Here is a 57671-nt window from a genome sequence, read left to right as displayed (position 1 = left end):
GGTGACGCCACGGCGGAGTGGAGTGATGCACGTCACACGCATGACCTTGCGGGTGCCGGGCACACGTCAGACACCCCCCACGGGACGGTGCACTCGACCGCCCCCGCCCCGCCGCCCATCGGGTTCGACCCGCTGGGTCCGGCGGGGCGGTTCTGTGTCGGGAGGGCGATGCGGACCGTCGCATGTGGATTCCCGGCGAGCACAGGTGCGAGCCCTTCCTGTCCGGGAACCGCTCCACGGACCCGTTCGGCGTCCGCTCCCGGAGACGGCCGGCCGGGAGAAGCGGCCCGGCGCCCCCGGCCGCCCTCCGGCGCCGGAGGGGCGGTCAGACCGCGTCCCGCGGCACCGCCTCGTACGCCCGCCCGATCCGCTCCATCAGGCCCTCGTCCACCGTGAACGCGATGCCGTCGATGCTCCGGACCGGCGCGACGCCCTGCGAGTTGGTGAGGAACGCGGACCGGAACGCGCCAAGCCCGGCCGTCGTCACCGGGCGCCGCACGGACGCCGTTCCCGCGCCGGGAAGCTCCCGCTCCAGCAGTGCCATGGTGATGCCGAGCAGTGCCGGGGCGTCGGGCCAGACGACCGAGGCGCCGTCCCAGAAACCGATGTTGTGGATCGCTCCCTCCGTCACCACGCCGCCCGGCGCGGTCAGCAGGGCCTCGTCGAAACCGGCGTCCGCGGCGCGCCTCGCCCAGTACGTCTGGCCGAACTCGCCGGGGCGCTTGATGTGCGGCACGGTCCGGGTGTACGGCACGGACATCAGGCGGTGCGGGTGCGCGGACTTGTGGGCGGGCGCCCGCACCGTGACCATGACGGACGTCTCCGTGCGGTCCGGTGGCAGGAAGGCGTACACCCGGGCCGAGGCGTCCCGCACACCGGCGCCGTCCAGCGCGTGCCGGACCAGGCCGCGGACCCGGTCGCCGTCCAGCGGGCGTTCGAACAGCTCGCGGTTGGCGGAGTCCAGCCGGGCCAGGTGCAGGTCGAGGCCGCGCACCCCGCCTTCCCTGACCTGCATGGCAGTGAAGTGCCCGAAGCCGGCGAAGGCGGGGATCCGCAGGTCCGCCTCGGTCGCCGGGTGCCCGTCGAACTCGGTGTAGGGGCAGCGCCCGGCCGCAGCAGTCGTCATGCGGTCCACCGTAACGAGCCGGGGAGCAGGAGAGGGTGCCGCGAGCCCGACCTCTCCTGCTCCCCACCTCGTGAGCCGCGGAACGCGGCGCGGACGAGCACGGGGCGCAAAGTGACTTGACCTCAACCGTGGTTGACCTAGGAGCCTCCTCGCATGGATCTCACGACAGCCTCCCCGTCCTCCGCGTCCACGACCGCCGCCGCGCCCCTGAAGGTCGTGGTCATCCTCGCCAGCAACCGGGAGGGCCGGTTCGCGCCGGTCGTCTCCGACTGGTTCCTCGCGCACACCGCCGAGCGCCCCGACATCGAGACGGACCTTGTCGACGTCGCGGAACTGGACCTCCCGAACGCCCTCTCCTTCCGGCCCGACGACGAGGCGCGGTCCCGGCTCGGCGCCGTCTCCGCCCGGTTGGCGGCGGCCGACGCCTTCGTCGTCGTCACCCCCGAGTACAACCACTCGTACCCGGCCCCGTTGAAGAACCTCATCGACTGGTACCACGCCGAGTGGCAGGCCAAGCCCGTCGCCTTCGTCTCGTACGGCGGGATCTCCGGCGGACTGCGTGCCGTCGAGCACCTGCGGCAGGTCTTCGCCGAACTGCACACCGTCGGTGTCCGCGAGACGGTCTCGTTCCCCAACGCCGGTTCCCTGTTCGACGACGAGGGCCGGCACCGGGACCCCGCCGACTGCGACGCCGCGGCCAAGACCCTGCTCGACCGGCTGGTCTGGTGGGGGCGCGCCCTGCGCGACGCCAAGGCCGTCCGCCCGTACGGGGTCTGACCTCCTCCCCCTCGCACGCGCGAGGATCCGCGGTCCTGCCCGGTGGACGAGAATCGGCGCGGGGCGTGGGAGACGTCCGTTACCGACATTCCGAGGAGGCCGAGGGTGACGACGCCGGCATGGCTGACCGTACTGACCACGACGGACAGCGAGGAGAAGGCCCTGGCACTGGCGCGGGGAGCGGTGGAGGCACGGCTCGCCGCCTGCGCGCAGATCTCCGCGCCCGTCACCTCGGTCTACCGCTGGCAGGGCGCCGTCGAGACGGCCCGGGAATGGCAACTTCTGCTCAAGACGACGGCCGAGCGGTACGACGAACTGGAGGCCCATCTCCTGGCGGCGCACGACTACGGGACACCGGAGATCATCGCGGTCCCGGTGGTACGGGGCAGCGCCGGATACCTCGACTGGGTCGCGGCCGAGACCGCCCCGTAGACGGTGCCGTCGCACAGCTCCCGCCGGACGACGACCCCACGACGGTGCGACGGTACGGCGGGGCGGGGTGGCGCGGTGCGGCACCCCGCCCCGCCGGTCTTGTCCGTGCCGCCGGTCCGGGGACGTCCCGCCGGTCCGTTCGCGGCGGCAGGTGTCCGCCGGGGCCGGCTACGGCCGGTCCGTCGCCAGGGCCTCCGCGACCCCGGCCTCCCGCGGGCCGAGGAAGTGGGGGTCGGGTCTGAACACGGCCTCCAGCGCCGCTTTCCCGGCCGCGAACACCTCCCGCGTCCCGCCGTAGTACCAGGTCGCGTCGCGTACGGCGTCGACACCGACCCCGTACGCGTCGATGCCGGCCGTCCGGCACAGCGCGATCGCCCGGTGGATGTGGAATCCCTGGGTCACCAGCACCGCACGGTCGACGCCGAAGATCTTCTTGGCCCGGACGCACGAGTCCCAGGTGTCGAAACCGGCGAAGTCACTCACGATGCGCTCGTCCGGCACGCCGTGCTTCCTGAGGTACGTGCGCATCGCGTCCGGTTCGTCGTAGTCCTCCCGGCTGTTGTCACCGGTCACGAGAACGACTTCGACCTTTCCGTCCCGGTACAGCTCGGCGGCGGCGTTCAGCCGGTTGGCCAGGTAGGGCGACGGCCTGCCCTGCATGAGCCCGGCCCCGAACACCACGGCGACCTGCCGCGCGGGCGCGTCCGCGACGGTCCTCACCCGGGCGTCCGCGACGGTGTGCATCCAGGTCGCGGGTGCCAGCGCCGCCACACAGGCGACCATCACCGCCTGCAGGAGCCGCCGTTGCCCGCGCCGCGTCCGCGGCCACGGCCGTCGGGGCCGCCCGGGCCACCGTCCCGGTCGTCCCGGTCGTCTCTCCCGCATCGGTGTCTCCCTCTTTCATGCTCCGGCCTGTCCGTGTTCCGGGTCCGTCCCCGCGGTCACGGCGTCCCACATGATCGGACGAACATCAAGGAGAAAGGGTTCTCCATCATCCGATTCCGCTGATTTCGACACAGTTCCCGCTGCCGCGGGCAACTCATCGGGACCGCTCGCCCTCCCGGAGGCGCGGACCGTCCGACCGGCGCGCATACGTCCGAACCGTCCCCCTTCCTGTCGGCCCGTCCGTCTACTGTCGGACCCATGGACGGCATGGACGGCATGGACGACACGGACGACATGAACGGTGTGAACCGGACCGACGGCACCGGCCGCACGGACGGCATGGACTGTACCGACGGAACGGACTGCGCGGACGGAACGGACTGCACCGACGGAACGTGGGAACTCCCCGACGCGCAGGGCGGTTACGGCACGTACGGACAAGGGACGCCCCCCTACCGCGCGGCCGACACCGAACGCTGGGACACCGAGCCGGACAAACGGCCCGGCCGCACCGCGTTCCAGCGCGACCGCGCCCGGGTGCTGCATTCCGCCGCGCTGCGCCGGCTCGCCGGGAAGACCCAGGTCGTCACCCCGGGCACCCGCGGCCGGGCCTGGGACGCCAGCCCCCGGACCCGGCTCACGCACTCGCTGGAATGCGCCCAGGTCGGCCGCGAACTCGGGGCGGCGCTCGGCTGCGATCCCGACCTGGTGGAGACGGCCTGCCTCGCCCATGACCTCGGCCACCCCCCGTTCGGGCACAACGGGGAACAGGCGCTCAACGACTTCGCGTCGGACTGCGGCGGCTTCGAGGGCAACGCCCAGTCGCTGCGCCTGCTCACCCGGCTCGAACCGAAGCGGTTCGTGCCCGACACCCGGACCGGGGCACTCGTCAGCGTCGGACTCAACCTGACCCGTGCCGCGCTGGACGCCGCCACCAAGTACCCGTGGCCGCGCGGCGAATGCCCCGACGACCCGGGCACGCCGAAGTTCGGGGTGTACGAGGACGACCTGCCCGTCTTCGCGTGGGCCCGCCGCGGCGCCCCGGCGAACCGCACCTGCTTCGAGGCCCAGGTCATGGACTGGTCCGACGATGTCGCCTATTCGGTGCACGACTTCGAGGACGGGCTGCACGCCGGGCACATCGACCCCGACTGCCTCGACGCGGAACCCGAACGCGACGAGATCTGGGCCGTCGCCATCGGCCGCTACGTCCCGGCGGACACCGAACCCGACGAACTCGCCGAAGCCCTGGACCGGCTCGTCGGCCAGGACTGGTGGCCGCGCGGCTACGACGGATCGGCGGTCGCCCAGGCCCGGCTGAAGGACGCGACGAGCCAGTTGATCGGCCGGTTCTGCCTCGCCGCGGAGAGCGCCACCCGGCACGCGTACGGGAGGGGCCGGCTCGGCCGCTATGCCGCCGAGCTCGTCGTCCCCCGAGAGGCACGCAACGAGTGCGCCGTGCTCAAGGCGGTCGCGAACCGTTACGTCATGCAACGTGCCGAGCAGGAGGCGATCCGCGCCGACCAGCGCGTCATCATCGCGGAACTTGCCGCCGCGCTCACCGCGCGCGCTCCCGTGGGCCTGGAGCCGCAGTTCCGGGCGCTGTTCGACGCGGCCCCCGACGACCGGGCCCGCAAGCGGGTCCTCGTCGACCAGATCGCCGCCCTGACCGACTCCTCGGCGCGTTCCCTGCACGCCTCGCTCACCGGCCCCGGCCGTTGACACGCCTCGCCCACCGGCCCCGGTGCCCAGGCGGCCCCGAGGTCCCGGCGCCTCCGGCCGCCCCGGGGCGGCCGGAGATTCGCCCGGTTCCGCCGCCCGCCGGCGGCCGGGCGTGACCTGATCGGGGTACACCCCCTTTCGTCATCACGCTGCGTGCGGGACGCTCGCAGTCGGGCCCCACGCGGCAAGCACCAGGAGGCATGCAGTGGTCGACGCACATCGGACCTTCGTCATCGTCGGCGGAGGACTGGCCGGAGCGAAGGCGGCCGAGACGCTCCGGGCGGAGGGTTTCAGCGGCCGGGTGATCCTTCTCGGCGACGAACGCGACCATCCGTACGAACGGCCTCCGCTCTCCAAGGGCTACCTGTCCGGCAAGGAGGAGCGGGACAGCGTCTTCGTCCACGAGACCGCCTGGTACGCGGGTGCCGACATCGAGCTCCACCTGGGCCAGCCGGTCACGGCCCTGGACCGCGTGGACCGCTCGGTGCGGCTCGGCGACGGCACGGTCGTCCACTACGACAAGCTGCTGCTCGCCACCGGGGCCGAGCCGCGTCGCCTCCCCGTCCCGGGCACCGACCTGGCCGGTGTCCACCATCTGCGCCGCCTCGCCCACGCCGACCGGCTGCGCAACGTACTGACCGCCCTCGGCCGCGACAACGGCCACCTGGTGATCGCGGGTGCCGGCTGGATCGGACTGGAGGTCGCGGCGGCGGCCCGCGGCTACGGCGCGGAGGTCACCGTCGTCGAACCGGAACCGACACCGCTGCACCAGGCCGTCGGCCCCGAGCTCGGCCAGCTCTTCACCGATCTGCACCGGGACCACGGCGTCCGCTTCCACTTCGGCGTCCGCCTCACCGAGATCGTCGGCCAGGACGGTGTCGTCCTCGCCGTCCGCACCGACGACGGCGAGGAACACCCCGCCCACGACGTGCTCGCCGCGATCGGCGCCGCCCCGCGCACGGCCCTCGCCGAGACCGCCGGGCTCGCCATGGCCGCCCGCAAGGACGGCGGCGGCATCGCCGTGGACGCCTCCCTGCGCACCAGCGACCCGCACATCTTCGCCGCCGGGGATGTCGCCAACGTGGCCCATCCGCTGCTCGGCACCCGGCTGCGCGTGGAGCACTGGGCGAACGCGCTGAACACCGGCCCGGCCGCGGCCCGCGCCATGCTCGGCCAGGACGTGAACTACGACCGGGTGCCGTACTTCTTCTCCGACCAGTACGACCTCGGCCTCGAATACTCGGGCTGGGCGCCGCCGGGCAGCTACGACCAGGTGGTCATCCGCGGCGACGCGGGAAAGCGCGAGTTCATCGCCTTCTGGGTGAAGGACCAGCGGGTGCTGGCCGGGATGAACGTCAATGTGTGGGACGTCACCGAGAGCGTGCAGGAGCTGATCCGGTCCGGCCGGCAGATCGATCCGGAGGCACTGGCCGACCCGTCGGTGCCCCTGGCCTCCCTGAGCTGAGACGGGTCGGCCGGCCCGGCCCGGGAACCCCCGTCCGACCCTCTTTCCACGGGTCCCCGGCGGGGGTTCTCCGGATCACATCGGTGGCGTGGCACGGCTGTCGCACCCCGCCCGTAGAATTCACCCGTGGCAGGCAGGATCAATGACGACGACGTGAAGGCGGTACGGGACGCGGTCCCGATCGACGCCGTCGTTTCCGAGTACCTCCAGCTGCGCAACGCGGGCGGCGGCAACCTCAAGGGACTCTGCCCGTTCCACGACGAGAAGTCCCCCTCCTTCCAGGTCAGCCCGAGCAAGGGTCTCTTCCACTGCTTCGGGTGCCAGGAGGGCGGCGACACCATCGCCTTCGTGATGAAGATCGACCACCTCTCGTTCTCCGAGACGGTCGAACGGCTCGCCGCCAAGGCGGGCATCACCCTGCGCTACGAGGAGGGCGGGTACAACCCCTCCCACCAGCGCGGTGAACGCATCCGGCTGGTCGAGGCACACAAGGCGGCCGCCCAGTTCTACGCGGAGCAGCTGGACGGCCCCGAGGCCGAGATCGGCCGGAAGTTCCTCGCCGAGCGCGGCTTCGACCAGGCGGCGGCCGCCCACTTCGGCATCGGCTACAGCCCGGTGGGCTGGGACCACCTGACCCGCTACCTCCGCGGCAAGGGCTTCAGCGACAAGGAGCTGATCACCTCCGGCCTCTCCCAGGACGGCAGGCGCGGCCCCATCGACCGGTTCCGCGGCCGGCTCATGTGGCCGATCAGCGACACCTCCGGCGACATCGTCGGCTTCGGCGCCCGCAAACTGCGCGACGACGACAACGGACCGAAGTACCTCAACACCCCCGAGACCGCGATCTACAAGAAGTCCCAGGTGCTCTACGGCATCGACCTGGCGAAGAAGGAGATCGCGAAGGCCAGCCGGGCCGTCGTCGTCGAGGGCTACACCGACGTCATGGCCTGCCATCTCGCCGGGATCACCACCGCCATCGCCACCTGCGGCACGGCCTTCGGCGGCGACCACATCAAAATCCTGCGCCGCCTGCTGATGGACAACGGCAGTGCCCGGGTGATCTTCACCTTCGACGGCGACGCCGCCGGGCAGAAGGCAGCGCTGCGCGCCTTCGAGGACGACCAGAAGTTCGCCGCCGAGACGTACATCGCGATCGCGCCGGACAACATGGACCCGTGCGACCTGCGCCTGGCCAGGGGGGACGAGGCAGTCCGCGACCTGGTCGAACCCCGCACGCCGCTCTTCGAGTTCGCGCTGCGGCAGATCGTCGGCCGGTACGACCTGGAGACCCCGGCGGGCCGCGGCGCCGCGCTCGACGAGGCGGCCCCCGTCGTCGCCCGGATCAAGAACAGTTCCTCGCAGCACGAGGTCGCCGTCCAGCTGGCGGGCATGCTCGGCATCCTGGACACCCAGTTCGTGGTGAAGCGGGTCGCCCAGCTCGCCCGCTGGGCCCGCGACCGGGGTGACCGGGGCGACCGGCGCGGTCCCGGCCCCGGTGCTTCCCGCGGCGGCGCCCGGCACGAACAGGTCCGGGCACCCGGCCCCCCGTCCGGCCCCGCCCTGCACCTCCGCAGCCCCGCCCACCGCACCGAGCGCGAGCTGCTGAAGCTCGCCCTCCAGAGGCCCGAACTGGTCTCGCCCGCCTTCGACGCCTACGGGGCCGACGAGTTCACCGCCCCGCCGTACGCCGCCGTCCGGCAGTGCGTCGCGGACGCGGGCGGTGCCGAGGCGGGGGTCTCCGAGGCGCGCGACTATCTCGTCAGGGTCCTGGAGGCCGCCCCCGACGACACGGTGCGCAACCTCGTCACGGAGCTGGCGGTGGAGGTCGTCCACGGCAAGACCATCGACGAGACCTACGCCGGAATGCAGCTCGTCCAGGTCCGTCTGCGGGCCGTCGACCGCCGGATCGGCGAGGTCCAGGGCAGCCTGGCCCGTCTCGGCAGCAACGTCGCCCCGGAACAGCTGGCGGCCGCGCAGAACGAGGTCTGGGTCCTCCAGCAGTACGCCGCGTCCCTGCGCAACAGCGGCGCCGACGCGCTCTGACGGGGCCTTCGCCTCCCCGGCGGCGTGCCCCCGAACGCCCACCGGCCGCCCGCCCCGCCCCTCCTCCCCGCCCCGCCGGGTAACCGGCCGGTCACGGACCGGACTCAGAAAGTCCTCGCACACCTCTCGTGGCGGCGATGTGCCGTACCCCACACTGGGGGCGGTGCCTGAGTCATCGGAGCGCGGCCGGTCCCACCGGACGGTGGGCCCTTTCCCGCGGTCCGGCAGCGATCACCTGGAGGTCGCCCCCCGTGCAGACCCGGACCGTGACCGAAACCGAGCATGTGTCGGCCGTTCCCGCGCAGAACCGGGTTGTGCGTCATCCCGAAACCGCGGAGACGACGCAGACACCGCCCGACCCGTACCGACCGCCCGACCGGCCCGGGGCGCCCGATCCGAGCGAGCCGTTCGAGACGCCGGATCCCTTCGAGCCGCGCGAGCCGTTCGCGGCGGAGCCGCCCCGGACACCCGGACCCCCGGGACACCGCGGCCGCCCGGAGGCCGCGGGGCCGTCCGCCGATCTCTTCCGCCAGTACCTTCGGGAGATCGGCCGGATTCCGCTGCTCACGGCCGCCGACGAGGTGGAGCTCGCCCGGCGGGTCGAGGCGGGGCTCTTCGCCGAGGAACACCTCGCGAGCACCCCGGACCCGGACACCCGGCTCGCCGTCGACCTCGACCGGCTCGTCGTGATGGGCCGGACGGCGAAGCGCCGGCTCATCGAAGCGAACCTCCGCCTCGTCGTGTCCGTCGCCAAGCGCTACATCGGCCGCGGACTGACCATGCTCGACCTGGTCCAGGAGGGAAACCTCGGGCTGATCAGGGCGGTCGAGAAGTTCGACTACACCCGGGGGTACAAGTTCTCCACCTACGCGACCTGGTGGATCCGCCAGGCCATGTCCCGGGCCCTCGCCGACCAGGCGCGCACCATCCGGGTCCCGGTCCACGTCGTCGAGGTGATCAACCGGGTCGTACGGGTCCAGCGCCGGATGCTCCAGGAACGAGGGTGCGAGCCGACGTCCGAGGAGATCGCCGAACAGCTCGACCTCACCCCGGAGCGGGTCGGCGAGGTCCTGCGGATCGCCCAGGAACCCGTCTCGCTGCACGCCCCCGTCGGCGAGGAGGAGGACGTCGCCCTCGGCGACCTGATCGAGGACGGCGACGCGGCGTCCCCGGCGGAGTCGGCGGCGTTCCTGCTGCTGCGCGAGCACCTGGAGGCGGTCCTCTCCACGCTCGGCGAGCGCGAACGGAGAGTGGTCCAGTTGCGCTACGGGCTGGTCGACGGGCGGCCCCGCACACTTGAGGAGATCGGCGCGATCTTCGGGGTGACGCGCGAGCGCATCCGGCAGATCGAGTCCAGGACCCTCGGCAAGTTGCGGGACCACACCTTCGCCGACCAGCTCCGCGGCTACCTCGACTGAGCGTCCGACGGCGCGGATCAGCCGTGGCGGGCCGGCCGCGGCCGGCGGACGGGACGGCTCAGCACGCCTTCGTGGAACCGCCGCCGGGGAGCAGGGTGTCCTTCACCCAGCCCTGCCGCTGGGTGCCGGAGATCCGCAGGTGGGTCCAGGTGCCGTCGTTGACCGTGGTCGTGTAGCAGTGGTAGTAGACCTTCTGGCCCGCCTGGACCTGCCCGACCGCACCGCAGCTCGTGTGCGGTCCGACCCGCAGGTTGACGTTGGTGCTCTGCATCGTCCCGTAACCGGCGTCCTTGTTGGACCAGGAGTGCGAGCAGCTGAGGATGCCCACGTCCGAGGCGGTGGCGGCCGGTGCGGCCGAGGCGCCCGGCGCGAAGAGCAGGCCGCCGCCGACCAGAGCGGCGCCCGCGGTGAGGGCGAGGTGCTTCCGTATGCCCATGAGATGTCCTCCCGTTGGTGCCCCGGAACGTTCCGGGGCGATGGACAACGACGCTAGGCGCTGACCGGCCGGCCGTCGTCCCACGACGGTTCGACCACCGACGAAACCTTCGCGGTAGCCGACGGGAGGTTGTACAACGGTCGCGGCATCCCGGAACCCCCGGCCGACACCGGTCGCCGACCGCGGCAACGGGCGGCACAGGAGGACCGGGGAGACGGGGGGACGCGTGGGGAACAGGGGGATTCATGCACGCCATGACGCGCGTACTGGTGGTCGACGCCCAGCCGTTGATCAGGGAAGGCATCAAGTCGCTGCTGGAACGGGCGCCCGGGCTGGTGGTCGTGGGCGAGGCCGCCGACGGGGCGCAGGCGGTGGCCCGGTCGGGCCCGGCCCGTCCGGACGTCGTCCTGATCGGGCTGCGGCCGTACGACGAGGACGGCCTCGCCACGGTGGAACGCATTGGCAAACGGGCGCTGCCGCGACCCGCACGGAGCGCGGACCCGGACACCGCCGTACGGCCGCCCCGGGTGATCGTGCTGTCCGGTCCCGGGACGGACACCGACGAGGACGTGTGCGCCGCGGTACGGGCCGGGGCCTGCGGCTTCCTGCACAAGGACGCCGGACCGCGCCGGCTGATCGCGGCGGTCCGCGCCGCGGCCGACGGCGACATGTGCTTCTCGCCGGGCATCACCCGACGGCTGGTCGCCGCCTTCGCCGCCCTCACCGACCGGACCGCGCCGGCCGGGTCCGCGAACGGACTGGACGCACTGACACCGCGTGAGGCGGAGGTCCTCAGGAGGGTCTGCCGGGGGCTGTCCAACCGCGAGATCGCGACCTCCCTGACCATCGGCGAGGCGACGGTGAAGACCCATCTCAACCGGGCCATGGCCAAGCTGGGGCTGAACAGCAGGGCCCAGATCGTCACCCTCGCCTACGAGAGCGGCCTGGTCAGGCCCGGCGAAGGGGGTCCCGTCCGCCGGCCGGCGGCCCGGATCCCGGTGATGCGCTGAAAGCGCCGGGGCGGGCCCGACGGACCCGCCCCGGCGCCGGCCCACCCGGTCAGTCGACCTCCGCGACCGCCTGGGCGAACTGCGCCGAGTACAGCCGGGCGTACGCGCCACCGGCCGCCAACAGCTCCTCGTGCGTGCCCTGTTCGACGATCGAGCCGTTCTCCATCACCAGGATCGTGTCGGCGTCCCGGATGGTGGAGAGCCGGTGCGCGATCACGAAGCTGGTGCGCCCGTGGGCAAGCCGCGCCATCGCCTTCTGGATCAGCACCTCGGTACGGGTGTCGACGGAGCTCGTCGCCTCGTCGAGCACCAGGATCACCGGGTCGGACAGGAACGCCCGCGCGATGGTGATCAGCTGCTTCTCGCCCGCGCTGACACCGGAGCCCTCGTCGTCGATCACCGTGTCGTAACCGTCCGGCAGGGTGCGGATGAAGCGGTCGGCGTGGGCCGCCCTCGCCGCCTCCTCGATCTCTTCCCGGCCGACCTCGCGCGAAGCGCCGTACGCGATGTTCTCCGCTATCGTCCCGCCGAACAGCCAGGTGTCCTGGAGGACCATACCGATGCCCGCCCGCAGGTCGTCGCGCGACATCTTCGCCACGTCGACACCGTCGAGGGTGATCCGTCCGCTCGTCACCTCGTAGAACCGCATCAGCAGATTGACCAGGGTGGTCTTGCCCGCGCCGGTCGGACCCACGATCGCGATCGTGTGACCCGGCTCGACGTTCAGCGACAGGTTCTCGATGAGCGGCTTCTCCGGGTCGTAGCGGAACGACACCTTCTCCAGCGAGACGCTGCCCCGCGGTTCCTCGGGGCGCTCGGCCACGCCCGGCGCCGGATCGGCGCTCTGCTCCTCGGCGTCCAGCAACTCGAAGATCCGCTCGGCCGAGGCGACACCCGACTGCACCAGGTTGGCCATCGAGGCGACCTGGGTCAGCGGCGTCGAGAACTGCCGCGAGTACTGGATGAACGCCTGCACGTCACCGATCGACAGCGTGCCCGAGGCGACCCGCAGACCACCGACGACGGCGATCAGCACGTAGTTCAGGTTCGAGACGAACATCATCAGCGGCTGCATGACCCCGCTGTTGAACTGCGCCTTGAAACCGGCCTCGTACAGCGCCTCGTTCTGCTCGGCGAAGTCCTTCGCGGACTCCTGCTGCCGCCCGAAGACCTTCACCAGGGTGTGCCCGGTGTACATCTCCTCGATGTGGGCGTTGAGTTTGCCGGTCACCTTCCACTGCTGCACGAACTGCGGCTGCGAGCGCTTGCCGACCTTCGTCGCCACCAACACCGAGAGCGGCACCGTCGCCAGGGCGACCAGGGCGAGCAGCGGCGAGATCCAGAACATCATCACCAGCACGCCGATGATGGTGAGCAGGGAGTTGATGAGCTGGCCCATCGTCTGCTGCATCGTCTGCGAGATGTTGTCGATGTCGTTCGTCGCCCGGCTGAGCACCTCGCCGCGCTTGGCCCGGTCGAAGTACGACAGCGGCAGCCGCGACAGCTTCGCCTGGATGTCCTCGCGCAGCCGGAACACGGCCCGGTTGATGATCCGGATCGACAGCCGGGTCGCCACCAGCATCAGCAGTCCGGCCCCGACGTACACCACCAGTGCCATCAGCAGCACATCACCGACACCACCGAAGTCGATGCCGTGACCGGGGACGAAGTCCACCCCGGAGAGCATGTCGGCGAGCCCGCTGTTCGACTTGCGCAGGCCGTCGATGGCCTGCGCCTTGGTGGTGCCCTCGGGCATCTGCCGGCCGATGACCCCGGCGAACACCAGGTCCGTGGCCCGGCCGAGGATCTTGGGCCCGACCACCGACAGGCCGACGCTCAGCACACCGGCCGCCAGCATCGCGTACAGCGCGGCCCTCTCCGCGGCGAAACGCTTCAGCAGCCGCTTCGCCGAGCCCTTGAAGTTCATGGAACGGTCGGTCGGGGCGCCGCCCGCCATCATGCGTCCACCGGGACCGGCCATCACGCGGCCTCCGCTTCCGTCAGCTGGGAGAGCACGATCTCCCGGTACGTCTCATTGCCGTCCATCAGTTCGTGATGACTGCCGGACCCGACGACCCGGCCCTCGTCGAGGACCAGGATCCGGTCGGCGTCGCGGATGGTGGACACCCGCTGCGCCACGATCACCACGGTCGCCTCGGCGGTCTCCCGGGTCAGCGCCCCGCGCAGCGCGGCGTCGGTCGCGTAGTCGAGAGCGGAGAACGAGTCGTCGAAGAGATAGATCTCCGGCCGTTGCACCAGCGTCCTGGCGATCGCCAGACGCTGCCGCTGCCCGCCCGAGACATTGGTCCCGCCCTGCGCGATCGGCGCGTCCAGGCCGTGTTCCAGCGCCTCGACGAACTCCTTGGCCTGCGCGACCTCCAGGGCGTGCCACAGCTCCTCGTCCGTCGCGTCCGGGTTCCCGTACCGCAGGTTCGTCGCGACGGTTCCGGAGAACAGGTACGGCTTCTGCGGGACGAGACCCACGGTTCTCGCCAGCAGCAACGGGTCGACCGTCCGAACATCCGTGCCGCCGACGAGTACCTGCCCGTCCGTCACGTCGAACAGTCGCGGTACGAGCCCGAGCAGCGTCGACTTCCCGCTGCCCGTCGACCCGATGATCGCGGTGGTCTCGCCGGGGCGGGCCACCAGATCCACCGACCGCAGCACCGGCTCCTCGGCGCCCGGGTAGCGGAAGTCCGCGCCGCGGACCTCCAGATGCCCGTGCGTGCGCAGCTCGTGGACCGGCGCGACCGGCGGGACCACGCTCGACTCGGTCTCCAGCACCTCCTGGACGCGCTCGGCGCAGACCTCGGCACGCGGCACCATCATGAACATGAAAGTCGCCATCATCACCGACATGACGATCTGCATCAGATAGGCGAGGAACGCGGTCAGCGCGCCGATCTGCATGCCGCCGCTGTCGATGCGGTGGGCACCGAACCAGACCACGGCGATCGAAGAGATGTTCACCACCGTCATCACGGTCGGGAACATCAGCGCCATCAGCCGTCCCGTGGACAGCGCCACGGCCGTCAGCTCGTCGTTGGCGCCGCGGAAGCGCTTCTTCTCGTAGCCGTCGCGGACGAAGGCCCGGATGACCCGGTTGCCGGTGATCTGCTCCCGCAGCACCCGGTTCACGGTGTCGATCCGCGTCTGCATGGTGCGGAACAACGGGCGCATCCGCTTGACGATCAGGCTCACCGCGATGCCGAGCACCGGAACCACCGCGAGCAGCACGGACGACAGCGGGACGTCCTGGCCGAGCGCAAGGACCACGCCGCCGACGCACATGATCGGCGCCGAGACCATCAGCGTGAAGGTCATCAGCACCAGCATCTGGATCTGCTGGACGTCATTGGTCGTACGGGTGATCAGCGAAGGAGCGCCGAACCGCCCCACCTCACGTGCCGAGAACGACTGGACCCGGTCGAAGACCGCCGCCCGGACGTCGCGGCCGAGAGCGGACGCCGTGCGGGCGCCGTAGAAGACGGCCCCGATGTTGCAGGCCACCTGGACGACGCTCACGGCGATCATGACGCCGCCGAATTCCAGGATGTAGTCCGTGTCCCCCTTCACGACACCGTTGTCGATGATGTCGGCGTTCAGGGTGGGCAGATAGAGCGTGGCGCAGGTCTGCAGAAGCTGGAGGAGGACGAGCAGCAGGATGGGTTTCTTGTACGGACCGAGACGGGCCCGCAGGAGTTTTATGAGCACGCGTGTCTCTCGGAGTCGGCGGATGTCGGGAGACGACCCATTTTCCGGTAACCCGTATGGCGGCCGCGAACGTTTTTACTCAAGACCGGGTAAAAAAACAGACTGAGTACACGTCTGGGCGGCAGTCGCCGGACCCACCCACCCACCCACCCACCCGGCCGGTCCGCGCGCGACGCGACGGACCGGCGCGCCGGTGCCGGTTCACGCGCCGCATGCCGGACTGGTGTGCCGGTTCACACGCGGCGCGGTGGATTGAGGTGTCGGTGTCGGTGTCGGTTCACGCGCCGCACGGCGGACCGGTGCCGGTTCACGCGTGGCATGGCGGACCGGCGTGCCGGTGCCGGCTCACGCGTGGCACGGCGGATCAGGGCGTCGGCCGGTCGAAGGCCCCCGGGTGGATCTCGTCGCGTGCCGCCCCGTACTGCTGGCGCACCGCCCGGCCGACGGCCAGCTCCTCGCCCGGCTCCAGCACCTGCGCGCCCGCGCCCTGCCAGGCCGGGGGAGTGTGCGGGTCCGCCGTTCCCTGCGAGACCCCCAGCGCCCAGGCCGCCTGCCGGGCCGCGCCGAGCGCCGCGTACTCGGCAGGCTGCGGTACGACCACCCGCGTGCCGAACAGCGCCGGTGCCATCGCCCGTACGGCGGGCAGTTCGGCCGCCGCGCCCAGCAGGAACACCCGCCGCACCTCGACCCCGCGACCGCGCAGCACGTCGAGGGCGTCGGCCAGCGAGCACAGCATCCCCTCGAACGCCGCCCGCGCCAGGTGCTCCGGCTTCATCGACTCGCGCCGCAGCCCGCACAACGTCCCCGCCGTGTGCGGCAGGTGCGGGGTGCGCTCGCCCTCCAGGTAGGGCAGGAGCACCAGCCCGGAGGCGCCCGGGGTCGACTTCAGCGCCAGCGCGGACAGCTCCTCCAGCCCCTCCGCGCCCAGCATCTCGGCGGTCCCGCGCAGGGCTCGCACCGCGTTCGACGTGTAGACGACCGGCAGGTGCATGCCGGTCGCGTCGGCGAGCGAGGTGATCATTCCGCGCGGGTCGGACAGTGCCTCGTGGTGCACCGCCATGACCGAACCCGACGCCCCCAGCGACACCACCGCGTCGCCCACCCCGACCCCGAGCCCGAACGCCGCCGCCATCGTCTCGCCCGTGCCCGCGGAGATCAGCAGGCCCTCGGGCGTCGTGCCGGCCGTGTCGCACGGGCCGAGCACCTCGGGCAGCGCCACCTGGTGCCCGAGCGCGAGCTCCACCAGGTCGGGCCGGTAGGAACCGGTGCTCGCCGACCAGTAGCCGCTGCCGGACGCGGCACCCCGGTCGGTGGTCCGCCGGGCCGGCCTGCCCAGCAACTGCCACACCAGCCAGTCGTGCGGCTGGAGGACCGAGGCCACCCGCCGGGCCGCCTCCGGCTCGGCCCGCGCCATCCAGCGCAGCTTCGCCACCGGCTGCGCGGCCTGCGGCACCGAGCCGACCGCCTCGGCCCACGCCTGCCGCCCGCCCAGCCCGTCGACCAGATCGGCCGCCGCGACCTGTGCCCGCTTGTCGTTGCCGAGCAGGGCCGGGCGTACCGGGTTGCCCTGCTGGTCCAGCGGCACCAGGCCGTGCTGCTGCGCGGAGACGCCGATGGCCTGCACGCCTTCGAGCAGCCCGCCGCCGGCGGCCTCGCCGAGCGAGAGCAGCCACGCCTGCGGGTCGACCTCGGTTGCCTTCGCCTCGACCGGGTGTGCGGCGTAGCCGCGGCGCAGTACGGCGCCTGTGTCCGTGTCGCAGACGACGATGTGTGTGAAGGCGGAAGAACTGTCCAAGCCGGCGACTATCCCCATGCACACGATTCTGCCGCACCACCGGAGCGTTTCCGTACCGGAGGTGCGGCAGTGCCTGCGCGGTGAGGGGCGCCGGGGCCGGGCGTGGATTACGTGTTGGAGGTGCCCCAGTCGTCCTCGCCGTTCCGGCCGCGCTCGCGCAGCGAACGCACCCGGGCGCTCACCGGAGCGGGAACCTTCTCGCCGATCTTGACGCTCACCGTGTGGTACGCCCTGCCCGCCAGGTCGCGGCCGCTCTGCGCCGCCGACTCCGCGGTGTTGCGCACGGCCGGATTCTGGGCGAACTGGCGCGCGGACTTCTTCAGCTGCTCGTAACGCTCGCGCCCGGCCCGTGTCCCGATCACGTATCCGAGGGCCAGTCCGGCGATGAACGTGAGCCGGTACCGCATGGTTGTCACCCTTCCTAGCTCAGTGCGCCGCTCGGCGCGACGTGTGCTGCCCGCCTACCCGTGGGCACCCGAGATCACCCCGGGCGATACCGATTGGCAAAGCACCCCCCTGCTTGCGCTAATGTATGTGTCGCAGCGAACGCGCGCCGCCCGGCAGCAGCCAGGTGGGCGGGGGTTCGGTGCAGACACAGCAATCCCCTGTAGCTCAATTGGCAGAGCAGCCGGCTGTTAACCGGCAGGTTACTGGTTCGAGTCCAGTCGGGGGAGCGCGGTCCCCTGTAGCTCAATTGGCAGAGCATTCGGCTGTTAACCGGAGGGTTACTGGTTCGAGTCCAGTCGGGGGAGCAGATCGGAAGAGGGCCCCGAGGGGCCCTTTTTCGTGTGCCCGGAACCGGTGCCTCCGCGCTCCGTCGCCGTGGTGCGGGTGGACCGCGCGTGACTCTTTCGCGTGTACTTCGTCTCATCCGGAACCGCGCAGGGAGCCATGAGGTCCTCATGGTCATGCGAAGCCGACCATCCGGAGCGAGAGATCGTATGACCGGCTATGCTGCGGCAGACGGCGCGCACACATGTACGCGCCACGCCGAAAAGGGGCGGTAGCTCAGCCGGTTAGAGCAGCGGACTCATAATCCGTCGGCCGTGGGTTCGAGTCCCACCCGCCCCACTCGGTATCCCCAGGCAGAATCGTTCTGACCTGGGGAAACGTGTTTTCTGGGCGTGTTTTGCGTGCAGCGGACGGTGCGCGGTCTGCAGCGGATGCGGGTCTTGGTGTGCCGAGACGACATCTTGGGCAGCTGCGACCTTGGCATTTGCGGTGATGTGGTGGTGGGAGCGTCGAGCAGCGGTTCCAGCCGCCTGCCGTCCTCTCTTGCTGGTGTGGATTCCGGTGGTTTGTCTCTGGGGTGCGGTGGGTGGCGGGGCATGTGTATCAGCCACTAGCCGTTCGTCTGATGCCGTGTGTGGTCTGACGGGCCTGCCTGTTCCTGGGAAGGAAGGATGGTGTCGGGGTTGGTGCGGATGCTTGCTTCGGCTGGCGTGAGTCAGAAACAACTAAATGAGAATGGCCACTTCGCTCAGTAAAGTCCCAGCTCAACAAGTGTTGTCCCCGCGCCTGCGGGGATGGTCCGTCTTCCGGTCGAGCGTCACATTTCGCCCCCTCGTTGTCCCCGCGCCTGCGGGGATGGTCCGAACGCTAGGTCAGCGAAGAACGCCACCACGTCGTTGTCCCCGCGCCTGCGGGGATGGTCCGGGTGGTGCGCTCTATCAGTGGGTAGACACCGCGTCGACCCCGCGCCTGCGGGGATGGTCCGCGTCACCGGAACAGGTTCGAGGCCCCCGCCGCACCGGGCGATCTCCAGGCGGAATCGTTCTGGCCTGGGGAAACTTGGTTCTGGCGTGTTCTGGAACCATGGATTGACGCAGCGGACGTGCGTCCTTCGGGGGAGCCCCGTGAGCGGCGGTCCCGCGCGGTGGCTGTCGGTGTTCGGATCGAGTCGTCGTGAACCGCCGGGGGGCTTCGCCTCAGGTCATGGGGACTGTCGGCCCGGTCGGTGCCCGGGGCCGTCGTCTTCGGACGCCGACTCCCGGTGCTCGGCGAAGAACGCGGTGAGCGCGCCGTTCACCGCGTTCGGGTCCTCCAGGTGTCCGTAGTGCCCGCAGTGCGGGATCTCGACGTACCGGGAGCCCTCGATGGCTTCGGCGACCTCCTTGCCCAGGTGGGGTGGGGTGATGATGTCGTCGCCGAACGAGATCACCGCGCACGGGACCTTGATGTCCGCGTAGTCCCGGAGGCGGTCGGGGATGAGCGTGCTCTCCAGCTGGTACCGGTATCCGTCGCTCGTGTCGGGCGGTCCTTCCATGAGGGCCATCCAGTCTTCTGCCCGGGAGTCGTCAGCCAGGGTCGACCGGGACAGGTTCTGCATCGCCCGCAGTACGCCGCGGTGGGTGTCGGAGACGGTGGGTCCGCCGCGGCTCTGCTCGATCTCGGCCGTCACCACCGCCCGGCGCATGGCGTCGGTGCGTCCGCGGGTGGCCATGAAGACGGCCCGGCGGACCAGTGCGGGACGGCGCAGCGTGAGTTCCTGCGCGACGATGGCGCCCAGGGACGCGCCCACCACCCGGCAGGGGGCCAGGCCGAGGGTCTCGATGAGGCGGGCGGCGTCCTCCACCATGTCGTCCAGGCCGAACGGCTCGGTGGGACCCGGGCCGCTGCCCCGGTTGTCGAAGGTCACCGTCTGGTAGCCGGCCCGCACCAGGGCCGGGACCTGGTAGGCGTCCCAACTGCGGGCGTTCCCGCCGCTTCCGGTGATCAGCAGGACGGGTTCGCCCGTGCCGCGGCGGGTGTGGGTGAGGCCGGGGGGCGTGCCGTGCGGCTCAGGCACGACGCTCACGCCCCGAGGCACCCGGGAGCACGGGAGTGGCGACCGTCGGCGACGGTACGGCCGGGGGCCCGGATTCCGTTCCCGGCACCTTCGGAACCGGCCTGTGGACGGCGGTCGTCCGAGCGGTCATGGTCCGTGTTCCTCTCGTGCGCATCGATCACTCCGGTCCGTGCGTGTCCGGGCCGGCCGGTCGGGGCGGCCGTGGCGCCCGCCCCCGCCCGTCGGCGAGTTGCGCCGGTGCCTCCGACGCGATGCGTTCGAAGGTCTTCTCGTCGGTCTCGAAGACGGAGTCCTCGACGGGCCAGTGGATGACGATCTCGGTGAAGCCCAGCTCGACGTGGCGTCCGGCGAAGTCGACGAACGCGTCCACGGACCGCAGCGGATCGGCGCCGCTGAAACCCGTCAACAGGATCCGCTCGATGTCCCGTGCCGCCCGCCCCTGTTCGGCAAGGGCCTTGTCCAGGTTCTCGACCTGCTCGGTGATCGTGGCGCGGAAGCGCTGCGCGTTGCTGTCGGGCAGCCGCGGGTCGCCCAGGGTGACCCAGGCCTGCCCGTACCGGGCTGCCAGCCTCATGCCCCGGGGCCCGGTGGCGGCGATCGCGAACGGCAGCCGTGGGGGCCGGAGACATCCGGGCAGGTTGTGCGCCTCGTGGGCGCGGTAGAACGCGCCGTCGTACGAGACGCGGGGCTCGGTCAGGAGCCGGTCGAGGAGTTCGGTGAACTCCTCGAAGCGCGCGCTCCGTTCGTGCGGCGACCACGGCGACTGCCCCAGAGCCGTGGCGTCGAAGCCGTTGGCTCCGGCGCCCAGTCCCAGCGTGACGCGTCCCCCCGACAGATCGTCGAGGGTCATGAGTTCCTTGGCGAACGGCACCGGGTGACGGAAGTTGGGGGAGGCGACGAGAGTGCCGAGCCCGATCGACCGGGTGGTCGCCGCCGCCGCGGCCAGTGTGGGCACGGCGCCGAACCAGGCCCGGTCGCGCAGGCTGCGCCACGCCAGGTGGTCGTAGGTGTAGGCGGCGTGGAATCCGAGGTCCTCGGCCCGCCGCCACCGGTCGCCGCCGCCCTCGGCCCAACGCCGGGTGGGCAGGATGACGGTGCTCAGCCGCACGGTTTCTCCCTCCGCGGACGTGGTTCTCCCCCGGCCGTGCTCAAGGGCGCAGCACGGCCTTGAGCACGGTGCCCGCGCCGACGTGCCGCAGGGCCGTCTCGCAGTCGGCCATCGGGAACTCGGTCACCAGGCACTTGAGGTCGAACCGTGCGGTGAGCGCCGGCAGCAGGTTCACGTAGGCGACGAGGTGAGCGCCGGTGAATCCCCAGGAGCCCAGGAGGGAGAGCTGGCGGTGGACGAGCTGGTGCGGGTTGATGTCGATCTCGCCGCGGTCCGTGTACTGGCCCACCACGAGGTAGGAGCCGCCGCGCCGTGCCATGGCGATGCCCTGCGGGAGGGCGTTCGGGGCACCGGCGCACTCGATGACGAGATCGGCGCCGTATCCACCGGTCAGGGCGCGGACCTCGGCGACCACGGACTCCGGGTCCCGGCCGTCGATGATGTCGAGGTGGTGGTCACCGATACCGAGCCCCCGGGCCGTCGCGAGGCGGGCCTCGGGCCCACCCACCACGATCACTCGGGCCGCCCCGGCAAGCTGGGCCATGGCGGCCGCCGCGAGCCCCACCGGTCCGCTGCCCTGCACCACCACGGTCTCACCGAGCCTGACGGGCCGTCGGCCGTACAGGGCGTGCACCATGGTGGGCCCGGCACAGGCCAGTGACATCGCCGCCGACGGGTCCACGCCCGCGGGGACCTTGACGACGCTGGTGCCGACGCGCAGCACCATGCGCTCGGACCACGAGCCGGACGGGCCGGGCGCGTCCGACACGGTGAGGTTGACGCCGTAGGTGCTGCGCCGTTCGCACAGCGTCGGTTCCTCGTGCAGGCGGCAGGGAACACAGGAGCCGCAGGAGATCGAGGACGCCCACATCACGGTGTCGCCGACCGCCACGGGGTCGCCGTTGGCGTCGGTCAACCCGCCGGAACCGATCCGTTCCACCGTTCCGAGCCCCTCGTGTCCGAGGACCACGGGCGTGGGGATGTTCAGCCGTCCGTTCCACAGGTGCGCGTCGGTGCCGCAGACTCCGCCGTACTCCACCTTGACCACGACCTCGCCGGGTCCGGCCTCGGTGACATCCAGCTCTTCCAGAGCGAGGGGCTTGTTGAATTCGCGCAGTACTACGGACCGGGAGGTCTTGTGGTGAGCGTTCGACATTTCCATCCACTACTTGGACTGGTCGGGGAAGGACCGGGCGTTCTCCGGGGCCCGGGGCGACAGGACAGGTGACGAGCAGGTCAGGCGACGACGAGACCGGTGACGAGCAGGTCAGGCGACGACAGGACCGGTGACGAGCGGGTCAGGCGACGACAGGACCGGTGACGGGCAAGTCGGGCGACGACAACAAGGTTGACGGCGACCGGAATTCGGACGGGTTGGACTGCGCGGAGCCTAGGAGCACCGTTTATCAGCGGCGTATCGGCATTCCAACCAGGGCCGGTGCCCGGGCACGGGCCGGACACCGGGCTGCGAAGCGTGCGCGATAACGAGACGAAAGCTGGGCGACCTACCTTCTGAGCTGGCGTGATGACGGTGGTCAGGGGTGCCTGGGTGGCGCCCCGGTGCTGTCGCTCACCGCCGGTCTCCCTGTTCGTCCGTGCCGGTGACCGGCGATCCCGCCGCGCCGCGTGCGGGCACGGAACGCGGTGTTTCACGGCATTGGTGCCCGAGCGCCTCGGGCGGGCCGACCCGGCCGATGTACCACGAGCATCGACAAGGACTGCTAGGAGTCAGCGGCATGGCTGGAACATCGAGGCACGGTTCGCAGCTTCCGGGCGTGGGCGTCCAGGTGTCGGCCGTGGGGAACGGCACGGTGCGGGAGGCGCCCGCCGCGGGCCCGCGCGAGTTGTTCGCACGGCGGGGCGCGCGGACGCCGGACGCGGCGGGGGCGGGGGCGGCGTGCGAGGACGAACGGGGGGCGGCGGACGCGTCGGGGGTGCCGTGCGAGGACGAACCGCGGACGGCGGACGGGCTGTGGGCGGCGGACGGGTCGTGGGCGTCCGGAGCGGAGGACCCCGGCGGGCCGGGCGAGACCCTGTGCGCGGTCTTCGCCCGACGGGTACGGGAGCACGGGGACCGCGTCGCGCTGATCGAGGGGAAGCGCCGGTACTCCTACCGCGTACTGGACGAGGTCTCGAACGCCTGGGCGCAGGAGCTGATACGGCTCGGAGCCGCCGGGGCCGGGGACATCGTTCCCGTCGTCCTGCCGCGTTCGGCGGGACTGGTCGTGGCGGTACTCGCCGTACTCAAGACGGGCGCCGCGTACTCGCTCATCGCTCCGGAGTGGCCTCGCGCCCGGCAGGAGGAGCTGGTGGACCACCTCGCCGCCCGGGTCGTCGTGTCGAGCGAGCCGGCACGGTGGCGCCTTCCCGTCTTCGTGCCCCCACCGGTCGGGCGGTCGCGGCGGCGGTGCGCCGCTCCTCCCGTACCCGCCGTCCCCCCGGACGCCCCCGCCACCGTCTTCTTCACCTCCGGCAGCACGGGTGTGCCCAAGGCGGTGGTGTCACCGCACCGGGCGACGGTCAGCCTGTTCAGGGATCCGGTGTTCCGCGACTTCGCGCCGGGCAGCGTCATGCCGCTGGCCGCGGCGCTTCCCTGGGACGCCTTCAGTCTCGAACTGTGGGGCATGCTGCTGTCCGGCGGCACGTCGGTCCTTGCCGACGGGCCCTACCTGCTTCCCCCCGCGCTGCGGGCGCTGACCGCCGCCCACCGGGTGAACGTCCTGTGGCTCACCTCCTCGCTCTTCAACATGTTCGTCGAGGAGGATCTGGGCTGCTTCGGCGGTCTCGGGCGTCTCTTCATCGGCGGTGAACGGCTCTCCGCGCGGCATGTGAGCATGTTCCTGGCAGCGCATCCCGCCATCACCCTGGTCAACGGGTACGGGCCGGTCGAGAGCACCGTCTTCACGACGGTGCACGAGATCACGCCCGAGGACTGCTCGCGCGAGAACGGCATCCCGATCGGCAGGGCCGTGGCCGGCCGACGGGTCCACGTACGCCGGGACGGGAAGCCCTGCGCGACCGGAGAGCCCGGCGAACTCCTCGTCGCCGGCGAAGGCCTGGCGGTCGCCTACCTCGGGCAGCCCGAACTCACCGAGGAGAAGTTCGTCCGTGTCGACGGTCCGGGGCATCCGCGCCGCATGTACCGCACCGGTGACCTGGTCTCCGCCGACGCCGACGGAATCCTCCACTTCCACGGGCGCATCGGCCGTCAGGTGAAGCTCCGCGGACACCGCGTCGAACTGGCGGAGATCGAGAACCTGGTCCGGGAGACGGCGGGCGTGACGGACTGCGTCGCCGTCCCGCGCACGGACGACGACGGCATCTGCCGCGGCATCGCCGCCTTCTACACCACGGAACACCCGGCGGCCCCGCGGCCCGACACACTCCGGCGCGACATCGTCGCCCGGGTTCCGGGCTACCTCGTCCCGGACCGGCTCGAACACGTCGACGCGTTCCCCCTCTCCGCGAACGGCAAGGTCGATCACCGGCGACTGGCAGCCGAGTTGCCCCCGCCGGACGACGTGCCTTCCGCGGTGGGCGACGAGACGCCCCGTGACGAGCTGGAAGCCGTCGTCGGATCCGCGTTCGCGGAAGTCCTCCACCGCCGCGACGTGCCGTCCGACGCCTCCTTCTTCTCCCTCGGAGGCACGTCCCTGGACGCCGGGCGGCTGTGCACCAAGCTGGGGGCGCTGCTGGGGGCGCCGATCCCCATCTCACTGATCATGGCCCACCCCACGCTCGGCGGCTTCCTGGCCGAACTGCGCCGCACGCGCCCGCACGGCCGGCACGTCCCGTACGCCGCGACGGAGGGCCCGCACGTCCCGCACGCCGCGACGGACGCGCCCCACGCCGCTGCGTACGGCCCGCCGCCCTCGTCGTCGCAGCAGGCGGTGGAACTCCTGGGCATGCAGGCCGCTTTCGCGATGGCGCACGAGTTCCACCCCGAGGACCTCGCACCCTTGTGCCCGTCCGTGTGGAGGATCGTCGGCCCGCTGGACCTCGCCGCCCTGGCCGAAGCGGTGCGGGACGTGGGCGGGCGCCATGAAGCGCTGCGGGCCGTGTACGAGGCAGTACCCCGGCCCCGCGCGCACGGGGGAACCGGGGGCGCCCCCGTCTCCTTGCGCGTGCTGCCCCCCGCGGCCGGTGAGGAGGAGGCCCTCCGCCGCCTGCACGAGCACGTGTTCACACCGCTGGGCATCGAGCGCGGGGAGGTGTGGAGGTGCGCGGCCGTCACCTGCGCGTCCACGACCTTCCTCGCGCTCTGTGTCCACCACGTCGCCTTCGACGCCTGGTCGCAGCGGATCCTCCTGGAGGAGCTGGCCCTCGCCTACGCGGCTCGCCTCGCGGGGACGGAACCGGACTTCGGCCGGGCGTCGGCCCGCCTCGCGGACGTCCTTGGGGAGCGGACCGCGCAACTCGCCCCGGACCGGCTGACACGGCAGCTGGAGTTCTGGTCGCAGGCCCTCACCGGCCTTCCGCAGCTCCGCCTCGACTCCCCACCGGAATCTCCGGGCCGGAGCCCCGACAGGGCCGAGGATTCCTGCGCCGAGGTGTCCTGCGCCGAGGTGTCCTTCGCACTGTCGGCACCGGACGTCACCCTGCTGGAGAAGAGGGCGGTCGACGCCGGCACCACCCTGTTCACCGTGCTTCTCGCCGCCTACGCCACGGTCCTCCACCGGAGCCTGGGCCAGGGCGAGTTCGGCATCGGTGTCCCGGTGGCCAAGCGTGACATCCCCTCGGCCGACAGCTTCGTCGGCTGTCTGATCAACACGCTGTGCATCCCCTTCCGGGGCCTCGGCCACGACTTCCCCTCGGCACTGCTCGCCACCCATGACATGGTCATGAAGGCGTTCGCCGCGCAGGACGTTCCCTTCTCCGAGGTGGTCGGAAGCATCAGGCCGGCCCGCTCCGACCGCAATCCGTTGTTCCAGACGATGTTCGCCCTCCAGGACGTCGGCCAGGGCACATTCGGTCTCCAGGACTGCCGGGTCACCGGCGTCGACATCGGCCATCCGCGCGCGATGCACGAACTCGTCGTGGAGGCCCGGCCGCAGGCCGACGGCTCCCTGAAGGTCACGTTCGCCCGTCAGCCGGAACGCGTCCCGGCGCGAACCGTCCGGACTCTGCGGGCGGCCTACCAGGAGCTTCTCACCACGGTGGCCGCCGAATCCGGGTCCACCGCACGACGTCACACCGCTGATTAGGGAGTACCGGCCATGGGGGTTTCGTTCTGGGAAGATCCCTACCCTGTCTACAAAACCTTTCAGGATCGTTCCGGCGTCTTCTGGGACGAGATGCTGGAAGTGTGGGTGGTCGCCGGCAGAAGCGCGGTGAACACCGTGCTGCGTTCTCCGGCGATGTCCTCGGACTGGCTCCGGCTGAACGTCAGCGAGTCGACCGCCCGCGATTTCCCCGAACTCGAACGGATGCTGCTCGGCTGGTTCATGCTCATGGACCCTCCGGACCACACGAGGAACCGCCGGGCCCTGCAGCCCTTCTTCACCCGCAACCGTGTGGAGGGTCTCGCCGAGGAGTTCCGGGACATCGTCGCGACACGGCTGGAGCTGGTGCGCCCGCTCGACGGCGTGGACATCGCGAGCGACTTCGCCGCACCCGTCGCCGGCGCGATGCTCGCCCGGGTGCTCGATGTGCCGGTCGGCGTCATGGTGGGGGCTGCCGTCCACATGACCGCCATCGCCAGCTTCCTCGCCCAGCCGCACAAGAGGGAGTTCGCCGAGCGGGCCGCCGCCGCCGTCGACCGGCTCAACGGCCTCTACCGCGAGCTGGCCCCCGACCTCTCGCGGGACAGCGCGCTGTTCCCCCTGATGGGCGACGACCCGAAGGCGCCCGAGGACCCCTATCTGCACACGGCCCACCTGCTGTCCTTCGCCGGTCAGGAGACCACGGCCGGGCTCATCGCGAGCGGGCTGCTGCACCTGCTGCGCGAACCAGGTCTCTACAAGGAAGTCGCCGCGGGACACGCCGATCCCGACGCGGTCGTCGAGGAACTGCTGCGCTTCGACACGCCCGTACCACAGGTCCCTCGGGTCGCGCTGTCGGATCTGACCGTGGACGGCCGGACCATCCGGGCCGGTGACCGCGTCCTGGTGCTTCTCGCCGCCGCCAACCGGGACTGGCACCACACGCGGGACGCCGATGTCCTCGACTTCGCGCGGAACCAGCGGCACATGGCCTTCGGGGTCGGAATTCACTACTGTCTCGGCGCTCCGATAGCCCGCCGGGGCGCGAAGACGGCGATATCCGAATGGACGGCCGCGTTCCCCGAGGTCCGACTCGTGCCGGAATCCGTCCGGTGGGCAGTCGGCACCGGTTTCCGAAGGCTCGAATCCGCTCTTGTCCAGCCTGCCTGAAAGAGGAAATGACATGAACAACTCACTCGATGCGGTGCTTGAGGCCTACGGGAAGGTCGTCGGCGCGCCGGAGATCGGCGCGGAGTCCGACTTCTTCGAGATCGGCGGCCATTCCCTGCTCGTCATGGAGGTCATCTCGCTGCTGCGCACGGAGCACGGGATGAGCGTTCCGGCGCGGCAGTTCCTGACGGACGCCCGCGCGGAGGCCGTGGCGGCGGCCTGCGTGGCGGTCGAGAACAGGTGAATGCCGTCATGCGCGGGAACGGCATCGGCTCGGTTCCGCAGATGGTCCTGGACCGGGCCCGGCGGCAGCCGGACGCGCCGGCCGCGGAGAGCGCGGGCGGGCGGAGCAGCTACCGCGAACTGGTGGAGCGGGCCGGTGGAGTCGCCCTCGCCCTCACCCGGAGCGGGGTCCGGCCGGGCGCGGTGGTCGCGGTCCACATGGACCGCGGCACCGGTGTGCTCACCGCTCAGCTCGGCATCTGGCTGATGGGGGGCGTCTGTCTCACGCTGCCCCCCGACACGCCCCGCGGCCGGCTGGAGGCGATCCTCGCCGACGCCGCCCCGCAGGCCGTCGTCGGAGATTCTTCCGGTGACGCGGGCGCCGATCTGCCCGGGGTGGCGCGGGTGATCGACCTGGCGGCGTGCGGCGCGGCGGAACCCCCGACGTCCGGTACGACCGGTGGTGGCGCCTACCTCATTCACACCTCGGGCTCGACCGGGGTGCCCAAGGGCGTGCTGGTCGGCCATGACTCCTTCGCGCGGCTGGCGCGCTGGCACGGCGGCGCCTACGGCGTGCTGCCCGCGGACCGGGTCTCGTCGATCGCGGCCATGTCGTTCGACGCCTTCATGTGGGAGACCTGGCCGTACCTCTGCCACGGCGCGTCCGTCCATTTCGCGCCGGGAGAACTGAAGCTGGCGCCCTGGGAGCTCGGCGACTGGTACAAGGCGCGGTCCATCGACCTGTCGTTCCTGCCGACCCCGCTGGCCGAGGCGTACCTGCGGCACGGCACCCACTTCGGGCAACTGCGGTGCCTGCTGACCGGAGGGGACCGGCTGCGTCTGCGCGACGGGCACCCCCTGCGGCGCTTCGTCAACCACTACGGCCCCACGGAGACGACGGTCGTCGCCACCAGCCACGAAGTGGCACCGACGAGCACCGGTCCCGTTCCGATCGGCCGGGCGATCGGCCCGGCCCGGACCATGGTCTTCGACGGCGAACGGGAGACCGCGGCCGGTACCGAGGGAGAACTCCTGGTCGGCGGCGGGTGCCTGGCACTCGGGTACTGGAGGAATCCGGCGGCGACCGAACGGAGCTTCGTCCGCGTCACCGGCTCCGACCGCACCTGGTACCGCACGGGTGATCTCGTACGCCGCGACGACGCGGGCGAGTTGGAGTTCCTCGGGCGGATCGACCGGCAGATCAAGGTACGGGGTGTGCGGGTGGAGCCGGGGGAGATCGAGGGGGTGCTGGGCCGCTGTCCCGGGGTGAGCGACGTGGTGGTCGACCGGGAGCCGGACGGCGACCGTCTCACCGCCTACGTGGTCGGCGACGCGGACGGCGGCGCCCACTCGGCCTCGGCCCTCACCCGGTTCGTCCGCCGGCACCTGCCCGCCGAAATGGTGCCGCAGAACTACGTCTTCCTCGACCGGATCCCGATGACGGCCCACGGGAAGGTCGACCGGGCGTCCCTCCTGCGCACCCCCTGATCGCCCTGATCCCTCCGATCCCTCCGATCCCTCCGATCCCTCCGATCCCTCCGATCCCTCCGATCGTCCGGCTTCCTCCCGGTACGGCTCGGCGCGGGTCGCCGGGCCTCCGGCCGCTCCGGTGGGACCCGCGTCGGCAGGTATCTTGGTGGCCGGGTCCGGCAGTTGACAGGTGGTGGACCGGGCACGGCCGATCAGGGGGAACATGCCGGAGCGATGGAGGGGCGACGGCGTACCGCCCCGGATGGCGGGAGAGGACCGGACGCCGGCGAAGGAGGACGACCACAGGGGTATCGCCGTGTGGGAGGTGCTGCGCGAGCGGCCCATGGGCTACCTGCTGACGCTCTGGCCGCTGCGCTGCCTGGCGTACGTTCTGAGCGGGGCCGTCCTCGGCTACGCGGTGCTGATCGCCCTGATCGTCCTCGTCGTGTCCGGGGTCACTCTCTCCCTGTTCGGCATCGGCCTGCTGATCCTGGTGGCCACCGCCGTGCTGGGGGTGCCCGTGGCGGCCCTGGAGCGGCGCCGGATCCGGCTCGTCGAACCCGAGCCGATGGCGGATCCGCACAGTCTGCTCTCCGGCGTCGGGATCAAGGGCTGGTTCCGCGCCCGGCTGGAGGAACGGGCCACCTGGCGCGAACTGGGGTACGTGGTGACGCTCGCGGTGCTCGGCACCGCCTCCGGTGCAGCCGTCGCCCTGCTCGTCGCGTTCTCCCTCTTCCTGACGGCGGCCCCCCTGCTGGTGTGGGCCGCCGCGCCCGACACGGTGACGCTGCTGCCCGGCGACCCGGTCGGCAGCCCCGCGGACGCCCTGCCCGCCACTTTCGCGGGGCTCGTCGGACTCGCCCTGTCCGGGTACGCGGCGGGCTGGCTGGCCGGAGCCCAGGCGAAGGGCGCCCGGTTCATGCTGTCGCCCCGCGACGAGGGCCTCAGCACCCGGGTCATCGAGCTGACCCGGTCCCGGGCCCGGCTTGTCGACGCCTTCGAGGCCGAGCGGCGCCGCATCGAACGTGACCTGCACGACGGCGCGCAGCAGCAACTCGTCGCACTCTCGATGACGTTGGGACTCGCCGAGATGCAGGTACGGGAGGAGAACGCCCGCGCCCGCGAGCTGATCGCCCGAGGACGCGGCGAGGCCCGGCTCGCCCTCGAACAACTGCGACGTCTGGTCCGTGACATCCACCCGCAGGTGCTCACCGATCACGGACTGGCGACGGCCGTGACGGAGGTCGCGCTGCGCAATCCCATCGACGTCACCGTCGACATCGATCTGCCGCACCGGCTGCCCACCTCGGTGGAGAGCACGGCGTACTTCACCGTGACCGAGGCCCTCGCCAACGCGGGCAAGCACAGCGGGGCCTCTCGTATCACCATCACCGGCCGGCTGCGCGACGACCGGCTCCATCTCGCCGTCGTCGACGACGGACGCGGCGGCGCCGACCCCGACAGCGGGGACGGGCTGCGGGGGCTCGCCGACCGCGTGGCGATCCTCAGAGGCAGGCTCACCGTCGTCAGCCCCCTCGGGGGACCGACCGAACTCCGGGTGGAGGTTCCGTGTTCCGGATAGTTCTCGCCGAGGACTCCGTGCTGTTGCGTGCCGGGCTTGTCGAGCTGCTCACGAGCGGCGGCCACGAGGTGGTGGCCGCCGTGGGCGACGCCGAGGCGCTCGTGAGCGCGGTGGAGGAGCACCGTCCGGACGTGGTGGTGACCGATGTGCGGATGCCGCCGGGCCACCACGACGAGGGGCTCAAGGCGGTCATGGTGCTGCGCCGCCGCTATGCCTCCCTGCCCGTGCTGGTCCTGTCCCAGTACGTGGCCACCGTGTACGCGACCCAGTTGCTCAGCGGCGGCGGCGCGGGCACCGGCGGACTCGGCTACCTGCTCAAGGACCGGGTCGGCGAGGTGTCCGAGTTCATGGACGCGCTGGCCCGCGTGGCGGACGGGCACACGGTCATCGACCCGGAGGTGGTGCGCGTGCTGCTGGTCCAGCAGGCCCAGGCCCAGACGCTGGGACGACTCACCTCCCGGGAACAGGAGGTGCTCGCGCTGATGGCGCAGGGCCTCAACAACCAGGCCATGGCGCAGCGCCTCACCATCACCGAGTCGTCCGTGGTCAAACACGCCAGCAACATCTTCATGAAGCTGGACCTGGACCCGACCGACGGCAACCGGCGGGTCCTCGCCGTCCTCGCCCATCTGCGCGGTTCCTCCGGCGAATAGCGCCGACCCCGGGGACCCCCGGGGCACGGTCCTCCCGGAGGTCACCCGACAGCTTCTCAGCCGAGGGGCGCGGACGTGGAGGGTGTCTCGGACGCCGGTGTGAGCAGTTCCGTCAGCCGGCGGACCGTCAGGTCCCAGGACCACTCGGTCTCGACCCACTGCCGTCCCGCCTCACCCATCGCCGCCCGGTCCGCCGACATCAGGGTGGAGGTGATCGCCCGTGCCACGGCAGCGGTGTCGCGGCCGTCGACGACGTGCCCCGTCCGTCCGTCCAGGACCGTGTCGGGGGCGCCGCCGGAGCGCCCGACGACGACGGGCAGGCCGCTGGCCGACGCCTCCAGGAAGACGATGCCGAGTCCCTCGGCCTCCAGGCCGCCCCTGCGGGTGCGGCACGGCATGGCGAACAGGTCGGCCGCGGCGTACTGGTCCGCCATCTCGGCGTGGTCCATCCCGCCCGCGAAGACGACCGAGCGTGCGGGACAGCCGCGGGCCAGGCGGCGCAGTCGCCGCTCGTCCGGTCCGCGGCCCACGAGCAGCAGCACGGTCTCGGGTATGACGCGCCGGATGAGCGGCAGGGCCCGCAGCAGGGTGTCCTGTCCCTTGCGCGGTACGAGGCGCGCGGCACACAGCACGACCTTCTGGTCCTCCCTGATCCCGTACCGCTCGCGCAGGGTGCTCCGGGCCCGTGCGGCACGCCCGGGGCGGAACTCCCCGGCGTCCACGCCCGGGGTGAGCCGGGCGAGGTCCGCGCGCGGTCCCAGGGCCGACGCGATCCGCGACCGGGTGTAGTCGCCGAGGTAGGTGACGGTGTCCACGTCGTCGCCGATCCGCCGGAGCAGCCGGCGGGCCCCGGGCGTGCGGGCCCACCAGATCTCGTGACCGTGCGTGGTGGCCACGATCCGCCGGACACCGGCCCGGCGCAGGTCCGGAGCCAGCAGGGCGAGCGGGGCCGCCGCGCCGAACCACACCCGGTCGCAGCCGTGGGCCCGGGCGAGTTCCACCGCGCGCCGGGCGGTCCGACGGGTGGGGAGCAGGGTCCGCGACGGGTCACGGACCACCCGGAAGGGCAGGGTGCGGTCGAAGGCCGCCGCGCCCGGCTCGTTCGACGTGTACACCACGAGTTCGCCGGGCAACCGTGTGACCACTTCGTGCACGAAGGTCTCGATGCCGCCCTGCCGGGGCGGGAAGTCGTTGGTGATGACCAGGGTGGTGCTCACGGGAGGTGCCGCCTTCAGTCGTGGGTGGGGATCGTCGTGGGCCGGGAACGTGCGCGGGCGGCGAGCGCGACCGGCCGAGTGGCCGGGCGTGCCGCGGTGTTGTGTGCGGGGTCGGCTCGGCGGGACCACAGGACGAGGACCACCGGCAGCGCGAAGTATCCGAACCTCCCGGCCGGGGCGAGCAGAAAGGCCGTACACAGCCCGGCGGCGAGCCGGTCGGCCGCGGCGACCGCTCCGGCGGGCGGCCGCAGTACCAGCCAGACGCTCACGACCAGACCACCGCACAGTAGCAGTGCGGTGGTCAGGTACCAGCCGAATGTCCCTGTTCCTGCCAGCAGTTGACCGGGCATCGGACTGCCGGCGGGGGTGGGCAGGTCTCCGCGGCCGGTGGGGAAGGCCAGCACCTGTTGGACCATGGCGGAAGGGGAGACCAGTGCGCACGGCAGGACCAGGGCCACCGTCGCGGCGAGCGAGGTGACCGCGCCACGCACCGCCGCCCGCGCGCCCGCGTCCCGGGCCAGCAGGACCACGGCGACCGCGATCGCGGGCAGGGCCGTCCACTTCAGGGAGCAGGCGGCCGCCAGGGCGAGCCCGGCCGCGACCGGGCGGCGCCGGGCGGCGAGCGCGAGGCCGAGGCAGCACAGCCCGATGAGCGGCATGTCTATCCCGCTGACGCACAGGGGCATCGCGATGACCGGGGAGGCGGTCAGCACCACCACGCCGATCGCGTACGAGGAGGGCTCGCGGCGCCCGGCACCGCCGGAGCCGGCCCGGTCCCCGGCCCGGGAGCCGTGCCCGCGCAGGACCACGCGGCCCGCGTGAAGGCTCAGAAGGAGGGCGACGGCGCACCACAGCCGTGCGTCCCCGAACAGCCGGGCCGCCGCGGAGTGGTCGCCGAGCAGGGCCCTGGGCATTCCGAACAGCGCCATGCCCGGCAGGTAGGGGGTGTAGTCCATGACGGTCCGGGGGTGGGCCAGATACGGGGTGCCGTGGTGCAGCAGGAGGGTGCCGGCCCGCTCGATCACCTCGACCTCGCCCTGCGCCTGCCCGGTCAGCGCGAGGTACACGAACGGCAGGACGACCGCGCCGGTCAGCGCCAGACCCACGGACAGTTCCGCGGCGCGGGGCCGGGGCAGCAGGCATGCGGCGCCCGCCGCGCACAGGTAGGCGACGGCGGCGCACAGGCCCCAGGTGCGGTGCGTGGCCTGGTCGGAGAAGAGGGGAAAGAATCCGGCCCATCCGGCGGCGATCACCCAGCCGGTCACCCACACCGACCGGCGGGTCCACCGATGGGTCGGCCGGGTGCGCCACCGACGGCCCGGCTCCTTCGGCGGGATCGTTCCGGCCTGACTGCTGTGGTGTATGGACACCCTTTCATTCCAGGCGAGTTGGACAGGGGACGCGACGGACCTAGGTCGAGGCTTGATGGTGGGGTTTTCCCCACGTCGGACCGGGTCGGCCGGGGGTGTGTGAGGCAGGTGGGTCTGGTGTGAAAGGGGCGCAATAGAAGAGCGATAAGTGCTTCAACTACCGTCGGACGCGAGTTCGAAGCACGCCTCGAAGACGTGCAGATGCGTCTACGCGGCCCTCCGGATGCACCCGAGATCCGCTCGTCCGTCAGGAGAACCCGTGACCGTTGCCATCGAGATCGACGGCCTCGTAAAGGAGTTCGACGGGAACCGGGCCGTGGACGGTGTCAGCCTCGTGGTCCCCGCCGGGACCGTGCTCGGGCTGTTGGGACCCAATGGCGCGGGCAAGACGACGATCGTCCGGATGCTGGCCACGCTGATCCGCCCCGACGGGGGACACGCCCGCGTCGCGGGCCACGACGTGGTCGAGGACGCGCTGCAGGTACGCGCGCGCATCGGCCTGACCGGTCAGTACGCCTCGGTGGACGAGTCCATTCCCGGCTGGGACAACCTCTACATGATCGGCCGGCTGCTGCGGATTCCCCGGCAGCGCGCCCGGTCCCTGGCGGACGAACTGCTGGAACGGTTCCGGCTGACCGACGCGGCGCGGCGGCTCCCGCGCGACTACTCCGGGGGCATGCGTCGCCGCCTCGACCTCGCCGCGAGTCTCGTCGGCGATCCGGAGGTGCTCTACCTGGACGAGCCCACCACCGGACTCGACCCGCGCAGCCGCAACGAACTGTGGGACATGGTCCGTGATCTGGTCGCGCGTGGCACGACGGTGCTGCTCACCACTCAGTACATGGAGGAGGCGGAGGCCCTGGCGGACCGGATCGTCGTGATCGACCGCGGCCGGATGATCGCCGGCGGCACCGCCGCCGAACTCCGGGCGCGGGTCGGAGGGCAGGTGCTGCGGGTCCGTCCGGGCGGCGGCGTCGACGCCGCCGAGGTCGCCCGCCGCCTCACGGCGACGGGGGGAGGAACGGCCACCGTCGACCACGCGGAGGGACTGGTCTGCCTGCCGCTCGTCCACGAGGGCGACCTGACGGCCGCGGTCCACGCGCTCACCGCCTCGGGCGTGCCCATGGACGCCCTCGACACCCATACCCCCAGCCTCGACGAGGTGTTCCTGACCCTTACCGGGGGCACGTCGACGGAAGGACGGACGACCGTATGACCGCGACGCTGCTGCCCCCGCCCGACCGCACCGGGAAGGGGAAGGCCCGCGCCACCACCCGCCGGGTGGGGCCGAGAGAGGCCGTCGGGCACGCGCTGGCGATCGCTCGGCGCAATCTCGTCCAACTGCGGTACGACCCCTCGCAACTGCTCGACGCCACGCTGATGCCGATGGTGTTCACGCTCATCTTCGTCTACGTCTTCGGCGGGGCCATCGGAGGGGACCAGGCCGATTACCGACAGTATCTGGTTCCCGGCATCATGGTGCAGGTCGCGAGTTTCGCCGCCCAGGTCACCGGGGTGGCGCTGAACCTGGACTTCAGCACCGGGGTCATGGACCGCTTCCGTTCCCTGCCGATCGCACGGTCCGCGGTCCTGTCCGGCCGGATTCTCGCCGACTTGTGCCGACTGGCCCTCGGGCAGGCGGTCATTCTGCTCTTTGGACTGGTCATCGGGTTCCGGATCCACACGAATCCCCTGTACGTTCTCGGTGCACTTGCGCTGCTTATGGTCTATGGGTTGTCGCTGTCCTGGATCGCGGCTTTCGTCGGTCTCGCCATCCGGAGCCCCCAAGCGGTTCAGTCCATGGGATTTCTGTGGATGATCCCGCTGCAATTCGGCAGCTCGATGTTCGCCGACCCGCAGACGATGCCCGGTTGGCTCCAGGCGTTTGCACAGGTCAATCCCACCACACTGGTGGTGGACGCCTGTCGCGGGCTGCTGGTGGGAGGGCCGGTCGCCGGCAATTTGCTGGGCGCGTTGGCGTGGGTGTGTGGGATCTTGGTGGTGTTCGTTCCGCTGGCCGTACGCCGGTATACGAGCCGCGCCTGAGGCCCGGTGCCGCACGGGGGGTGTTCACAGGGAACCGGGGGGCGCGCGTGACACTGTCATGTCGTATATTTTTGAACGCTTCGAACGGCTTGTGAAGCGTTTATCGGACGATGTTTGTCGGCTGTACTCCAGCTTTCGCTTCGGCCGGTTTTCAATCTCTTCGGAGCACGTTATTTCCGTACGGCACCCGCCGGGCGTCACGCGGAAATAGCCGCAAGGAAGAATCGGGGGGATATATGAGTTCAGGGACAGGACAACCGCAACTTCAATTCAAAATTCTCGGCCCGCTCTCCGTGACGGCACAGGGCCGCCCGGTCTCCATAGGGGGCTCACGGCAGCGAACCATCCTGGCCATGCTGTTACTCCGTCCGGGCAACGTCGTCTCGGTCGACGTGCTGGTGGAAGCGGTCTGGAACGGGAGACCTCCGGCCACGGCCCGCACCCAGGTGGCCATCTGCATCGCCGCACTGCGCAAGAGGTTCAAGGTCGAGGGGTGCGACGACGAGGTCATCCTCACCGCCCACCCCGGCTACGTTCTCGCGCTCGACCACCACTACCTGGACGCCACCGATTTCGACAGGCTCGTCGCCGATGCCCAGGAAGCCGTCCGGCAGCAGCGCCCGGTCGACGCCGCCACCCTCTACGAGGAGGCGCTCGACCTGTGGCAGGGCCCGGCGCTCGCGGGCGTGGCGGGCACCCAGGTCGAGGACGAGATCCAGCGACTGGAGGAACTGCGCCTCGCCACGTACGACAGCTTCGTGGAGGTCCAGTTGGAGCTGGGCCACCACCGCGACATCATCCCCGGGCTCGTCTCCGTGGTCCGCGACCACCCGCTGCGTGAACGCTCCCGCCACGCCCTGATGCTGGCCCAGTACCGGGTCGGCCGCCGGGCGGAGGCGATGGAGACCTTCCGCGAGGGATGGGAGGAGTCCGTCGAGGGACTCGGCCTGGAACCCGGCCCGGAACTACAGGAGTTGCACACCGCCATCCTCCAGGACGACCCCGGGCTGATCACTCCCGCCACCACCGCACCGAGACCGGCCACCACCGAACGCCGCATGCCGATGGAACTGCCCGCGGACGTACCGGACTTCGTCGGACGCGTCCCGCAACTCGCGGCACTGGGCGGTCTGGTCGGCAACGACGAGGCCGCCCACACCCCGCTCTCGGTCGGACTCATCACCGGCCCCGCGGGCGCCGGCAAGAGCGGTCTGGCCATCCACTGGGCCCACCGGGTCGCCGAACGCTTCCCCGACGGGCTGCTCTTCGCCGACCTGGGACCCCAGCAGGAGCACCAGGAACCGCCCACGGCCGACGCGGTACTGGGCAGGTTCCTGTCCTCCCTGGGCGTTCCCGCCACGGAGATCCCCGCCGCGACCGCCGAGCGGGTCGCCCTGTACCGCAGCGTCCTCGCCGGGCGCCGGGTCCTGATCGTGCTCGACAACGTCCAGACGTTCAACCAGATCCACGCCCTCATCCCCGGCGGCTCCCGCTGCTGCGTCCTGGTCACCAGCCGGGGCGAACTCGAACAACTGCTGATCCGGCACGGAGCCGTCCGCATCGGCGTGGACGCCCTGCCCGTGCACGAGGCGGTCAGCCTGCTCGGGCGCGTCATCGGCGAGGCCCGGGTCGACGCCGCCCGGTCGGAGGCCGTCCAGCTCGTCGAGTTGTGCGACCGGCTGCCCCTGACGATCCGGGTCGCCGCCGCCCGCCTGGCGGCCAAGCCCCACTGGCCGATCGGCTACCTGGTCTCCCGGCTCACCCCGGAGCACTCCAGGCTCGACGAACTCAGTGTCGCCGGTGCGCAGATCCGCTCCGTCTTCAGCCTCGGCTACCGCACCCTGTCCCCGGACGCCGCCCTCCTCTACCGCAGGCTCGGTCTGCTGGAGGCGCCGGACTTCGCCGCCTGGGTGGGCGCGGCACTGCTGGACCGGGACCTGGCCGGCACCGAGAAGCTGATCGATCAGCTCCTGACGGCCCAGCTACTGGCAGCGGCGGGATTCGACGGGACGGGGGAGCCGCGCTACCGCTTCCGCACCCTGTCCCGGCTGTACGCCAAGGAACTCGGCCACCGGCACGAGAGCGTCCAGGACCGGCGCGCCGCGCTGAGCCGTGCGTTCGAGGGCTGGCGCACCCTCGCCGAGCACGCCCGGCGCGCGGAGCACGACGCCCTCGATCCCCTGTGCCGGACCGCCCCACAGCGCGGCCCGGCCGACGCCGCGCTGTACAGCAGACTGGTGCGGTACCCGGCGGACTGGCTGCGCGCCGAACGGCAGGCCCTCATCTCGGTCATCGACCAGGCGGCCCGCCACGGCATGAACCAGATCAGCAACGAGCTCGCCGCCCTGATGCTGGACCGTCCGGTGGACTGTGTCGCCCGCGCCCGCTCACCGCAGGCCCCCGCGGCCTGACCACCCCGCCCTGCGGCTTCCACGGTCCGGCCGTGGAAGCCGCAGCTCGTTACGCCGATACGAGCCGGTCACCCCGTCAGTCCAGCACGTGGCCGTCGTTCTGCCGGTACCCGCGCGACCGGCGCAGATCGGTGAAGACGAAGGTGCGCTGGAGCCAGCGGTCCAGGCCGTCGTAGCGGGGCCGGAACGAGGACCGTCCGTGCACGGTGACCCGGTTGTCCACGATCGCCAGATCGCCCGGGACCAGCCGCGCGCCCTGTGCCGTCCGCTCGAAGAGCTTGCCGAGCTCGTCCATGGCCGCCCGGCCGAGTTCCGTCAACGGCTCGGTGGCCGCCAGGTCGACGCACAGATCCGGATCCTCCGGGGCCCCGTACAGCACCGCGCGCGCTTTCGTGCCGCCGTCGTGCGAGCCGAACGACGGCGGCGGCGCGGTGACGAACTCCTCGCGGAACAGGGCCTCCCGCGACTCCTGGGTCAGCAGCGGAAGGACCTGCCGGACACAGGAGGTGCGCAACTCGGCCACCCGCTCGTGGTCGGCCCGCACGCACAGCAGCAGCACGAAGTCCGGCCGGTGCGGATGGAAGGCGTTCTCCGTGTGGAAGCTGAGCAGTACGGAGCCCGCGTTGCTCTGGTCCCCCTCCTTCCCCGGCACGGGAACGACGTCCTGCACGATCGCGCCGCTCTTCTCGGCCCGGAAGGCCCCCGGATCGCCGAGAGCGCTGGCGACCAGGGTGAGCACCGCCGCGCCCACAGTGGGCTCCCGTTGCACGGAACCCGGCCGGGTCGGGGTCGGCGGCAGGCTCTCCTCACCGACCGGCAGCCCCCGGATCACCAAGGTGCCGGTCGGGCCGGAATCGTGACGGAACTCCCGCAGACCGGTGATGAGCCCGGCAGGCAGCTCCGGCCAGGCCCGCCGGACCTCGGCCAGCCACGCCGTGTCGTCCACGGCGGCGCCCGGCCGGTCGGCCAGCCAGCCCGCCAGACGCCCGGTCAGCAGCCGGTCGTCGGCACCCGTCGTCAGTACACCCGGTTCCGTGTCACTCGCCGTCGTCGTCATCCCGTTCAGCCCATCGCCTCGACGACACTGCGCGGACGCATGTCGGTCCAGTTCTCGTTGATGTACGTGAGGCTCTCCGCGTGGCTCGCCTCCTGCTGGGCCACCGTCCAGCCGGCCGGAACCTCGGCGAACGCGGGCCACAGCGAGTACTGGTCCTCGTCGTTGATCAGGACCAGGTAGCGCCCGTCCGGGTTCTCGAACGGATTACTCATGAGGTACCTCTCTTGGTGTGCTTGGTGTGCTTGGTGTGCTTGGTGTGCTTGGTGTGCTTGGTGTGCTTGGTGTGCTTGGTGTGCTTGGTGTGCTTGGTGTTCTTCGGTGTGCTCGGGTGTTTCACCGGTGGTCCGGCCGGGGCGGGGCCGGGGGCGTCTCCGGGACGGACCGGGCGGTGGCGGTCCCGCCCGGCGCGGGACGGCGGCGTCAGGGCGTGCCGGCGGCCATCGCCCCGTCCAGGTCGAGTGCGTCCGAGCCGTACAGCCGGTGCACCCAGTTGGCCTGGTAGACCGTGTCGAGATAGCGCTCGCCGAGGTCGGGCGCGATGGCCACGGCGGTGCCGCCGCGGCGGTCGGCGCCGTGCTCGGCGAACCAGCGCTCCGCGCCCGCGACCACCGTCCCGGTGGAGCCGCCGAACAGGAAGCCCCGCTCGACCAGTCGCCTGCAGGCCCGGATGGTGTCGATCTCGGGTACGTGCACGACGTCGTCCACGAACGACTCGTCGAGGAGCGGCGGCCGCACGCCGGCGCCCAGCCCCGGGATCATCCGGGTCTCCGGGGGGCCGCCGAAGATGACCGAGCCGACGCTGTCCACCGCGACGATCCGCACCTCGGGCCGATGCGCCCGGAACCAGCGCGCGCAGCCCATCAGCGTGCCGGTGGTGCCGGCCCCGACGAACAGCACCCCCAGGTCCGTGAAGCGCCGCGCGATCTGCGGCGCCGTCAGCCGGTGGTGCGCCCGCCAGTTGTTCGCGTTGACGTACTGGTTCAGCCATACGTACCGGTCGTCGCTCGCGCACAACTGCTGGAGGCGGGCGAGCCGCGCCCCGAGGTATCCCCCCTCGGGGTGGGGCTCGGTGATGATCTGCACCTCGGTGCCGAGCGCCTCCATCATCTGCCGGGTGGCGAGATTGCAACGCGAGTCGGTGACGCACACGAACCGGTAGCCCTTGCTCGCGGCTATCGTGCTCAGCGCGACACCGAGATTGCCGGAGGAGGACTCCACCAGGATCGAGTCCGCAGTGAGCAGACCCGACCGCTCCGCCGCCTCGACCATTTCGAGAGCGGCCTTCTGCTTGATCGAGCCCGAGAAATTGAATCCCTCGCACTTGAGGTGGAGAGGGACGCCGAGGGACGGTCCCAGGTCGACGTAGAGATCGTTCTCGTTGAACTCATGGGGAGCCGAGATGATCGGCACTGTGCCTCCCGCGGGTGTGCACGGTTGGGGATGCGGACGGCTCGGAGCCTGTCGGGTGACCTCTGACCGGGCGGCCACGTCCTGGTGGGCACGCTTCCGGCGCTGCCGTAATGACCGAGCAGCTCCGCCACCGGGCCCTTCCGGCGCCCTGGAACCGCACGCACCATGCCGCGTCCGCCTTCCGGTCGGAGGTCACCCGACGGGCTCTCAGCCGTACCGACGCATCTCGTGGAAGAAGTCGTCGACCACGGCGAGCTCCCCGGCGGCGCGCACGGTGTCGTACACGTGCTTGCCGACCGCCAGGTCGAGCACCCCCAGGCCGAAAGGGGAGAAGACGACAGGCCGGTCCCGGTCCGGGCGCACCCGGCCGGTCAGCACGTCGTCGAGGGTGCCGTCGATGAAGTCGCGCTGTCCCACGCGCTGTTCGGCAAGGTGGACGGAGGTGTCCGCCTTCAGGCAGTGCTCCACGTCGTCGACGATGTTCGACGACGCGAGGATCACCTCCGGCGACAGGTCGCGCAACGACACGTGCAGCACCAGCGGGCGGTGCTCGAACCAGGAGGGATCGGTGACGTGCGGGGTGGCCGCCGTCGTCGCGAAGACCAGCAGGTCCGAGCCGCGTACCGCGTCCTCGGCGCTGTCGTGCACCGTCACCTTCGCGGCACCGCCGGATGCGTCCCGCAGATACGAGGCGAACCCGTCGGCGTGCGCCTCGGACAGATCGTGCACACCGATCTCGTCGAAGGACCAGCCGGTGCCCGCCAGGTAGTCGTACACGTACCGTGCGATGAGCCCCGCGCCGAAGATGCCGACGCGGCGGGGGCGTTCGCCGCCCGCGGTGAGCCGGTCGGCGGCCAGCGCCGCCGAGGCCGCGGTGCGGCTCGCGCTGATGATGGAACTCTCCAGGCACGCCAGCGGATAACCGGTCTCCCGGTCGTTGAGGATCAGCACGGCCGAGGCGCGCGGAATGCCGGCGGCGACGTTCTCCGGGAAGCTGGAGATCCACTTGATGCCGTCCACCCGGCTCTCGCCGCCGATCGACGCCGGGAGCGCGATGATGCGCGAGGCCGGACGGTCGGGGAAGCGCAGGAAGTACGACGGCGGGTTGACGGTCTCGCCCGCGCCGTGGGTGCGGTAGGCGGCCTCGACCAGGGCGACGACATCCCGATGCCGTCCCTGGAGGGCGCGGTACACCTGGCTGCCGGAGATCACCGCGAACGATGGGGCGGTGTCGGAAACGGACATCATGGCTCCATGAGGAAAGGGTCAGGACAGGACGTGGCCGGCGAGCCGGACCGGGTTGCCGAGGATCACGACGATGTCGCGGTCGCCCTCGTACGGGTCGCGGCTGTGGGCCATGCGGAGGTTGTCCACCAGCAGCAGGTCGCCGCTCTGCCACGGCTCCCCGATCGAGGCCGCCCGGTAGGCGGCGTTGATCGTCTGCACGGTCTCGGCGGTGAGCGGCGCGCCGTCTCCGTACGCCGTGTTGAAGGGCAGGCCGTCGGGGCCGTACACGTCGACCAGGTAGTCCCGGATCACCGGGTCCATGGTCTGCTCGTTCAGGAAGGCTGCCTGGTTGAACCAGACGGGGACCCCGTCGCGCGGGTGCGGCAGCACGGCGGCCCGGCGCTGCCGGGTGCGCAGACGGCCGTCCGGCAGCCACTCGTGGTCCAGGCCGGCCGCCGCGCAGTACGCGTCGACAGCCGCCCGGTCCTCGGTGCCGAACGCCTCCTGCCAGGGCACACCGACATCGTGGTACATCCGGGTCAGCAGCCAGCCGCCGCGCTCGAACCGCTCGACCAGCTCCGGCGGCAGCATGCGCAACACCTGCTGCGAATCGGCGACCTGGGTGAGGCCACCGCTCGCGGGCGCGGTCAGGCAGCCGAACAGGACGAGGCCGGGCACCTCGGCCGCGTAGCTCAGCTCGTGGTGCATGCACATCGGCTCGTCGGCGGGCCACTCCGACGACGTGTAGACGCCCGGGGCGTGCGACCGGCGCGGCGCGAACCGCTCCCGCTCGGTCATCCGCTCGATGCCCAACGCCTCCGCGGCCTCGGCCACCTCGGCGGGCGAGCCGACGCCGAGGCCGCGCAGCAGCACGGCGCCGTACTCGGTGACCAGCGCGTGAATCTCCTCCCGGCGCTGTGCCGTCCAGTCGGCGACGGAGCCCGTCGGGGGCTCGGCCGACAGCACGGGCAGGACGCGCGCCGGGGCGTCCGGCCCGGCGTCGGTCGGGGTGCCCGCCACCGCGGCGGAGGGGTCGTGCACGGACAGGGGACTCATCTCATGTGCCTTTCTCGGCGGTCTTCCGCTCCAGCAGCGCCGCCACCGCGGCGACGGTCGGGGTGTGGGCCAGTTCCCCCACCGACACCACCCGGTCCAGCGCGACGGCCAGCTTGATGGCGGTGAGGGAGGTTCCTCCCAGCTCGGTGAAACGGGACCCGCGGCCGATCCGCTCCAGCGGGATCCGGAGCAGCCCCGCCCACAGCGCGGCGACCCGGCGTTCGGTATCCGTCGCCGGGGCCGTGAAGCCGTCCGCGCCCGCGCTGCGTTCCGCCTCGGCCGCCAGCCGGGTCAATGCCTTGCGGTCGGTCTTCCCGTTCGCGGTCAGCGGCAGCGCGTCCCGCCGGTACAGGTGCTGCGGCACCATGTACCCCGGCAGCACCGCGGTCAGCGCGGCCCGCAGGCCGTCGGCGGTCACCGCCTCGTCACCGGTGTGGAAGCCGACGAGGTACGGCCGCTCGGCCGGGCCCGCGACGACGACCGCGCCGTCCCGTACGCCCGGGACCTGGAGCAGCCGGTTCTCGATCTCGCCGATCTCGATGCGGAAACCGTTGACCTTCACCTGGGCGTCGCGCCGTCCCAGGAACTCCAGGCTGCCGTTGGGCAGCCAGCGGCCGAAGTCGCCGGAGCGGTACAGCCGTTCGCCGTGCCGGTGCGGGTCGAGGCCGAACGCGGCCTTGGTGCGGGCCTCGTCGTTGACGTAGCCGCGGCCGACGCACACACCCGAGAAGACGATCTCTCCCGGCACACCGAGCGGCACCGGGGCGAGGTGCTCGTCGACCACGTACACGCGGACGTTGCGCACCGCGCGGCCGAGCGGCACCGAGCGCCCCTCGGGGACCCGGTCCATCACCTCGTGATTCGTGTCGTCGGAGGTCTCCGTGAGCCCGTAGGCGTTCACCAGCAGCACCGACGGCAGGATGTCGAACCAGCGCTGGACCAACTCCCTCTTCAGCGCCTCGCCGGTCGCCGACACGCAGCGCAGCCGGGGCAGCGGGCGCGGCCGTTCGGCCAGCGCGGAGAGGACCACTTCCAGGTAGGAGGGGACGAGTTGCGCCACCTGGATCCCCCCGCCCTCCAGCGTGTCCAGGAAGCGGTGCACGTCGAGCACGTCGTCCTGCTCGACGATGTGCGTCCGGCCGCCCACCAGCAGCGCCGACACCAGTTGCCACAGCGAGATGTCGAAGCACTGCGGGGCGGTCTGCGCGACCGCCTCGCCCTCCGCCATGCCGAGATCCTCGATCTTGGCGTACAGGTGGTTGAGGAAGCCCGCGTGCTCGCACATGGCGCCCTTGGGCTCGCCGGTGGAGCCGGAGGTGAAGTAGATGTAGGCGAGCTGACCGGCCGTGACCGGCAGGCCGGGGTCGTCCTCGGGGCGGTCCTCGGCAAGCACCTCGTCGAGGTACGCCCGCTCCACGTCGGGACGGTCGGCGAGGGCCGCGGCCAAGTGCGGCACGCCGCGCTCGGCGAGCACCCAGCGGCTGCCGCTGCGCGCCAGCACGGTGGAGATCCGGTCCGCCGGGAACGACGGCTCCAGTGGCAGGTAGCAGCCGCCCGCCTTGAGGACACCGATCACCGCCGCCAGCCACTCCAGGGTGCGTTCGGTCACCACGGTGACCACGTCCTCCGGGCACACCCCGCGGTGGTGCAGCGACCACGCGATCCGGTTGGCCCGGACGTTCAGCTGGTGGTAGGTCCACCGGCGGTCGCCCTGGACCGCGGCGACCGCGTCGGGGTGACGGCGCACCCGCTCCTCGAACAGCTCGTGGAACCGGCGGTCGGGCAGTTCCCGGACCGGCCCCGCGAACTCCTCAAGAAGTGTGCGCGTCTCCTCGGCCGGGAGCAGTCCGCGCGCGTGGTGCGGTGCGTCCGGGGCGGACGTCAGCAGTTCGAGCGCCGTGCGCAGGTATCCGGCGACCCGCTCGGCGGAGACGTACTCCTGCGCCTCGGCGCCCTGCCAGGCGAGGAGGGCCTCCGCACGACCGGCCGAGGTGGCCACCCGGGTGATCACGTCCCGCCAGGTGCCCTCCTCCACCGCGCCCTCGTGGAAACCGGAGACGGTGGCCGCCACTTTGGCCCGTGCCGCGAGCCACACGATTTCGGTGTCGACACCGCATTGCCCGGCCACACGGCCGATCGCGGACGCGAGCTCCGCGGACACGGCGGGAAGAAATGCGGGCCGTGATTCCCCATGGCCTGACGCGCCCGTCACGCTGCCACTCACAAGTGTTGCCCCCCACACCGGAAGTCCGTCGGACCGCGAAACCGATCGTCCGATTCCACGCTGAGCGCCGCCGACATTAGGAGGTGCCTATATCGCCGCCCTATCGATCTGCCCGGTGGCGGCCAATACGCGGTCAATACCCGGTGGTCCCCGCCCGGACCGCGCCCGGGTCCCGGAACTCTCCTCCGCCGTCGTGGAGATGACACGCAAACCGGTCCCACCGTTCACGGCGGACCCCACAACAGCCGCCGGATGCCCAGTGGATGCGGACTCGATAATGCGGCTCCGTAGCATCCGTGCCCAAAGGGCTGCCCTCGATCGTCGCTTCCGTGAGGGCGGTGCCGAACCGGCGCGGAAAGAACGCGGGACCGGTTCGTACCGGCGGTGCGAGGCCCGGAAGCGTCGCCGTCGCCGTCGCCGGTGACGGTGCGCCGGGCCGTGCGACCGCCGTCTGTTCAGCGCCCCGGCGCATCCTCGCCTTCCCGGGGCCGACCGCGTACGAGCGCCAGGAGACACCCATGCCCCACCTGACCGAACACACCACGTCGGAGAGACTGCTCCGCCTGCTGACGGAGGGCGGGGCCCGCTTCACCCTGCTGGAACACCCACCGGAGGGGCAGACCGCCCGGGCCAGCGCCCTGCGCGGACACCCGCTGTCGGCAGCCGCCAAGTGCATGGTCGTCACCGTCACCGGTGGCCCTTCCGACGGGGAACGGCATGTGCTCACCGTGATCCCCGGGGACCGGCGGGTGGACTTCGCACAGGTGGCGAGGGAGGCCGGCGGGACCGAGGCGCGACTCGCCCGGCGCGAGGTCGCCGAGGCGCTCACCGGCTGCGTCAGCGGCAGTATCATCCCCTTCTCGTTCCACGACCGGCTGCCGGTCCTCGCCGACCCCGCGCTCTTCGACGAGCCCACCCTCTACTTCAACGCCGCGCGGCTGGACCTGTCCGTGGCCCTCGCCTCCGAGGACTACCGGCCCCTGGCCGACCCGAAGGTGGTGCCGGTCGCCGAGCGCCCGCAGCCCGCAGCGGCCTTTTGATACCCCTGCGATAAAAGCACTGTCTAGCGTCGTTGCTGAAAGCGTGAAAGAGCCTTTCCTGTTTCACGGTCCGAACCGATGCCGGTGTGGGGTGCAGCACTCGTCATGAATGCGATGGAAAGTCAGAGCGATATCGTCGGTGAGACGTCGGCGTGGCTGCGGTCCTTTCTGACGCGACCGCATGCCGATCTCGGTCGCAAGGGTGCCGTGTGCCCCTTCATGGAACAGTCCCTGAAACTCGGCAGGGCGGCGCTGAGTTCCGTCGATGTGAGCGGGCCCAGGGGCCGGCGGCGGCTGGAGACGACCGCCCGTTCGGCACTCGCCCGGCTCGGTGAGGATTCCGGCGGCGACAATGTCTACAACTCGTTCGTCATGGTCCCCGTCGGCCCGGACGAAGCCACCCGCGCCGCGCTGGTCGTGGACGTCCAGCAGACGTTGAAGGCCGAGGCCGTAGCGGCCGGCAAGATGGTGGGCGAGTTCTTTCCCGGGCACCCCATGCCGGGAATTCACAACGCGTCCTTCAGGCCGCTCGCCTCCCCGCACCCGCTGCTCGCCGTGCGCGCCATGGTGATCACGGACATTCTCTTCCTGGTCTTCCCCTCGATCCCGCCCGCCGACCGGCTCGCCAACCTTGAGGTGTGGCACGGCAGGTTCGGGGACTCGCCGATCGCCCCCTGGGCGCAGCTGTACGAGACCTCCCGGGCGGAGGCCGAGCGGGAGCTCAGGGCCCAGCAGGAGCAGGGTTCCGGCGCCACGGCCGCGGAGGGGAACCGGAGCCAGGCGGGGGAGGACGTCCGTGCCCGCGTCTGACCCGCTCGACCGCGAACGACGGCGACTCGCCGGGCTGTTCGACATCGCGCCCAGCCGCGTGCTGTACGCGCTGTGCGCCCTGGGTGTCGCCGACCGGGTGCCGGAGGACGGCATCGGGGCCGACGCCCTCGCCGATGCGCTCGGTGTGCACCGGGAGCGGCTGACCCGTCTGGTGCGCGCCGCCGAGACACTCGACGTACTGCGCGTCGACGACGGCCGTATGGTCCGCCTCACCCCGGCCGGGACCCTGTTGCGCTCCGACCGGCCGGGCAGCCTGCGCGCCGAGTTCTCCGACAACGCCCTCTTCACCGCCTGGGGCCCGTTCGCACAGACGATCGCCGACGGCCGCCCGGCTTACGAACTCGCCCACGGCACCGCCATCTTCGACAGCCTCGGCGACGACCGCGAGGCCCTGCGGACCTTCCACGAGCACATGCGGATGCGGGCCCACCAGCTGTACCGGCCCCTCGTTCCGGCGCTGCTGCGGCACAGCGGCCCGCGCGTGCTGGACCTGGGCGGCGGCACCGGCGGGCTCAGCGAACTCCTGCTGGCAGGCGACGACCGGTTGCGGGTCACCCTGACCGACCTGCCGGACGTGGTGGACCTCGTCCCCGGGGACCTGCCGCGCCGGTACCCCGGCCGGTTCCGCGCCGAGCCGGGTGACATGCGGACGTTCGTCCCCGACGGCCACGACACCTATGTGCTCGGCAGCATCCTGCACGACTGGCCGGACGACGTGGCCGCCGGGATCCTCGCCCGCTGCGCCGAGGCGGTGCGCCGCACCTCCGCGCAGTCCACCGTCGTCCTGCTGGAACGCGTGCTCGACGACGACCGGCCCGACCCGCGCCGCATGGACGACATGTGGATGATGGCGATGACCGGGGGACGGGAGCGCACGCGCGCCGAGTGGGCCGAACTGGCCGCGGACGCGGGCCTCGTCCTGCGTGCGGTGGAGAGCGGCGGGGAGTTGTCCGCCGTGGTCCTCGGCCCGGAGGGCTGACGCGGCAGCACGGGCCGCGTGCCCGCGGCCGTCGGCCCGGGAGGAACAGGGGAAGAGGCGCCCCGGGGCGAGAGGTCGGCCGGGGCGGGCGCGCAGCACTTCGCCCCGCCGACCGTCCGGTCGGCGGGGCGAAGTGGTCGGGGGGTCCGGCTCCCGGGCCCCCTCGGGGCCCTTCCGCCGTCCGGCCCCGTTCCGGTCGGAGGTCACCCGACCTCAGGCCCGCCGGGTGACCCCGTCGGTGGGCCGGACCCGCAGCAGTCGTCGCAGCGGCAGCATCGTGGCCGCCAGCCCCACCGTCAGCGCGCCCGCCGTGACCACGGCCAGCAGCGCCGGCGGCAGATAGGGGAAGGACGCCCCGGTGGCCGCCAGCACCAGCGGGCGCAGGATGATCAGCGCGATCGCCATGCCGATGCCGAGTCCGGCCAGTACGACGGTCAGAGCCTCCAGCCGTACGACCCGGCGCAGCCGGCGTGGATTCATGCCGATCAGCCGCAGCATCGACACCTCCCGCAGCCGCTCGAACGTCACCATGACGAGGGTGTTCGCGGCGGCGATGCTCGCGAAACCGGTGATGACGCCCAGCGCCATGATCTCCAGCCAGGCGAACTGCTCGGTCTCCTCCTCCGAGGCCTGGGTGAACGCCCGCGCGGTCTGCACGGTGGCCCCCGAGGTGCCGGCGACGGCCGACTCCAGGCCCCGGTCGAGAGCTTCGGACGGGCTGCCCTCGGCGCGCACCAGGATCCGGTCGACCAACGGCGAGGTCAGATGCCCGGCGACGGTGGCCCGCGGCAGCAGCACGTCACCGACGCCCGCTCCCCGCTTGTAGGTCGCCACCACCACGGGACGGATCCGGGTGCCGTCGCCCAGCCACAGGCTGATCGGCCGGCCCACCGAGGTGTCCAACCGGTCCGCGACCCGCTGTTCGACGGCGACCGTACCGGCCGCTTTCCCGCCGTTCGCCGGGCGCACCTCGGCGAGCGATCCGGAGACGACGTCAGGGTCCAGGTTCCGGGCCAGTTGCCCGCCCGCACCGGTGAAGGCGCGGGCCCGCACCGAGTCCTTGTCGGGCCTGGCGTCCTTGCCGCCCGGCCCCACCAGCAGGCTCAGATCGGTGATACCGGTCGCCGCGGCCACACCGGGGGCCTGCCCGGCGCGTTCCGCCAGGGTCTGGGGCAGCCCGCCGGGCGCCTCCACGACACGGTCGGCGGACAGCGCGGCCTCGCTCTGCACCCGTGCCTCGTACGACAGCGAGGTCTGCTGCCCGACCTTGGTCACCCCGAAGGCCACCACCAGTGCCACCGGCACGATCGCCGACGACAGACGGCGTGCCCGTGCCCGGCCGTTGAGGGTGGCCAGTTCCCCGGTGACACCGGTCAGCCGCAGCGGCAGACCGAGGACCTCGGTGGCGAAGCGGGCGAGGAGCGGACCGAGCAGCGACACCACCACCATGAACAGCAGCAGGATCAGCGGGGCGGCGTTGTTCGCCGTCGTACCCCCGCCGGCCAGCACGGTGACGGTCAGCAGCACGGCGCCCGCGAGTGCCGCCAGACCGACCAGCAGGCGAACCGGGCCGATGCCGCGACGGGGCACCGCGGCCTCCCCGAGCGCCTCCGCGGGGCGACTGCGGGCCGCGCGGAACGAGGCGATGAGGCTGCCCGGTACGGCGGCGAGCAGCCCGGCGAAGGCGGCCACGGCCACCGGGATCCAGGTGAACTCCAGCTCCGAGCCCGGGGGCATCAGGTGCCGTGTCTCCATGGCGTCGAAGAGAATCCGCGCCAGCAGGTATCCGGGCACGATGGCCACCGCCACGGCCAGCACCGCCACCAGCGAGGCCTCCGCGGCCGCCGTCCGCCGGATCTGGGAGGGGCGCGCACCGATGCCGCGCAGCAGCGCGGTCTCCCGCTGGCGCTGCGCGATGGACAGCGCCATGGTGTTCGCCACCACGAAGATCGTGATGTAGAGGCTCAGGCCGCCCATCGCCCCGAACATGCCGATGGTGTTCTCCTGGAGCACCGAGAAGTCCGGGTTCTCCACCGAGCCGCGGTCGTTCGCGCTGGTCAGCACCCGGGCCGACCCCACCTCCTTGCGGACCTTGTCGGCCAGCCGGTCCGCCGTGACACCGGGCTTCGGCAGCACGGCGATGGCGTCGGCCCGGTCCGGGTGGCCGGACAGCCGCCAGGCCTCGGCATCCGCGAACCAGATCCCGGGCTGCCGGGTGTCGACGACGGACGCGAGCCGGTAGGAGGAGGCGCCCTCGGACGTGGTCACCCGCACCGTGGCATCCCGCTTCACGCCCAGCTCGCGGGCCGTGTCCGCGTCCAGCGCGAGCTGTCCCGCGCCGAGCTCGGGCGCGGTGGTGTCCTTCTCGGCGGCGAAGCGGACGGTGGACCCCGGCCGGCCGTCGACGACGACGGGCGCGCGGTCCCCGGCGGACACGGTCACGGGGAACGCCGTGTCGGCGATCGCGGCCTCCACCTGCGGCAGTGCGGCCAGCCGGGCCGCCAGGGAGGTCTTCACCCGCTCCCGGTCGGGTACCGGACGGCCCGCCGCCTCCGAGTCGGCGGCGACGAGCACCGGAACTGCCGCGTACCGCTGCGGCGTCTGGTCGGCACCGGCCGCGGCGAACAGCAGATGACCGCAGCAGATGATGACCAGGGCGCCGAAGAACAGCGCGACGAACGTGCCGACGAAGGCCGAGGGGCGGGAACGGATCTGGGCCCGCGCGAGTCCGGTGCTCATGTCCGCCCCCGCACCCCGCCGGCCGCCCCGGGGAGGACGGCGGGCGCGGTCAGCGTCCGCAGCCGGGCGGAGATCTCCTGCGGGTCGCTCAGCTCCAGCTCGTCGGTGTTCTGGCCGTCGACCAGGAACAGCACCTGGTCCGCCCACGCCGCCGCGTTCGGCTCGTGCGTCACCATCACCACGGTCGCGCCCAGGTCGTCGACCGCCTCGCGCAGCAGCGCCAGTACCTCGGCCGCGGTGCCGGTGTCGAGGGCCCCGGTGGGCTCGTCCGCGAAGATCACATCAGGGTCGGTGATCAGCGCGCGGGCGACGGCCACACGCTGCTGCTGACCACCCGACAGCTCACCGGGACGGTGCCGTCCCCGGTCGGGCAGCCCCACCCGGGCCAGGATCTGCTCGGTCCGGGAGCGGTCCACCGGGCGGCCCGCGAGCTTGAGCGGCAGCTCCACGTTCTGATGCACGTTCAGCGCGGGCATCAGGTTGAACTGCTGGAAGATGAAACCGAGCCTGTTCAGCCGGATGTCGCTGAGCTTGGTCTCCCGCACCTTCGTCAGTTCCGTGTCCCCGAGCAGCACCGACCCGGAACTCGGCCGGTCCAGCCCCGCCGCGCACTGCAGGAAGGTGCTCTTGCCGGACCCGGACGGCCCCATCACCGCGGTGAAACTGCCCTTCGGCAGGGCGACACTGACTCCGCGCAGGGCGTGCACCGCGGTACTGCCCCGGCCGTAGCGCCGGTGCACGTCCCGCAGTGTCACCGCCGCGCGGCCGTCGGCCCAGGCGCCCCGCCCGCCGCCCAACACGGGGTCGGCCGGGGCGTGCCCCCCTCCCTCGGGATGCGACTGCCTGGAACGACGAAACATGGGGCTTCCTCTCTTTTCACGGACGCGGGCCCGCCCCACCGGTACGAGGGCGGAGCGTGCCGACACCAACGACCCTAGGACGGCACCCGCCTTCGCAGGAGCCACTCACACGCCGTAAATCACTGGGGGAAAACCCCACCACCGCGGCCTACAGACCCGGGCTCGCGGGGGTGAACGACGGAGCCCGCCATACCGGGTGGGCCCGTTCGAAGGCGCTCGCGAAGCGGATCAACTGCGGCTCGCTCCAGGCCGTTCCCGCGAAGGTGATGCCCATGGGGAGACCGTGCACATAGCCGGCGGGGACGCTGACCGCCGGGTAGCCCGCGTAGCCCACGGCGATCGCGCTGCCCATGATGGAAGGGTCGCCGTTGAGCAGGTCGGTCTTCCACCCGGGTGCGCCGGTCGGCATCATGAGGGCGTCCAGCCGGTCCTTCCTCAGCGCCGCGTCGACCCCCTCGTCACGGGCGACCCGGCGCACGGTGGCCACCGCCTCCTTGTACTCGGGATCCGTGGGCTTTCCGGGGAAGCCTTCCATCACGCGCAGGATGTCCTGGTCGAAGTACTCCAGTTCCGTGTCGGCGTGCGCCTCGTTGTACGCGATCAGCTCGGCGAGGCTGCGCGGGTGGTCACCGGGCATCCGCGCCAGGTACTCCTCGATGTCGTGCTTCATCTCCGTGATCTGCACCAGGAACGCCGCGTCCAGGTCTGTCATCATCTGCTCGGCGGAGGGAATGTCGGCGTTGTCGACGACGACCGCGCCCGCTTCCTCAAGCACCTCCACCGCCTGCTGGGCCACCGCGTCCGCGTGGGCGCTGTAGCCGGTGAAGACCTCCCGGGGCAGGCCGATCCGGGCACCGCGCAGCCCGCCCGGCTTCAGGTACGGCGTGTAGTCGCGGTGGAAGTGGCCGCGGCTGTCCGCCGTCGCGGGGTCCGTCGGGTCCACCCCGGTGAGCACTCCGAGCAGCAGCGCCGCGTCCCCGACCGTGCGGCACAGCGGGCCCACCGTGTCGAAGCTGCGGGCGCCCGGGAACATGCCGGTCCGACTGGTGAGCCCCGTCGTCGGCCGGATTCCCACGATGCCGTTGCACCCCGCCGGGCCGAGGATGGACCCGATGGTCTCGGTCCCGACCGCCGCCGCGCACAGACCGGCGGCGGTCGCCGCGGCGGGACCGGCGCTGGAACCGTTGGGCGAGCGGTCCAGCTTGTACGGGTTGCGGGTCTGGCCGCCGCGCTGGCTGTACCCGCTGGACGCGCTGACGAGCGACGTCAGATTGCCCTTGGCCAGTGGGATCGCGCCGGCCGCGCGCAGCCGCGCCACCGCCGTGGCGTCCTTCGACGGCCGGGCGCCCAGCAGCGCCCGCATGCCGTTGGTGGAGTGCATCCGGTCCGCCGTGGCGAGGTTGTCCTTGACCAGCAGGGGTATCCCGTGCAGCGCTCCGTGGGCCTTGCCGGCCCGCCGCTCGGCGTCCCGCCGGGCGGCGAGCCTCAGTGCGTCGGGGTTCGTCTCGATGACCGCGTGCAGCTCCGGTCCCTTGTGGTTCAGCTCCGCGATCCGGTTCAGGTAGAAGGTGGTCAGCTCCACCGAGGTGAGCCGCCCGGAGGCCAGCCGGTCACGCAGCTCGGTAAGGCTCAGTTCCTCAAGCCCGCCCCCGCCCGTGGACCGCCCGGACCGCAGGCCGGCCGACGGCGCGGACGTCGGCGCGGCCACGGCGCGGGGTGCGCCGATGCCGAGCAGGGCGGGGGCGGTCAGCGCCGCCCCCAGCCCCAGCAGTCGGCGGCGGTGGATCTCGGGTATCGAGGAGAGGTATTTCCCAGCCATCGTCACACTCTTCGCATAGATGTCCGACAGGTGTCAGAGACCGTACGAGGGCGGGCTTCCGTTTCGTTATCGACGGCCACCGGCCCCGGGCCGTGGACCGGCGTCGAGGTCCCGCAACCGTCGGCCGAGGACCGCGGTGACATCCCGCAACGCGTCCTTGTCGAGCAACTGATCGTGTGTGCAGGGGAGTTGATGGGCCTCCACGGTGCCGGTCACCACCGGCCGCCACGCGTCGGCCATGGCGTCCGGCTCGGCGCGTCCCTCCGTCGACGTGAACAGCAGCAGGTCGCCCTTGAACGGTTCGGGCTCCCGCCGGCTGCTGACCGCGACCGTGCGCACCATCACGTCGAGCATCCGGGACAGCCGCGCGTCGGTGAAGCCCTCCGGGAAGCCCTCCCGCAGGGAGGCGAGCACCACCGCGCGTCGACCGGCGAGGTCACCCGGCACATCCGGGGCCGCGACGGAACCGGGCGTCCCCGTCCCGGCACCCGGGGTGTCCGTGGCGCTTCCCGCGTCCTGGGCCAGATCCGCGTACAGCCGCGCGAGAACCTGGTCCTCGTCGAGCGGGACCGACCCCGCCTCCACACCCGGATAGGCGTCGAGCACGGCGAGCAACTCCACCTCCGCCCCACGGTTCTGGAGCCGGGCGGCGATCGCGTGGGCGAGGGTGCCGCCCAGTGAGTAGCCCAGCAGCCGGTACGGCCCGGACGGGCGGGCCCGCTGGATCCGGGTGGCGTAGTCCTCGATCAGCGCGTCCAGGTCGGCCGGGAGCGGACCGTCGTCGGTGAGCGCCGGGCTCTGCAGCCCGTACAGCGGCCACACGGGGTCGAGCGCGCCCCCGAGCCCGGTGTAGCACCAGCTCAGCGGCACCGACGGATGCACACAGAACAACGGGACACCGTCCCCCGCGGACCGCAGCCGCAACAACGGCTCCAGGCCCCGGTTCGCGCCGCCCGCCCCCGCGGCACCGCCGTCGAGCCAGGCGGACACCTTCGCCACGGTCGGCATCCCGAACACGTCACGCAGGCTCAGCTCCACGGCGAAGGCGGACCGGATGCGGCTGGTGAGCCGGGTCGCGAGCAGCGAGTGCCCGCCGAGGTCGAAGAAGTTGTCGTCGATGCCGACGCGTTCCGCCCCGAGGACCTCGGCGAAGAGTCCGCACAGCACCTCCTCGCGGGCGTCGCGCGGCGCCCGGCCCCCCTCGCCGCCCGCGTACTCGGGCGCGGGCAGGGCCCGCCGGTCCAGTTTCCCGTTCGGGGTGAGCGGGAGCCGGTCCAGGACGACGAACGCCGACGGCACCATGTACTCGGGCAGCTCGGCCGCCGCCCGGACCCGCGGACCGGTGGTGTCGAACCCGTCCCCGTCCGCGCCGTCGGCGGGTACCAGGTAGGCGACGATGCGCTGGTCGCCGGGGCGGTCCTCGCGGACGACGACGGCGGTGCGGGCGATACCGGGGTGGGCGGTCAGAACTCCCTCGATCTCGCCGAGTTCGATGCGGTGGCCGCGAACCTTGACCTGGTGGTCGGCGCGGCCGACGAAGTCGAGTTGTCCGTCGCGGCGCCATCGGGCGAGGTCGCCGGTGCGGTACATGCGTTCGCCGGGAGCGCCGAAGGGGTTGGCGACGAACCGGCCCGCGGTCAGGTCCGGACGGCCCAGATAACCCCGCGCCAGCCCCGGACCCGCGATGTACAGCTCACCGGGGACACCCGGGGCGACCGGGCGCAGCGCGTCGTCCAGCACGTACACCCGCGTGTTGAAGACCGCCCGGCCGATCGGCGCCGGCCCGGTGCCCATCTCCGGGCCGCAGACCGCGAAACAGACGTCCACGGTCGCCTCGGTCGGCCCGTAGGCGTTGACCATCAACCGCCCCGCCGACCAGAACGCCCGCACGTCCGGCGGGCACGCCTCCGCCCCCACCATGAGCGCGCGCAGCGCGGGCAGCGGACGGAACGGCACCCCCGCGAGCAGCGCGGTCGGCAGGTGCGCGTGAGTGATCGCCCGGTCCGCCAGGAAGTCGCCCAACTCCTCGCCGGCCACCGGCCCCGTCGGCAGGACCAGGCAGGCACCGGACAGCAACGCCATGCACAGCTCGGCCACCGACACGTCGAAGCTCGGTGAGACCAACTGCGAGACCCTGCACCCCGGTCCCGCGCCCAGCCGGACCCGCTGGTGCTCCGACAGGTTGGCCAGACCCCGGTGGGACACGACGACGGCTTTGGGGCGTCCGGTGGAGCCGGAGGTGTAGATGAGGTAGGCGGGGTTGTGGGGGTGGAGGGGGGTGGTGCGGTCGGTGTCGGTGGGGTTGTGGTCCGGGTGCTGGGTGTGGGTGTGGTGGGGGTGGGTGTCGAGGGTGAGGTGGGGGGTGTTCGTGGTGGGGAGTTGGGTGGTTGTGGTGGTGTCGGTGATGAGGAGTGCGGGGTGGGCGTCGTGGAGCATGTAGGTGATGCGGTCGGTGGGGTAGTCGGGGTCGATGGGGAGGTAGGCGGCGCCGGTCTTGAGGACGGCGAGGATGGTGGTGACGAGGTCGGTGCCGCGGGGCAGGGCGAGGGCGACGTGTTGTTCGGGTCCGATGCCCCGGCCGATGAGGTGGTGGGCGAGGCGGTTGGCGCGGGTGTTCAGCTCCGCGTACGTGAGGGTGCTGCCGTCGTGTTCGACGGCGGGGGCGTGGGGCGTGCGGGCGGCCCGGGCCTCGAAGAGGTGGGGGAAGGCGGCCTGCGGGACCTGACGGCTGGTGTCGTTCCAGTCGTGGAGGATCTCGCGGTGTTCGTCGGGGGAGAGGATGTCGAGGCGACTGAGCGGGAGCGAGGGCCGGGCGGCGGCGGCGCGCAGGACGCGTTCGAGGCGGATCGCGAGGGTGACCGCGGTCTCCGTGTCGAAGAGTTCCGTCGCGAACTCGACCGCTCCCCGGATACCGGCGGCCTCGCCCGCCCCGGTGAACGTCTCCTGGACGTTCACCGCGAGGTCGACCTTTGCCGCACCCGTTTCCACACCGGCGCCCTCGACGGTCAGGCCCGGCATGACCAGGCCGCCCTCGGACGCCTCCTCAAGCCCCAGAACCACCTGGAAGAGCGGGTGGTGGGCGAGTGAGCGGGTGGGGTTGACGATTTCGACGAGTCGTTCGAAGGGGACGTCCTGGTGGGCGTAGGCGGCGAGGTCCGTCTCGCGGACCCGGTCGAGGAGTTCGGTGAAGGTGGGGTCGCCGGAGGTGTCGGTGCGCAGGACGAGGGTGTTGACGAAGAAGCCGACGAGGTCGTCGAGGGCGTCGTCGGTACGGCCCGCGACCGGGGTGCCGATCGGGATGTCGTTGCCCGCGCCGAGACGGGTGAGCAGGGCGGTGAGGCCGGCGTGCAGCACCATGAAGACGGTGACCTGGTGTTCGCGGGCGAGTGTGACGATTCCCGCGTGCAGTTCGGCGTCCCAGGAGAGGGGCACGGTGGCGCCGTGGTGCCCGGCGACGGCCGGACGCGGCCGGTCGGTCGGCAGTTCCAGTTGCTCCGGCAGCCCGGCCAGTGCGGTGCGCCAGTGGTCGATCTGGCGTGAGATGACGCTGTCCGGGTCGGACTCGTCGCCGAGTACCTCCCGCTGCCACAGCGTGTAGTCGGCGTACTGCACCGGCAGCGGCTCCCACGCCGGGGCCCGGCCCTCACGACGGGCCGCGTACGCCACCGACAGGTCGTGGACGAGCGGCCCCGTCGACAGACCGTCGCTCGCTATGTGGTGCACCAGGAGGAGCAGGACGTGCTCGTCCGGTCCGAGGGCGAACAGCGTGGCGCGAACCGGGAGATCGGCGGTCAGGTCGAAGGTGTGGCGGGCCGCCGCGGCCACGTCGCCGTCGAGCCGGTCCGGGGTCGTACGGACGACTTCGACGACGGGCCGGGCCTCTTCCGCGGGAAGGATGTGCTGGTAGGGGGTGCCGTCCGTCTCGGGGAAGACGGTCCGCAGGCTTTCGTGCCGTGCGACCAGGTCTTCGATCGCGGTGCGCAGTGCGGTGGTGTTCAGGTTGCCGGTGAGTCGTAGTTGTGTCGGGACGTTGTAGGTGGTGCTGGGGCCTTCGAGTTGGTGGAGGAACCAGAGGCGTTGTTGGGCGGGGGAGAGGGGGGTGTGGTGGGGGCGTTGGTGGGGTGTGAGTGGGGTGTGTGTGGTGGTTGTGGTGCCGATGCGGGGGGCGAGTCCGGCGATGGTGGGTGTTTCGAAGAGGTCGCGGACGGTGAGGTGGGTGTTGAGGGTGTTGCGGATGCGGCTGGTGAGGCGGGTGGCGAGGAGGGAGTGTCCTCCGAGGTCGAAGAAGTTGTCGTCGATGGTGAGGTGGTTGATGTTGAGGGTGTGGGCGAAGATGGTGGTGAGGATTTGTTCGGTGGGGGTGCGGGG

The 57671-nt window shown here is 71.8% G+C and carries 42 protein-coding genes, 3 tRNA genes and 1 CRISPR repeat array; of the genes, 22 read left to right on the top strand and 23 right to left on the bottom strand.

Annotated features, from left to right (window positions below; translation table 11 throughout):
• Positions 1 to 325: 325 nt before the first annotated feature.
• A complete protein-coding gene (locus ACF1CT_RS13810; protein ID WP_391784017.1) occupies positions 326 to 1126 on the bottom strand; it encodes an aminotransferase class IV in 801 nt (266 codons plus the stop codon).
• Between the two features lie 153 nt (positions 1127 to 1279).
• On the opposite strand from ACF1CT_RS13810, the gene ACF1CT_RS13805 reads away from it, so the two are divergent.
• The gene (locus ACF1CT_RS13805; RefSeq protein ID WP_391784016.1) at positions 1280 to 1903 is read left to right on the top strand and encodes an NADPH-dependent FMN reductase; all 624 of its coding nucleotides are present in this window, start codon (positions 1280 to 1282) and stop codon (positions 1901 to 1903) included.
• A 105-nt stretch (positions 1904 to 2008) separates the two neighbouring features.
• The gene (cutA, locus tag ACF1CT_RS13800) at positions 2009 to 2335 is read left to right on the top strand and encodes a divalent-cation tolerance protein CutA (RefSeq protein WP_391784015.1); all 327 of its coding nucleotides are present in this window, start codon (positions 2009 to 2011) and stop codon (positions 2333 to 2335) included.
• Between the two features lie 168 nt (positions 2336 to 2503).
• Here cutA and ACF1CT_RS13795 read toward each other — a convergent pair whose 3' ends face one another.
• Positions 2504 to 3220 (bottom strand): vancomycin high temperature exclusion protein, encoded by a 717-nt coding sequence (locus tag ACF1CT_RS13795; RefSeq protein ID WP_391784014.1) that lies wholly within the window; start codon positions 3218 to 3220, stop codon positions 2504 to 2506.
• Positions 3221 to 3559: 339 nt separating this feature from the next.
• Here ACF1CT_RS13795 and ACF1CT_RS13790 point away from each other — a divergent pair, with 339 nt between their 5' ends.
• The 4 genes from ACF1CT_RS13790 (at position 3560) to ACF1CT_RS13775 (ending at position 9868) form a co-directional block, all read left to right on the top strand.
• Entirely contained in the window at positions 3560 to 4942 is a 1383-nt protein-coding gene (locus tag ACF1CT_RS13790) for a deoxyguanosinetriphosphate triphosphohydrolase (RefSeq protein ID WP_391784219.1), read from the top strand.
• Between the two features lie 205 nt (positions 4943 to 5147).
• Complete coding sequence (locus ACF1CT_RS13785; RefSeq protein WP_391784013.1) at positions 5148 to 6407, top strand: NAD(P)/FAD-dependent oxidoreductase; 1260 nt, start codon at positions 5148 to 5150, stop codon at positions 6405 to 6407.
• Positions 6408 to 6533: 126 nt separating this feature from the next.
• Complete coding sequence (gene dnaG, locus ACF1CT_RS13780; RefSeq protein WP_391784012.1) at positions 6534 to 8450, top strand: DNA primase; 1917 nt, start codon at positions 6534 to 6536, stop codon at positions 8448 to 8450.
• A 251-nt stretch (positions 8451 to 8701) separates the two neighbouring features.
• Positions 8702 to 9868, top strand: coding sequence for an RNA polymerase sigma factor (locus ACF1CT_RS13775; RefSeq protein ID WP_391784011.1), 1167 nt, complete (start codon positions 8702 to 8704; stop codon positions 9866 to 9868).
• A gap of 58 nt (positions 9869 to 9926) precedes the next feature.
• Here the strand turns inward: ACF1CT_RS13775 and ACF1CT_RS13770 are convergent, their stop codons facing one another.
• A complete protein-coding gene (locus ACF1CT_RS13770; RefSeq protein WP_391784010.1) occupies positions 9927 to 10304 on the bottom strand; it encodes an SH3 domain-containing protein in 378 nt (125 codons plus the stop codon).
• 254 nt (positions 10305 to 10558) lie between these two features.
• Between ACF1CT_RS13770 and ACF1CT_RS13765 the strand changes: the two genes are divergently transcribed.
• Positions 10559 to 11314 carry a LuxR C-terminal-related transcriptional regulator gene (locus ACF1CT_RS13765; protein WP_391784218.1) on the top strand — a complete coding sequence of 252 codons (756 nt, stop codon included), beginning with the start codon at positions 10559 to 10561 and terminating at the stop codon, positions 11312 to 11314.
• Positions 11315 to 11363: 49 nt separating this feature from the next.
• Here the strand turns inward: ACF1CT_RS13765 and ACF1CT_RS13760 are convergent, their stop codons facing one another.
• From ACF1CT_RS13760 to ACF1CT_RS13745, 4 genes are all read right to left on the bottom strand, one after another.
• Positions 11364 to 13295 carry an ABC transporter ATP-binding protein gene (locus tag ACF1CT_RS13760; protein WP_391784009.1) on the bottom strand — a complete coding sequence of 644 codons (1932 nt, stop codon included), beginning with the start codon at positions 13293 to 13295 and terminating at the stop codon, positions 11364 to 11366.
• Positions 13295 to 15028 (bottom strand): ABC transporter ATP-binding protein, encoded by a 1734-nt coding sequence (locus ACF1CT_RS13755; RefSeq protein WP_391784008.1) that lies wholly within the window; start codon positions 15026 to 15028, stop codon positions 13295 to 13297. Before ACF1CT_RS13755 ends, ACF1CT_RS13760 begins: the two co-directional genes overlap by 1 nt.
• 364 nt (positions 15029 to 15392) lie before the next feature.
• Positions 15393 to 16841 (bottom strand): FGGY family carbohydrate kinase, encoded by a 1449-nt coding sequence (locus ACF1CT_RS13750; protein WP_391784007.1) that lies wholly within the window; start codon positions 16839 to 16841, stop codon positions 15393 to 15395.
• A gap of 89 nt (positions 16842 to 16930) precedes the next feature.
• Complete coding sequence (locus ACF1CT_RS13745) at positions 16931 to 17230, bottom strand: YtxH domain-containing protein (protein WP_391784006.1); 300 nt, start codon at positions 17228 to 17230, stop codon at positions 16931 to 16933.
• Between the two features lie 194 nt (positions 17231 to 17424).
• On the opposite strand from ACF1CT_RS13745, the gene ACF1CT_RS13740 reads away from it, so the two are divergent.
• The 3 genes from ACF1CT_RS13740 to ACF1CT_RS13730 all read left to right on the top strand — a co-directional run bounded on the left by ACF1CT_RS13740 (position 17425) and on the right by ACF1CT_RS13730 (position 17894).
• Positions 17425 to 17497: transfer RNA gene (locus ACF1CT_RS13740), tRNA-Asn, on the top strand.
• A gap of 5 nt (positions 17498 to 17502) precedes the next feature.
• Positions 17503 to 17575, top strand: a tRNA-Asn gene (locus ACF1CT_RS13735).
• 245 nt (positions 17576 to 17820) lie between these two features.
• Positions 17821 to 17894 (top strand) — tRNA-Ile (locus tag ACF1CT_RS13730).
• Between the two features lie 433 nt (positions 17895 to 18327).
• Positions 18328 to 18540: direct repeats of the CRISPR family, unit length 29 nt; unit sequence GTTGTCCCCGCGCCTGCGGGGATGGTCCG.
• A gap of 216 nt (positions 18541 to 18756) precedes the next feature.
• Here the strand turns inward: ACF1CT_RS13730 and ACF1CT_RS13725 are convergent.
• The 3 genes from ACF1CT_RS13725 to ACF1CT_RS13715 form a co-directional block, all read right to left on the bottom strand.
• Positions 18757 to 19620, bottom strand: coding sequence for an alpha/beta fold hydrolase (locus ACF1CT_RS13725; protein WP_391784005.1), 864 nt, complete (start codon positions 19618 to 19620; stop codon positions 18757 to 18759).
• Positions 19621 to 19768: 148 nt separating this feature from the next.
• Positions 19769 to 20719 (bottom strand): LLM class flavin-dependent oxidoreductase, encoded by a 951-nt coding sequence (locus tag ACF1CT_RS13720; protein ID WP_391784004.1) that lies wholly within the window; start codon positions 20717 to 20719, stop codon positions 19769 to 19771.
• Positions 20720 to 20759: 40 nt separating this feature from the next.
• Entirely contained in the window at positions 20760 to 21875 is a 1116-nt protein-coding gene (locus tag ACF1CT_RS13715; RefSeq protein ID WP_391784003.1) for a zinc-binding dehydrogenase, read from the bottom strand.
• Positions 21876 to 22455: 580 nt separating this feature from the next.
• Between ACF1CT_RS13715 and ACF1CT_RS13710 the strand changes: the two genes are divergently transcribed.
• From ACF1CT_RS13710 to ACF1CT_RS13685, 6 genes are all read left to right on the top strand, one after another.
• A complete protein-coding gene (locus ACF1CT_RS13710) occupies positions 22456 to 25923 on the top strand; it encodes an amino acid adenylation domain-containing protein (RefSeq protein WP_391784002.1) in 3468 nt (1155 codons plus the stop codon).
• 12 nt (positions 25924 to 25935) lie between these two features.
• The gene (locus ACF1CT_RS13705) at positions 25936 to 27090 is read left to right on the top strand and encodes a cytochrome P450 (protein ID WP_391784001.1); all 1155 of its coding nucleotides are present in this window, start codon (positions 25936 to 25938) and stop codon (positions 27088 to 27090) included.
• A gap of 13 nt (positions 27091 to 27103) precedes the next feature.
• Positions 27104 to 27334, top strand: coding sequence for a phosphopantetheine-binding protein (locus tag ACF1CT_RS13700; RefSeq protein ID WP_391784000.1), 231 nt, complete (start codon positions 27104 to 27106; stop codon positions 27332 to 27334).
• Positions 27335 to 27342: 8 nt separating this feature from the next.
• Positions 27343 to 28800: an amino acid adenylation domain-containing protein gene (locus ACF1CT_RS13695; RefSeq protein ID WP_391783999.1), complete on the top strand. Its 1458-nt coding sequence runs from the start codon at positions 27343 to 27345 to the stop codon at positions 28798 to 28800.
• 244 nt (positions 28801 to 29044) lie between these two features.
• A complete protein-coding gene (locus ACF1CT_RS13690) occupies positions 29045 to 30364 on the top strand; it encodes a sensor histidine kinase (protein ID WP_391784217.1) in 1320 nt (439 codons plus the stop codon).
• A complete protein-coding gene (locus ACF1CT_RS13685; RefSeq protein WP_391783998.1) occupies positions 30352 to 31017 on the top strand; it encodes a response regulator transcription factor in 666 nt (221 codons plus the stop codon). Before ACF1CT_RS13690 ends, ACF1CT_RS13685 begins: the two co-directional genes overlap by 13 nt.
• A 56-nt stretch (positions 31018 to 31073) precedes the next feature.
• On the opposite strand, the gene ACF1CT_RS13680 is transcribed toward ACF1CT_RS13685, so the two are convergent.
• Both ACF1CT_RS13680 and ACF1CT_RS13675 read right to left on the bottom strand, forming a co-directional pair.
• Complete coding sequence (locus ACF1CT_RS13680; protein WP_391783997.1) at positions 31074 to 32234, bottom strand: glycosyltransferase family 4 protein; 1161 nt, start codon at positions 32232 to 32234, stop codon at positions 31074 to 31076.
• Between the two features lie 14 nt (positions 32235 to 32248).
• On the bottom strand, positions 32249 to 33604 hold the full coding sequence (locus ACF1CT_RS13675) for a glycosyltransferase 87 family protein (RefSeq protein ID WP_391783996.1): 1356 nt from the start codon (positions 33602 to 33604) through the stop codon (positions 32249 to 32251).
• A 223-nt stretch (positions 33605 to 33827) separates the two neighbouring features.
• Between ACF1CT_RS13675 and ACF1CT_RS13670 the strand changes: the two genes are divergently transcribed.
• From ACF1CT_RS13670 to ACF1CT_RS13660, 3 genes are all read left to right on the top strand, one after another.
• Positions 33828 to 34820 carry an ATP-binding cassette domain-containing protein gene (locus ACF1CT_RS13670; protein WP_391783995.1) on the top strand — a complete coding sequence of 331 codons (993 nt, stop codon included), beginning with the start codon at positions 33828 to 33830 and terminating at the stop codon, positions 34818 to 34820.
• Positions 34817 to 35650, top strand: coding sequence for an ABC transporter permease (locus ACF1CT_RS13665; RefSeq protein ID WP_391783994.1), 834 nt, complete (start codon positions 34817 to 34819; stop codon positions 35648 to 35650). Before ACF1CT_RS13670 ends, ACF1CT_RS13665 begins: the two co-directional genes overlap by 4 nt.
• Positions 35651 to 35760: 110 nt before the next feature.
• A complete protein-coding gene (locus ACF1CT_RS13660) occupies positions 35761 to 38061 on the top strand; it encodes a BTAD domain-containing putative transcriptional regulator (RefSeq protein ID WP_391783993.1) in 2301 nt (766 codons plus the stop codon).
• Positions 38062 to 38137: 76 nt separating this feature from the next.
• Here the strand turns inward: ACF1CT_RS13660 and ACF1CT_RS13655 are convergent, their stop codons facing one another.
• The 7 genes from ACF1CT_RS13655 to ACF1CT_RS13625 form a co-directional block, all read right to left on the bottom strand.
• Positions 38138 to 39118 (bottom strand): TauD/TfdA family dioxygenase, encoded by a 981-nt coding sequence (locus tag ACF1CT_RS13655; protein WP_391783992.1) that lies wholly within the window; start codon positions 39116 to 39118, stop codon positions 38138 to 38140.
• A 5-nt stretch (positions 39119 to 39123) separates the two neighbouring features.
• A complete protein-coding gene (locus ACF1CT_RS13650) occupies positions 39124 to 39330 on the bottom strand; it encodes an MbtH family protein (protein ID WP_391783991.1) in 207 nt (68 codons plus the stop codon).
• Positions 39327 to 39455, bottom strand: coding sequence for a hypothetical protein (locus ACF1CT_RS13645; RefSeq protein ID WP_391783990.1), 129 nt, complete (start codon positions 39453 to 39455; stop codon positions 39327 to 39329). Before ACF1CT_RS13645 ends, ACF1CT_RS13650 begins: the two co-directional genes overlap by 4 nt.
• 83 nt (positions 39456 to 39538) lie before the next feature.
• Entirely contained in the window at positions 39539 to 40528 is a 990-nt protein-coding gene (gene sbnA / locus ACF1CT_RS13640; protein WP_391783989.1) for a 2,3-diaminopropionate biosynthesis protein SbnA, read from the bottom strand.
• A gap of 207 nt (positions 40529 to 40735) precedes the next feature.
• Positions 40736 to 41773 (bottom strand): 2,3-diaminopropionate biosynthesis protein SbnB, encoded by a 1038-nt coding sequence (gene sbnB / locus ACF1CT_RS13635; RefSeq protein ID WP_391783988.1) that lies wholly within the window; start codon positions 41771 to 41773, stop codon positions 40736 to 40738.
• Between the two features lie 21 nt (positions 41774 to 41794).
• A complete protein-coding gene (locus ACF1CT_RS13630; protein ID WP_391783987.1) occupies positions 41795 to 42811 on the bottom strand; it encodes a TauD/TfdA family dioxygenase in 1017 nt (338 codons plus the stop codon).
• A gap of 1 nt (position 42812) precedes the next feature.
• Positions 42813 to 44882 carry an amino acid adenylation domain-containing protein gene (locus ACF1CT_RS13625; protein WP_391784216.1) on the bottom strand — a complete coding sequence of 690 codons (2070 nt, stop codon included), beginning with the start codon at positions 44880 to 44882 and terminating at the stop codon, positions 42813 to 42815.
• 671 nt (positions 44883 to 45553) lie between these two features.
• Here ACF1CT_RS13625 and ACF1CT_RS13620 point away from each other — a divergent pair.
• The 3 genes from ACF1CT_RS13620 to ACF1CT_RS13610 all read left to right on the top strand — a co-directional run bounded on the left by ACF1CT_RS13620 (position 45554) and on the right by ACF1CT_RS13610 (position 47885).
• On the top strand, positions 45554 to 46075 hold the full coding sequence (locus tag ACF1CT_RS13620) for a YbaK/EbsC family protein (protein WP_391783986.1): 522 nt from the start codon (positions 45554 to 45556) through the stop codon (positions 46073 to 46075).
• Between the two features lie 78 nt (positions 46076 to 46153).
• Positions 46154 to 46885, top strand: a complete 732-nt coding sequence (locus ACF1CT_RS13615) for a DUF6875 domain-containing protein (RefSeq protein ID WP_391783985.1) — start codon at positions 46154 to 46156, stop codon at positions 46883 to 46885.
• Positions 46872 to 47885, top strand: coding sequence for a methyltransferase (locus tag ACF1CT_RS13610; RefSeq protein WP_391783984.1), 1014 nt, complete (start codon positions 46872 to 46874; stop codon positions 47883 to 47885). Before ACF1CT_RS13615 ends, ACF1CT_RS13610 begins: the two co-directional genes overlap by 14 nt.
• Before the next feature lie 213 nt (positions 47886 to 48098).
• Here ACF1CT_RS13610 and ACF1CT_RS13605 read toward each other — a convergent pair whose 3' ends face one another.
• The 4 genes from ACF1CT_RS13605 to ACF1CT_RS13590 all read right to left on the bottom strand — a co-directional run.
• Positions 48099 to 50624 carry an ABC transporter permease gene (locus tag ACF1CT_RS13605; RefSeq protein WP_391783983.1) on the bottom strand — a complete coding sequence of 842 codons (2526 nt, stop codon included), beginning with the start codon at positions 50622 to 50624 and terminating at the stop codon, positions 48099 to 48101.
• Entirely contained in the window at positions 50621 to 51484 is an 864-nt protein-coding gene (locus ACF1CT_RS13600; protein WP_391783982.1) for an ABC transporter ATP-binding protein, read from the bottom strand. Before ACF1CT_RS13600 ends, ACF1CT_RS13605 begins: the two co-directional genes overlap by 4 nt.
• Before the next feature lie 148 nt (positions 51485 to 51632).
• Positions 51633 to 53303, bottom strand: coding sequence for an amidase family protein (locus ACF1CT_RS13595; protein WP_391783981.1), 1671 nt, complete (start codon positions 53301 to 53303; stop codon positions 51633 to 51635).
• 66 nt (positions 53304 to 53369) lie between these two features.
• Positions 53370 to 57671, bottom strand: a 4302-nt coding sequence (locus ACF1CT_RS13590; protein ID WP_391783980.1) for an amino acid adenylation domain-containing protein, incomplete at its 5' end; no start/stop codon positions are given.

Origin of the sequence: Streptomyces sp. NPDC014734 (assembly GCF_043083325.1) — a bacterium.
Classification (GTDB): domain Bacteria; phylum Actinomycetota; class Actinomycetes; order Streptomycetales; family Streptomycetaceae; genus Streptomyces.
Note: the sequence above shows the minus strand (reverse complement) of the source record. Positions and strands in the feature narration are given on the sequence as shown.

What these genes read in the sequence shown, in the direction of transcription:
- ACF1CT_RS13810 (WP_391784017.1), bottom strand. Translation starts at nt 1,126, where the DNA reads ATGACGACTGCTGCGGCCGGGCGCTGCCCCTACACCGAGTTCGACGGG.
- ACF1CT_RS13805 (WP_391784016.1), top strand. Translation starts at nt 1,280, where the DNA reads ATGGATCTCACGACAGCCTCCCCGTCCTCCGCGTCCACGACCGCCGCC.
- ACF1CT_RS13795 (WP_391784014.1), bottom strand. Translation starts at nt 3,220, where the DNA reads ATGCGGGAGAGACGACCGGGACGACCGGGACGGTGGCCCGGGCGGCCC.
- ACF1CT_RS13790 (WP_391784219.1), top strand. Translation starts at nt 3,560, where the DNA reads ATGGACTGTACCGACGGAACGGACTGCGCGGACGGAACGGACTGCACC.
- ACF1CT_RS13770 (WP_391784010.1), bottom strand. Translation starts at nt 10,304, where the DNA reads ATGGGCATACGGAAGCACCTCGCCCTCACCGCGGGCGCCGCTCTGGTC.
- ACF1CT_RS13765 (WP_391784218.1), top strand. Translation starts at nt 10,559, where the DNA reads ATGACGCGCGTACTGGTGGTCGACGCCCAGCCGTTGATCAGGGAAGGC.
- ACF1CT_RS13760 (WP_391784009.1), bottom strand. Translation starts at nt 13,295, where the DNA reads ATGGCCGGTCCCGGTGGACGCATGATGGCGGGCGGCGCCCCGACCGAC.
- ACF1CT_RS13750 (WP_391784007.1), bottom strand. Translation starts at nt 16,841, where the DNA reads ATGGGGATAGTCGCCGGCTTGGACAGTTCTTCCGCCTTCACACACATC.
- ACF1CT_RS13745 (WP_391784006.1), bottom strand. Translation starts at nt 17,230, where the DNA reads ATGCGGTACCGGCTCACGTTCATCGCCGGACTGGCCCTCGGATACGTG.
- ACF1CT_RS13715 (WP_391784003.1), bottom strand. Translation starts at nt 21,875, where the DNA reads ATGTCGAACGCTCACCACAAGACCTCCCGGTCCGTAGTACTGCGCGAA.
- ACF1CT_RS13710 (WP_391784002.1), top strand. Translation starts at nt 22,456, where the DNA reads ATGGCTGGAACATCGAGGCACGGTTCGCAGCTTCCGGGCGTGGGCGTC.
- ACF1CT_RS13705 (WP_391784001.1), top strand. Translation starts at nt 25,936, where the DNA reads ATGGGGGTTTCGTTCTGGGAAGATCCCTACCCTGTCTACAAAACCTTT.
- ACF1CT_RS13700 (WP_391784000.1), top strand. Translation starts at nt 27,104, where the DNA reads ATGAACAACTCACTCGATGCGGTGCTTGAGGCCTACGGGAAGGTCGTC.
- ACF1CT_RS13695 (WP_391783999.1), top strand. Translation starts at nt 27,343, where the DNA reads ATGCGCGGGAACGGCATCGGCTCGGTTCCGCAGATGGTCCTGGACCGG.
- ACF1CT_RS13690 (WP_391784217.1), top strand. Translation starts at nt 29,045, where the DNA reads ATGGCGGGAGAGGACCGGACGCCGGCGAAGGAGGACGACCACAGGGGT.
- ACF1CT_RS13670 (WP_391783995.1), top strand. Translation starts at nt 33,828, where the DNA reads ATGCACCCGAGATCCGCTCGTCCGTCAGGAGAACCCGTGACCGTTGCC.
- ACF1CT_RS13665 (WP_391783994.1), top strand. Translation starts at nt 34,817, where the DNA reads ATGACCGCGACGCTGCTGCCCCCGCCCGACCGCACCGGGAAGGGGAAG.
- ACF1CT_RS13660 (WP_391783993.1), top strand. Translation starts at nt 35,761, where the DNA reads ATGTTTGTCGGCTGTACTCCAGCTTTCGCTTCGGCCGGTTTTCAATCT.
- ACF1CT_RS13655 (WP_391783992.1), bottom strand. Translation starts at nt 39,118, where the DNA reads ATGACGACGACGGCGAGTGACACGGAACCGGGTGTACTGACGACGGGT.
- ACF1CT_RS13650 (WP_391783991.1), bottom strand. Translation starts at nt 39,330, where the DNA reads ATGAGTAATCCGTTCGAGAACCCGGACGGGCGCTACCTGGTCCTGATC.
- sbnB (WP_391783988.1), bottom strand. Translation starts at nt 41,773, where the DNA reads ATGTCCGTTTCCGACACCGCCCCATCGTTCGCGGTGATCTCCGGCAGC.
- ACF1CT_RS13630 (WP_391783987.1), bottom strand. Translation starts at nt 42,811, where the DNA reads ATGAGTCCCCTGTCCGTGCACGACCCCTCCGCCGCGGTGGCGGGCACC.
- ACF1CT_RS13620 (WP_391783986.1), top strand. Translation starts at nt 45,554, where the DNA reads ATGCCCCACCTGACCGAACACACCACGTCGGAGAGACTGCTCCGCCTG.
- ACF1CT_RS13615 (WP_391783985.1), top strand. Translation starts at nt 46,154, where the DNA reads ATGCCGGTGTGGGGTGCAGCACTCGTCATGAATGCGATGGAAAGTCAG.
- ACF1CT_RS13605 (WP_391783983.1), bottom strand. Translation starts at nt 50,624, where the DNA reads ATGAGCACCGGACTCGCGCGGGCCCAGATCCGTTCCCGCCCCTCGGCC.
- ACF1CT_RS13600 (WP_391783982.1), bottom strand. Translation starts at nt 51,484, where the DNA reads ATGTTTCGTCGTTCCAGGCAGTCGCATCCCGAGGGAGGGGGGCACGCC.
- ACF1CT_RS13595 (WP_391783981.1), bottom strand. Translation starts at nt 53,303, where the DNA reads ATGGCTGGGAAATACCTCTCCTCGATACCCGAGATCCACCGCCGCCGA.